Origin of the sequence: Amycolatopsis sp. NPDC051071, assembly GCF_040682875.1 — a bacterium.
In the GTDB taxonomy this organism is placed as follows: domain Bacteria; phylum Actinomycetota; class Actinomycetes; order Mycobacteriales; family Pseudonocardiaceae; genus Amycolatopsis.
Genome location: NZ_JBFBBY010000009.1, coordinates 57,672 through 104,915, shown reverse-complemented (window position 1 = coordinate 104,915; position 47,244 = coordinate 57,672). Strand labels below are relative to the sequence as shown.

The 47,244-nt window shown below is 67.0% G+C and carries 48 protein-coding genes and 2 tRNA genes (1 of these 50 cut by a window edge); 22 read left to right on the top strand and 28 right to left on the bottom strand.

Annotated elements, in window-relative coordinates:
• Positions 1-98 precede the first annotated feature (98 nt).
• On the bottom strand, positions 99-752 hold the full coding sequence (locus tag AB0M65_RS05285) for a response regulator transcription factor (protein ID WP_364021708.1): 654 nt from the start codon (positions 750-752) through the stop codon (positions 99-101).
• Positions 692-2,545, bottom strand: a complete 1,854-nt coding sequence (locus AB0M65_RS05280; RefSeq protein ID WP_364021705.1) for a sensor domain-containing protein — start codon at positions 2,543-2,545, stop codon at positions 692-694. The genes AB0M65_RS05285 and AB0M65_RS05280 overlap by 61 nt, the downstream gene beginning before the upstream one ends.
• A 132-nt stretch (positions 2,546-2,677) precedes the next feature.
• Between AB0M65_RS05280 and AB0M65_RS05275 the strand changes: the two genes are divergently transcribed.
• From AB0M65_RS05275 to AB0M65_RS05265, 3 genes are all read left to right on the top strand, one after another.
• Positions 2,678-3,388, top strand: a complete 711-nt coding sequence (locus tag AB0M65_RS05275) for an ABC transporter ATP-binding protein (protein ID WP_364021702.1) — start codon at positions 2,678-2,680, stop codon at positions 3,386-3,388.
• A 15-nt stretch (positions 3,389-3,403) separates the two neighbouring features.
• The gene (locus AB0M65_RS05270) at positions 3,404-4,138 is read left to right on the top strand and encodes an ABC transporter permease (RefSeq protein ID WP_364021699.1); all 735 of its coding nucleotides are present in this window, start codon (positions 3,404-3,406) and stop codon (positions 4,136-4,138) included.
• 110 nt (positions 4,139-4,248) lie between these two features.
• Positions 4,249-4,641, top strand: coding sequence for an SCO5389 family protein (locus tag AB0M65_RS05265; RefSeq protein ID WP_364021696.1), 393 nt, complete (start codon positions 4,249-4,251; stop codon positions 4,639-4,641).
• Here the strand turns inward: AB0M65_RS05265 and AB0M65_RS05260 are convergent.
• The 3 genes from AB0M65_RS05260 to AB0M65_RS05250 are packed head-to-tail and all read right to left on the bottom strand — an operon-like array spanning position 4,638 to position 6,885.
• The gene (locus tag AB0M65_RS05260) at positions 4,638-5,615 is read right to left on the bottom strand and encodes an LLM class flavin-dependent oxidoreductase (RefSeq protein WP_364021693.1); all 978 of its coding nucleotides are present in this window, start codon (positions 5,613-5,615) and stop codon (positions 4,638-4,640) included. The genes AB0M65_RS05265 and AB0M65_RS05260 overlap by 4 nt on opposite strands.
• Positions 5,616-5,617: 2 nt before the next feature.
• A complete protein-coding gene (locus tag AB0M65_RS05255; RefSeq protein ID WP_364021690.1) occupies positions 5,618-5,773 on the bottom strand; it encodes a hypothetical protein in 156 nt (51 codons plus the stop codon).
• Positions 5,773-6,885 (bottom strand): class E sortase, encoded by a 1,113-nt coding sequence (locus AB0M65_RS05250; RefSeq protein ID WP_364021687.1) that lies wholly within the window; start codon positions 6,883-6,885, stop codon positions 5,773-5,775. The genes AB0M65_RS05255 and AB0M65_RS05250 overlap by 1 nt, the downstream gene beginning before the upstream one ends.
• Before the next feature lie 229 nt (positions 6,886-7,114).
• On the opposite strand from AB0M65_RS05250, the gene crgA reads away from it, so the two are divergent.
• Both crgA and AB0M65_RS05240 read left to right on the top strand, forming a co-directional pair.
• Positions 7,115-7,381: a cell division protein CrgA gene (gene crgA, locus AB0M65_RS05245; protein WP_364021684.1), complete on the top strand. Its 267-nt coding sequence runs from the start codon at positions 7,115-7,117 to the stop codon at positions 7,379-7,381.
• Positions 7,382-7,499: 118 nt separating this feature from the next.
• Positions 7,500-7,877 carry a PH domain-containing protein gene (locus AB0M65_RS05240; protein ID WP_364021682.1) on the top strand — a complete coding sequence of 126 codons (378 nt, stop codon included), beginning with the start codon at positions 7,500-7,502 and terminating at the stop codon, positions 7,875-7,877.
• A gap of 49 nt (positions 7,878-7,926) precedes the next feature.
• Here AB0M65_RS05240 and AB0M65_RS05235 read toward each other — a convergent pair whose 3' ends face one another.
• Entirely contained in the window at positions 7,927-8,889 is a 963-nt protein-coding gene (locus AB0M65_RS05235; protein ID WP_364021679.1) for a rhomboid family intramembrane serine protease, read from the bottom strand.
• A gap of 52 nt (positions 8,890-8,941) precedes the next feature.
• Positions 8,942-9,502: a peptidylprolyl isomerase gene (locus AB0M65_RS05230; RefSeq protein ID WP_364021676.1), complete on the bottom strand. Its 561-nt coding sequence runs from the start codon at positions 9,500-9,502 to the stop codon at positions 8,942-8,944.
• A gap of 89 nt (positions 9,503-9,591) precedes the next feature.
• Between AB0M65_RS05230 and AB0M65_RS05225 the strand changes: the two genes are divergently transcribed.
• On the top strand, positions 9,592-10,320 hold the full coding sequence (locus AB0M65_RS05225) for a hypothetical protein (RefSeq protein ID WP_364021673.1): 729 nt from the start codon (positions 9,592-9,594) through the stop codon (positions 10,318-10,320).
• Between the two features lie 333 nt (positions 10,321-10,653).
• On the opposite strand, the gene AB0M65_RS05220 is transcribed toward AB0M65_RS05225, so the two are convergent.
• A complete protein-coding gene (locus AB0M65_RS05220) occupies positions 10,654-11,106 on the bottom strand; it encodes a hypothetical protein (RefSeq protein WP_364021670.1) in 453 nt (150 codons plus the stop codon).
• 168 nt (positions 11,107-11,274) lie between these two features.
• The gene (locus AB0M65_RS05215) at positions 11,275-11,796 is read right to left on the bottom strand and encodes a DUF2020 domain-containing protein (RefSeq protein WP_364021668.1); all 522 of its coding nucleotides are present in this window, start codon (positions 11,794-11,796) and stop codon (positions 11,275-11,277) included.
• Positions 11,797-11,896: 100 nt separating this feature from the next.
• Between AB0M65_RS05215 and AB0M65_RS05210 the strand changes: the two genes are divergently transcribed.
• The 3 genes from AB0M65_RS05210 to AB0M65_RS05200 all read left to right on the top strand — a co-directional run bounded on the left by AB0M65_RS05210 (position 11,897) and on the right by AB0M65_RS05200 (position 14,649).
• Positions 11,897-12,634 carry a hypothetical protein gene (locus tag AB0M65_RS05210; RefSeq protein ID WP_364021666.1) on the top strand — a complete coding sequence of 246 codons (738 nt, stop codon included), beginning with the start codon at positions 11,897-11,899 and terminating at the stop codon, positions 12,632-12,634.
• Between the two features lie 2 nt (positions 12,635-12,636).
• Positions 12,637-13,278 carry a pyridoxal 5'-phosphate synthase gene (locus tag AB0M65_RS05205; RefSeq protein ID WP_364021663.1) on the top strand — a complete coding sequence of 214 codons (642 nt, stop codon included), beginning with the start codon at positions 12,637-12,639 and terminating at the stop codon, positions 13,276-13,278.
• A 93-nt stretch (positions 13,279-13,371) separates the two neighbouring features.
• The gene (locus AB0M65_RS05200; RefSeq protein ID WP_364021660.1) at positions 13,372-14,649 is read left to right on the top strand and encodes a M14 family metallopeptidase; all 1,278 of its coding nucleotides are present in this window, start codon (positions 13,372-13,374) and stop codon (positions 14,647-14,649) included.
• 20 nt (positions 14,650-14,669) lie between these two features.
• Here the strand turns inward: AB0M65_RS05200 and AB0M65_RS05195 are convergent, their stop codons facing one another.
• Positions 14,670-15,860, bottom strand: coding sequence for a crosslink repair DNA glycosylase YcaQ family protein (locus AB0M65_RS05195; RefSeq protein ID WP_364021657.1), 1,191 nt, complete (start codon positions 15,858-15,860; stop codon positions 14,670-14,672).
• 114 nt (positions 15,861-15,974) lie between these two features.
• Between AB0M65_RS05195 and AB0M65_RS05190 the strand changes: the two genes are divergently transcribed.
• Both AB0M65_RS05190 and AB0M65_RS05185 read left to right on the top strand, forming a co-directional pair.
• On the top strand, positions 15,975-16,979 hold the full coding sequence (locus AB0M65_RS05190; RefSeq protein ID WP_364021654.1) for an AraC family transcriptional regulator: 1,005 nt from the start codon (positions 15,975-15,977) through the stop codon (positions 16,977-16,979).
• Positions 16,980-16,987: 8 nt separating this feature from the next.
• Positions 16,988-17,845, top strand: a complete 858-nt coding sequence (locus AB0M65_RS05185; protein ID WP_364021651.1) for an ADP-ribosylglycohydrolase family protein — start codon at positions 16,988-16,990, stop codon at positions 17,843-17,845.
• Between the two features lie 3 nt (positions 17,846-17,848).
• Here AB0M65_RS05185 and AB0M65_RS05180 read toward each other — a convergent pair whose 3' ends face one another.
• The 4 genes from AB0M65_RS05180 to AB0M65_RS05165 form a co-directional block, all read right to left on the bottom strand.
• A complete protein-coding gene (locus tag AB0M65_RS05180) occupies positions 17,849-18,361 on the bottom strand; it encodes a YbaB/EbfC family nucleoid-associated protein (RefSeq protein WP_364021648.1) in 513 nt (170 codons plus the stop codon).
• Positions 18,361-19,395: a hypothetical protein gene (locus tag AB0M65_RS05175; protein ID WP_364021645.1), complete on the bottom strand. Its 1,035-nt coding sequence runs from the start codon at positions 19,393-19,395 to the stop codon at positions 18,361-18,363. The genes AB0M65_RS05180 and AB0M65_RS05175 overlap by 1 nt, the downstream gene beginning before the upstream one ends.
• Before the next feature lie 8 nt (positions 19,396-19,403).
• Positions 19,404-19,775, bottom strand: coding sequence for a hypothetical protein (locus AB0M65_RS05170; RefSeq protein ID WP_364021642.1), 372 nt, complete (start codon positions 19,773-19,775; stop codon positions 19,404-19,406).
• 113 nt (positions 19,776-19,888) lie between these two features.
• Positions 19,889-20,722: an alpha/beta hydrolase gene (locus AB0M65_RS05165; RefSeq protein WP_364021639.1), complete on the bottom strand. Its 834-nt coding sequence runs from the start codon at positions 20,720-20,722 to the stop codon at positions 19,889-19,891.
• Positions 20,723-20,798: 76 nt separating this feature from the next.
• Here AB0M65_RS05165 and AB0M65_RS05160 point away from each other — a divergent pair, with 76 nt between their 5' ends.
• Complete coding sequence (locus AB0M65_RS05160) at positions 20,799-21,665, top strand: helix-turn-helix domain-containing protein (RefSeq protein WP_364021636.1); 867 nt, start codon at positions 20,799-20,801, stop codon at positions 21,663-21,665.
• A gap of 32 nt (positions 21,666-21,697) precedes the next feature.
• Here the strand turns inward: AB0M65_RS05160 and AB0M65_RS05155 are convergent.
• The 11 genes from AB0M65_RS05155 to dnaA all read right to left on the bottom strand — a co-directional run bounded on the left by AB0M65_RS05155 (position 21,698) and on the right by dnaA (position 35,937).
• Positions 21,698-21,770 (bottom strand) — tRNA-Ala (locus AB0M65_RS05155).
• Positions 21,771-21,807: 37 nt separating this feature from the next.
• Entirely contained in the window at positions 21,808-21,996 is a 189-nt protein-coding gene (locus AB0M65_RS05150; protein ID WP_061981622.1) for a DLW-39 family protein, read from the bottom strand.
• 349 nt (positions 21,997-22,345) lie between these two features.
• A tRNA-Ile gene (locus AB0M65_RS05145) sits at positions 22,346-22,419 on the bottom strand.
• Between the two features lie 47 nt (positions 22,420-22,466).
• Entirely contained in the window at positions 22,467-23,144 is a 678-nt protein-coding gene (locus AB0M65_RS05140) for a DUF3566 domain-containing protein (protein WP_364021633.1), read from the bottom strand.
• 36 nt (positions 23,145-23,180) lie between these two features.
• On the bottom strand, positions 23,181-26,969 hold the full coding sequence (gyrA, locus tag AB0M65_RS05135) for an intein-containing DNA gyrase subunit A (protein ID WP_364021630.1): 3,789 nt from the start codon (positions 26,967-26,969) through the stop codon (positions 23,181-23,183).
• Between the two features lie 50 nt (positions 26,970-27,019).
• Positions 27,020-28,987: a DNA topoisomerase (ATP-hydrolyzing) subunit B gene (gene gyrB, locus AB0M65_RS05130; protein ID WP_364021627.1), complete on the bottom strand. Its 1,968-nt coding sequence runs from the start codon at positions 28,985-28,987 to the stop codon at positions 27,020-27,022.
• Positions 28,988-29,192: 205 nt separating this feature from the next.
• Complete coding sequence (locus AB0M65_RS05125) at positions 29,193-29,684, bottom strand: DciA family protein (RefSeq protein WP_364021714.1); 492 nt, start codon at positions 29,682-29,684, stop codon at positions 29,193-29,195.
• A gap of 274 nt (positions 29,685-29,958) precedes the next feature.
• Positions 29,959-31,113: a DNA replication/repair protein RecF gene (recF, locus tag AB0M65_RS05120; protein WP_364021624.1), complete on the bottom strand. Its 1,155-nt coding sequence runs from the start codon at positions 31,111-31,113 to the stop codon at positions 29,959-29,961.
• A 25-nt stretch (positions 31,114-31,138) separates the two neighbouring features.
• Positions 31,139-32,029 (bottom strand): phosphogluconate dehydrogenase (NAD(+)-dependent, decarboxylating), encoded by an 891-nt coding sequence (gnd, locus tag AB0M65_RS05115; RefSeq protein WP_364021622.1) that lies wholly within the window; start codon positions 32,027-32,029, stop codon positions 31,139-31,141.
• A gap of 38 nt (positions 32,030-32,067) precedes the next feature.
• Positions 32,068-33,201 (bottom strand): DNA polymerase III subunit beta, encoded by a 1,134-nt coding sequence (gene dnaN, locus AB0M65_RS05110; protein ID WP_364021619.1) that lies wholly within the window; start codon positions 33,199-33,201, stop codon positions 32,068-32,070.
• A gap of 1,104 nt (positions 33,202-34,305) precedes the next feature.
• A complete protein-coding gene (dnaA, locus tag AB0M65_RS05105) occupies positions 34,306-35,937 on the bottom strand; it encodes a chromosomal replication initiator protein DnaA (RefSeq protein ID WP_364021616.1) in 1,632 nt (543 codons plus the stop codon).
• Positions 35,938-36,559: 622 nt separating this feature from the next.
• Here dnaA and rpmH point away from each other — a divergent pair.
• The 9 genes from rpmH to AB0M65_RS05060 all read left to right on the top strand — a co-directional run bounded on the left by rpmH (position 36,560) and on the right by AB0M65_RS05060 (position 42,610).
• Positions 36,560-36,703 (top strand): 50S ribosomal protein L34, encoded by a 144-nt coding sequence (rpmH, locus tag AB0M65_RS05100; protein ID WP_005154511.1) that lies wholly within the window; start codon positions 36,560-36,562, stop codon positions 36,701-36,703.
• A gap of 23 nt (positions 36,704-36,726) precedes the next feature.
• Positions 36,727-37,137, top strand: a complete 411-nt coding sequence (gene rnpA / locus AB0M65_RS05095) for a ribonuclease P protein component (protein ID WP_364021612.1) — start codon at positions 36,727-36,729, stop codon at positions 37,135-37,137.
• A gap of 4 nt (positions 37,138-37,141) precedes the next feature.
• A complete protein-coding gene (yidD, locus tag AB0M65_RS05090; RefSeq protein ID WP_364021609.1) occupies positions 37,142-37,447 on the top strand; it encodes a membrane protein insertion efficiency factor YidD in 306 nt (101 codons plus the stop codon).
• A 4-nt stretch (positions 37,448-37,451) separates the two neighbouring features.
• A complete protein-coding gene (gene yidC, locus AB0M65_RS05085; RefSeq protein WP_364021606.1) occupies positions 37,452-38,558 on the top strand; it encodes a membrane protein insertase YidC in 1,107 nt (368 codons plus the stop codon).
• A gap of 30 nt (positions 38,559-38,588) precedes the next feature.
• Entirely contained in the window at positions 38,589-39,146 is a 558-nt protein-coding gene (locus tag AB0M65_RS05080) for a R3H domain-containing nucleic acid-binding protein (protein WP_364021603.1), read from the top strand.
• Between the two features lie 240 nt (positions 39,147-39,386).
• Positions 39,387-40,067: a 16S rRNA (guanine(527)-N(7))-methyltransferase RsmG gene (rsmG, locus tag AB0M65_RS05075; protein WP_364021600.1), complete on the top strand. Its 681-nt coding sequence runs from the start codon at positions 39,387-39,389 to the stop codon at positions 40,065-40,067.
• Positions 40,068-40,131: 64 nt separating this feature from the next.
• On the top strand, positions 40,132-41,061 hold the full coding sequence (locus AB0M65_RS05070; RefSeq protein ID WP_364021597.1) for a ParA family protein: 930 nt from the start codon (positions 40,132-40,134) through the stop codon (positions 41,059-41,061).
• Positions 41,058-42,077, top strand: coding sequence for a ParB/RepB/Spo0J family partition protein (locus AB0M65_RS05065; protein ID WP_364021594.1), 1,020 nt, complete (start codon positions 41,058-41,060; stop codon positions 42,075-42,077). Before AB0M65_RS05070 ends, AB0M65_RS05065 begins: the two co-directional genes overlap by 4 nt.
• Before the next feature lie 155 nt (positions 42,078-42,232).
• Positions 42,233-42,610, top strand: coding sequence for a hypothetical protein (locus AB0M65_RS05060; RefSeq protein ID WP_364021592.1), 378 nt, complete (start codon positions 42,233-42,235; stop codon positions 42,608-42,610).
• Positions 42,611-42,658: 48 nt separating this feature from the next.
• Here AB0M65_RS05060 and AB0M65_RS05055 read toward each other — a convergent pair whose 3' ends face one another.
• Positions 42,659-43,609 carry a D-alanine--D-alanine ligase gene (locus AB0M65_RS05055; RefSeq protein ID WP_364021589.1) on the bottom strand — a complete coding sequence of 317 codons (951 nt, stop codon included), beginning with the start codon at positions 43,607-43,609 and terminating at the stop codon, positions 42,659-42,661.
• A gap of 38 nt (positions 43,610-43,647) precedes the next feature.
• Positions 43,648-44,967 carry a PLP-dependent aminotransferase family protein gene (locus AB0M65_RS05050; protein WP_364021586.1) on the bottom strand — a complete coding sequence of 440 codons (1,320 nt, stop codon included), beginning with the start codon at positions 44,965-44,967 and terminating at the stop codon, positions 43,648-43,650.
• 196 nt (positions 44,968-45,163) lie between these two features.
• Here AB0M65_RS05050 and AB0M65_RS05045 point away from each other — a divergent pair, with 196 nt between their 5' ends.
• Complete coding sequence (locus AB0M65_RS05045; protein WP_364021584.1) at positions 45,164-45,808, top strand: GNAT family N-acetyltransferase; 645 nt, start codon at positions 45,164-45,166, stop codon at positions 45,806-45,808.
• A gap of 371 nt (positions 45,809-46,179) precedes the next feature.
• Here the strand turns inward: AB0M65_RS05045 and AB0M65_RS05040 are convergent, their stop codons facing one another.
• On the bottom strand, positions 46,180-47,244 hold the 3' portion of the coding sequence (locus AB0M65_RS05040) for an N-acetylmuramoyl-L-alanine amidase (protein WP_364021581.1). It continues 84 nt past the right edge of the window; the window shows 1,065 of its 1,149 coding nt (coding positions 85-1,149); the start codon falls outside the window, past its right edge; it ends in the stop codon at positions 46,180-46,182.

Genomic DNA, 47,244 nt, shown 5'->3' with positions numbered 1-47,244 from the left:
GCCGGGAATGTCTTGAGGGGTCCCCATAGGACAAATTTCGTCCTATGGGGACCCCTCATGACACTCGGGCGACCCAAGAGCCCAAGAGACCCAGGAGCTCAGGAGCCCAGGCAGGCCAGCACGGCGAGCACCCGCCGGTTCGTGTCGTCCGAGGCGACGATGCCGAGTTTCGCGAAGATGTTCGCGGTGTGCTTCCCCACCGCCCCTTCGCTGAAGTGCAGGCGCCCGGCGATGGCGGCGTTCGAACAGCCCTCGGCCATCAGTTCGAGCACCTCGCGTTCCCGTGGGGTCAGGGCGGCGAGGGGGTCGGAAGCGTTGCCCGCCACCAGTTTCGCGATCACCTCGGGATCCATCGCGGTCCCGCCGCCCGCCACGCGCCGCACCGCGTCGATGAACTGGCCGGCGTTGAAGACGCGGTCTTTCAGCAGGTAGCCGATCGCACCGGCGCCGTCGGCCAGCAGTTCTCGCGCGTAAAGCTGCTCGACGTGCTGTGACAGCACGAGAATCGGCAGCCCGGGAAGGTCGCGCCGCACCGCCAGCGAGACCTGCAGGCCCTCGTCGGTGTTCGTCGGCGGCATCCGGACGTCGACGACCGAGACGTCGGGCCGGTGTTCGCGTAGCGCCCGCTCCAGTTCCGGTCCGGTCCCGACGGCCTCGATGACGTCGAAACCGTGCGCGGTCAGGAGATGTGTCAGTCCGTCCCGGAGGAGGTACTGGTCTTCGGCGACGACACATCGGGGTCTAGCTGGCACGGGATCTCCATGGTCGCCTTCGTCGGCCCGCCGGGCGGGCTGGTCAGTACGAAAGTACCGTCGAAGGTGCCCAGCCTGCGCTCGATCCCGCGAATCCCGCTTCCCCTTGCCGCGTTCGCGCCGCCCTTCCCGTCGTCGGTCACCTCGATCCGCAGCAGACCGTCCTCATAGCCCAGTTTGATCGACACCCGCCGCGCCTCACCGTGCTTCGCCGCGTTGCCCAGTAGCTCGCTGACAGCGAAGTACGCACACGCCTCCGCGGGCTCTTCGAGCCGAGGCAGCACGCCACTCACCGAAGCCCGAAGTGGACTGTCCAGCGCCATCGCCCGCACAGCGTCACTGAGACCGCGCTCGGACAACACCGGCGGGTGAATCCCCCGCACCAGCAGCCGCAACTCGGTCAGCGTCTCCGACGACGTCTGCCGCAGCTCGGCGGCCAGCCGTTTCGCGGCGGCCGGATCGGTGTCGATCAGTGCTTCGACAGCGCCCAGCTTCATCCCCATCGCGACCAGCCTCGACTGGACACCGTCGTGCAGATCCCGCTCGATTCGCCGCAGCTCGGCGGCCTGGGCGACCGAAGCGTCCGTCCGCGTCTGCTTCAGCCGCTCGACACGCTGCTCCAGCCGCGAAGCCTCCGTCGGCCCCAGCAGCAGCTTCGCGAAGCGCGCTCCCAGCCGAGCTAGCCACGGCGTCGCGACCAGCCCTGCCAGGAAGGCCGCCACGGCGACCGGGGTCAGCGCGAGTGCCTGGAGATGCGTTGTCGCCTCGGGCAGCCCGGCCATCGAAAACCAGTGCGTTGTCGACCATTCGGTATTCGTCCATTGGGCGATCGGCCGCCAGAACCACAGCGCCAGGAAACCCTGGGCGCCGAAGAAGACCGTCGCGGCCGTCGGCACCGCCATCAGCAGCAGCGCGACCGAGTTGACCACCGCGGCCGCCAGATCACGCCAGGTCGCCACGTCACGCATCACCCAGCGCAAGCGGCTCAGCCGCGCCGGCCACCACGGCGTGTCGTACAGCTGCCGCCGGTACTGGTACATCCCGTCCGCCCGCGGGACGGGGAACGGCGGCTCCGGCAGATACGGACGATCGATCCGCACGCCGGTCCAGTTCCTGGCCTCCCGGCGCAGGGTGTCGGTCACGTTCCGGCCCGCCACGACCAGTGTCGGGAACAGCGGCGCCGGGCCGATCAGCACGAGCAGCGTCGGGACCGCCATACCCAGCTGGGCGACCGAAAGCCCGAACAGCCCCAGCTGGAACCCCAGTGCCTTGAGATGGCGTTTGAACCAGCCCTCGCCACGAGAACCCTCCTCACGAGGGCCGAGCCACCAACGCGTCCAGCGTCCGTACACCCGCAGCGCGAGCGGTCCGGTCAGCAGCACGCCGGGGATGAGCAGCAGGCCGAAGAACGGGTTCCACAGCTGCCAGCCGAGCTCGCGGCCGGTCGCCGGATCGTCGGAGATCCACTCGAACCGCTTGGTCCACCGGAGGAACCACGACCGCTTGAACAGGTTGTTCCCCTCGCGGTACCACCCGTCGCGCTCCCGTTCGGGCTCGGGCGGGGCGGGACGGTAGGGCGACGCGACGTCGATCCCGCACCAGCGTCCGGCGAGCCGCCGGGTGAGCTCGGCCCGCGGCCGGGTTCCTTCGAGCGCGAGGGTGTAGGCGAAGACCAGGCCAACGCAGAGCACGCAGAAACCCACCAGTTCGAGCAGCAGGTCCAGCCAGCTGACCAGCGCCAGCCCGGCGAGCGCGAAACCGCGGCGCACCGAGGTGAGGTACTTCCGGATCATGCGACGAAGTCTTCCCCACCACCCTGTCCGGCACAGTGACCGCAGCTCCCCAGCCGGGGTGGGTCCAGCCCCACCCCAAATGGGGTTTCAGCGCCATTCTGGCCGGACCTCTTGCGCCATAACGTTTTTCGCATGCCACTCATCGAAGTCACCAACCTCCGCAAGACGTACGGAGAGCACGTCGCGGTCGACGACGTTTCGTTCCACGTGGAACAAGGCGAGATCTTCGGGATCCTCGGGACCAACGGCGCCGGCAAGACCACCACCGTCGAATGCCTTCAGGGGCTGCGCACGCCGGATTCCGGCAGTATCTCGGTTCTCGGCCTCGACCCGAAGGCGGACCACACGGCCCTCCGGCAGCGCCTCGGCTCCCAGCTCCAGGAGAGCCGCCTGCCGGAGAAACTCAAGGTCCACGAGGCGCTCGACCTCTACGCCTCCTTCTATACGAACCCCGCCGACCCCGCCGATCTGCTCGCGAAGCTGGGTCTCACCGGGCAGCGGAACAAGTACTTCGGCAAGCTCTCCGGCGGCCAGAAGCAGCGCGTCTCGATCGCGCTCGCGCTGATCGGCCGTCCCGAGGTCGCCGTCCTCGACGAGCTGACCACCGGACTGGACCCGCATGCCCGCCGCGACACCTGGAAGCTCGTCGAGGCCGTGCGCGAAACCGGCGTCACCGTCTTGCTCGTCACGCACTTCATGGACGAGGCCGAACGCCTCTGCGACCGCCTCGCGATCTTCGACGCCGGTCGCGTGGTCGCCGCCGGCACCCCGCTCGAACTCCGTGACCGCACCGGGAAAACCACTTTGGACGACGCCTTCGTGACCCTGACCGGCCGCGACTGAAACGGGAGACGAAAAATGAACACGCTCGCCAAGATCACCCTCACCGAAACGAAACTCGCGCTCCGCTCGCCGACCTGGGTCATCTCGGGACTGGTGCTGCCGGCGGCGCTCCTCCTCGGCCTTGGCGCCATCCCGGCCATCCGGACCGAGAGCGAGAAGACCCCGGGCATGCGCTTCCTCGACGCCTGGGTGCCGTCGATGGTGGTGCTCACCATCGCGATGATGGGGCTGCAGTCGATCCCGGCGGTGATCGCGGCCTACCGCGAACAAGGCATCCTCCGCCGCTTCGCCACCACACCGGTGCATCCGGCGAAACTGCTGGTGGCGCAGCTGATCATCAACGTCACCGTCACGATCGCCGGTGTCGGCCTGCTGATCTTGCTCGGCTCCGTCGTCTTCGACATCCCCGGACCGCGTCACCCGCTCGGCTTCCTGCTCGCGTTCGTGCTCGGCACGACGGCGATCTTCGGCTTCGGGCTGATCGCCGCGTCGGTCGCCAAAACCGGCCGCGCGGCGGGCGGGATCGCGATGATCGCCTATCTCCCGATCATGTTCTTCGGCGGCGTGTATCTGCCGCGGCCGCTGCTGCCCGAGGTCGTCCAGAAGATCGGCGCGTACGTCCCGCCGGGTGTCAAGGCCATGGAGGACGCCTGGACCGGCACCGGCGCCCAGCCATTGCAACTCGCCGTGTTGGCGGCCTTCGCGGTGGGCAGTTGTGTCGCGGCGGCCAAGCTCTTTCGCTGGGAGTGACGGCGCTTACCGCCAAAGTGGTGATGATGATCGTTTTCTCTTGTGGTGCGGGCCGCGGGTGGGTACTCAGGAAGACGGCCCACGTTCACCCTGTCTCTCTCGGAGGTTCGATGTCTCTGGATGTATCGCCCGCGCTGCTGGAGAAGGCCGAACGCGGAGAGGTCTCCGACGCCGAATTCGTCGCCTGTGTCCGGGAATCCCTGCCGTACGCCTGGACCGTGATCACCGGTGTCATCGCGGAGGCCGACGGCGCGGCCGACGGGTTCGCCGACAACGAGACGCCGCCGCCGAGCGAGGCCGAACGCGGTCAGCTGCTGCGGGCACTGGCCTCGGACGCGATCCGCGGCGGACTGGAACGACACTTCGGCGTGAAGCTGGCGTTCCAGAACTGCCACCGGATCGCCGTGTTCAAGAAGTCCCATGTGGACAGTGACCGCTACCGCGCGTTCGTCTCGCCACGCGGCCAGTTGCTGAACCAGAGCCCGGAACTACGCGACTGCTAGCCGGTTCGCAGCGCGGGTAGTACCTCTTCCCCGATCCGCGCGATGTTCTCGAGCGTTCCCTCCGGCGTACCGGACGCTTCCACCATCATGATCACGTGGGAGACCCCGGTACGCCGGATGCTCGTTCCCAGCCTGTCGACGCAGTACGAAGCGCCGCCGATCGGATGCAGCTCGCACAGCCGGTCGGTGTAGGACACCGGGTCCTTGTCCAGCCCCCGTTTGCCGTTCAGGTACACGTGCCCGGCGAAACCCTCCTTGAGGGAACCCGGCAGCGCGGATCGGACGACGTCGAGGGCGTCGGCCCCCACCTGGCACATCACCGTCGAGACATGCCCGGCCGCGGAATCCCCGTACGCGGCAAGGGTTTCGATTTTGGTATCGTCATCGCTGTGCAGGCCGAGCAGCATCGGCAGCCCGCGATCGGCGGCGAGCCGGACCGCACGCGAACCCGCGTCACCGCAGGCCACGACCAGACGCGGAGCACGCTGAGGCCGCGGCACCATCGGCACCTCACGGAACGCGAAGTGCTTCCCGGAGGCCGACACCGTCTTCGACGTCATCGCCGCGAGAAGCAGATCGAGACTCTCCTCGAACCCCGTTTCGTAGCGGGCTTCCCCGGTGCCGAACACCTCGAGGTCCTGCCACGGCCCGCCTCGGCCGACGCCGATCCGCAGCCGTCCGCCGGAGACCGCGTCGAGCAGCGACCACTGTTCGGCGAGCGCCACCGGATGCGCGATCGACAGCACGCTCACCGCCGTGCCGACCTCGATCCGCTCGGTGCGGCCGAGCACATGCGCGGCGAGCGTGATCGCGGACGGGCAGACCCCGTACGGCATGAAGTGGTGCTCGGCGAACCAGACGTCGTCGAAGCCCGCCCGTTCGGCGGCGACGGCGGCGTCGACCGACCTGCGCAGGACGTCGGCGTCCTCCTGGCCCGGAAACCGGCCGGAGACCAGGAAGACGCCGAAACGCACGCTTACTGGACGCTCACTTCGTTGAACCACAGGCGCGGTTCGAGCCACGGGAAGATGACGAACATCAGCAGGGCCACGATCCCGAGCGCCAGCACGATCGACGTCGTCAGCTTCACCGCGAACGGACCGGGGAGTTTCCGCCAGATCCAGCCGTACATCAGCGCGCCTCCGAGAGCTTGGGCAGCAGTTCGGTGTAGGTGCCCACCTGGTTCTTCGGCACCTGCTGGGTCAGCACCGAATGGATGATGAGCCGCTCGCGCGCCGAGAACTGCGGGTGACACGTCGTCAGGGTGAGCAGGGAGACCTGCGCGGCCTTCGGCAGGATGTCCGGGTCCTTGTACGGCACCGGGTTGACCGTGTCGCCCTTGGTCGGGAACACGATGCGGCGGCCGGTGGTCTCGCCGTAGGCACCGCCGTCGACGGCGTTCGGGTCGCGCAGCGTCCCCACGCGGGCGCATTTCGGCTCGGCGCCCTTGCCGGTGACCCAGCCCTCGACCTCGTCCTTGTAAGGCAGCACCTTGTAGACGTAGAAGTCGGTCTGCGTCTCGATGACGATCTGGTCGCAGGAGCTGAGGTTGTCGAGGTCGTTGAACGGCGCGCCCTTGCCGACGCGGTGGCCGGCGACCGCGAAGTTACCCGGCTCGCCCGGCAGCGCGGTGCCCTTGTAGTGGCCGGGGCCGACTTCGAGGGCGGCCTCGGTGGTGCCTTCCTGGATGGTGAAGTTGAAGTCGGCGCCGAACACCGGGATGTGAATCCGGGCGAACGCCTTCCCGTCGACCAGTTCCGGATGCAGCTGCCGGTCCTTCGACCAGTCGCCGTCCAGTTCGGAACTCGCGTCGGACTGCTTGCCCGCGGAGAACAGGTCGGTCACGTAGACCTCGTAGACCATGAACAGCAGCACCACGAGCCCCGCGGTGATGAGGAGTTCTCCGACGGTCCGGATGGCGACGCCGCCCTTGCCGAGCTCGGCCGGCGGGCGTTCCCGGGTCGCGGTTCCCCCGCCGACCGGCTCGAATATGACGGTCTCTTCGGTCGATCCAGGCGGCGGCGCTGGACGACGGCGAGGCGGCGGCCCGTCCATCCGGCGTCGCGGCGGACCGTCCTGCGGCCCGCGTTCCGGCGGCCTCCGGCGAGGCGAAGGCGCCTCTCCAGGGCCGCGGCGCGGCACGTTCGCGTCCTCCGGCCTACGCCGGGGGGCCGGACGGCCCTCTCCGGGTGGTCGTTCGGAGTATCGCCGCCGCTCCGCGCCCGGCTCTTCCCGCTCAGCCACGCAAGCTCCTCAGTCTTCTCGAACCAAGCCGCAGTGTCGAACCAGCACAAGGTCGAACCAGCACAAGGTCGAACCCTGTGTGACACCATTGTCACAGTGCGGGAAATCGACCGGTCCCGGACGGTGCCCAGCGGCGCTCGTTTACGTTAACGTGTGCACGTGGCGCTGGTTGCGCACCCGAAAGCGGGTCATCGCCACCAGGAAAGCCGAACAGTACGCGAGGAACACGATGCCGAAGTCCAAGGTCCGCAAGAAGACGGCGTACACCCCGCCGACAGACCGGCGCACGCCGGTGAAGGTCAAGGCCGCTGGCCCGTCGAACCTGTTCTACAGGATCGTGATGTTCGGCCTCATGGTGATCGGCCTGATGTGGCTGGTCGTGAACTACATCGCGGGCGACAAGATCCCCTTCATGACGGATCTGGGCAACACGAACTTCGCGATCGGCTTCGTGCTGATGATCGCCGGGTTGCTGATGACCATGCGGTGGCGGTGAGCATTACCCCGGTTGGCGGCTTGACGCCGAATTACACCGGTGTGACTCATCCCCAGTGTGGATAACCCCTGTGGATAACTACCCCACCTCTTGGGCGCCTCGCCAGAACGTTGTGGTAGTGGCCTGGGTGATCACCCTGTTGCTGCTGGCCGGAGCGGTGTGGGTGGCCATCGGCGGCGACGTCGGCGGCACCGTCCTCATCGGGATGGCCATGGTCGCCGCGGGTGCCCTCGCACTGCACGGGACGCTGCTGCGGCCCCGGCTGGCCGCCGGACCCGACGGAATCCTCGCCAGGACCGTCGGCGGACCGCACCGCTACCCGTGGACCGAAGCCCGGTTCAAGCTGCGCACGACGCGACGGCTCGGCCGGGACAGCCTGACCCTCGAGGTCGAATCCGGCGAGCACCTGCTGGTGTTCGGCCGGATAGACCTCGGCGAGGACCCCAGGGACGTCCTGGACGTCCTCACCGCGCTGAAGGGTCAGGCGTTGTCGTAGCAGTGGACGTCGTCTTGTGGGCCGGGTGAGCGGCCCGGGACGGCCGGTTTTACTCCGGATAGCAGATGTAGGTGGGCCTGCCCTGGTCCGTCGTGAGCTCGCAGCTCGCGGAAATCGTCTGCGAGTCCTTCCAGACGACGAGCCCGATCAGCGCCACGACCACGATCGCCAGCCCGCCGATCTGCCACTTCAGCCGATTCTTCTCCGGCGCGTACAGCAGGGCGAAGGTGACCAGAAGGCCGGTGGCAAACCCGCCGGCGTGCCCGAGGATCGAGATACCGGGTACCTGGAACGTGATGAAGACGTTCAGCGCCAGCATGACGAGCAGCCACGTCGGGTTGAGCCTGAGCTTGATGACGATGACCGCGTACGCGCCGATGAGCCCGAAGATGGCACCCGAGGCACCAACGACCGGAATGGCGTTCAGATCGGTGAACACCAGGTTCGCGACCGAGCCACCGAGCATCGAGATGAAGTAGAGCGCGACGAACGGGACGCGGCCGAGGGTGGTTTCCAGCGGGCGGCCGACGAACCACAGGGAGAACGCGTTGCCCGCGATATGCAGCAAGCCGTACTGCAGGAACCCCGAAGTGAAGATCCGCCACCACTCGTTCGCCGCCAGCGTCGCCGGATTCCACAGCTCACCGAGCTGGAAGAACTCCGAGAAGTTGTTGTTCGCGATGCTGCCGGACTGGGCGACCGTGATGAAGAAGATGACGACGTTGAGCGCCAGAAGGACCGGCGTCACGATGGCCGTACGGGGCGGCCGGGCGCCGGCGATGGTGGTCGCACCGTAACCGGCGTCGCGGTACTGCTTCTGCTGGACGCGATCCTGCTGGCGGCCTGCCTGCACGCAGTCGGTGCACTGGAAGCCCACGGACGCTTCGCGCAGGCAATCCGGGCAGGCCGGACGCTCGCAGCGCGAACAGCTCAGCCCGGTCGGCCGGTTCGGATGCCACCAGCAGCCGGGCAGGGCGGCCTGCTGGTACTGGGGATTCGGTGGTTGGCTCACGATGCCACCAACCTACCGAAATCCCCCGTAACAGGCCGCTCGGCCGGTGTTGTCAGCCTTCGCGGTTGATGCTGACCTTCTCGATGACGACGTCCTGCAGCGGCCGGTCGGCCGTGCCGGTCGCGGTGCGCCCGATCGCGTCGACGACGTCGCGGGAGGCCTGGTCCGCCACCTCACCGAAGATCGTGTGCTTGAAGTTCAGATGCGTCGTCGGCGCGACGGTGATGAAGAACTGCGAGCCGTTGGTGCCGGGTCCGGCGTTGGCCATGGCCAGCAGGTACGGCTTGGAGAACTGGAGTTCCGGGTGGAACTCGTCGCCGAACTTGTAGCCGGGGCCGCCGCGGCCGGTGCCGGTCGGGTCGCCGCCCTGCAGCATGAAGCCGTCGATGACACGGTGGAAGATCGACCCGTCGTAGAACGGGCCCGAGTTCGTACCCCGCGCGTTGGGCTGGGTGTACTCCTTGCCGCCCTCCGCCAGCCCGACGAAGTTCGCGACCGTCTTCGGCGCGTGGTCGGGGAACAGGTTCAGGTGGATGTCACCCTGGTTGGTGTGCAGAGTGGCCTTCAGCGCGCCACCAATGAGGGATCCCTTGCTTTCAGTCACGAGCTTCATCGTGCCATCTGCGGCAAGATCTGGGGAAAAGGGGCACGATAGGTTACAAGCAACGAAGCAGAATCAAAACGATTGATGAGGTGAAGGCCATGACCCGGGCCGCAGTTCCGGTGAGCGAGTCGGCCAAGTCCGGCGCGCTCGGCCTGCGTAAACGTGCCGCGGAGGCGGGCAAGGACGCCGCCGCCAACGCCGTTGGGCTCGCCGAGCAGAAGCTCGCCGAAAGCGCCGGTGAGATCGCCAAGTCCAGCCGTCGCGCGGGCAAGAAGCTCGCGAAGAAGACCGAACTGACCCGCAAGGAGCTCAAGCGCAGCTCGAAGGCCGCTCGCAAGGAAGCCCTCGCGAGGCTGTCCGAGCTGCGCAAGCCGGGCCGCAAGGCACGCAAGGCTGCCATCCAGGCCGCCAAGTCCACCGGCGAGTCGAAGCGTCGCGGCAAGAAGGACTTCAAGGCCGCGAAGAAGGACTTCCGGGCCGCACTCGTCGAGGCGAAGGCCGCTGCCAAGGGGACGCGTAAGCGTCGCCGCTGGCCGTGGGTCCTCGGTATCGCCGTGGTCGGCGCCGGTGCCGCCTACGCGCTGCGCTCCAAGCAGGAGCCGCCGGTCGCACCGGCTCCGCCGAAGGCACCGCCCGCTCCGCCTGCCAAGCCGGCCACCCCGGCCGCCGCCGCTCCGAAGCCCGCCTCCGCGAAGCCTGCCGCTTCCGGTCCGGCCTCGGGTTCGGCTCCGGCTTCCGGTTCGGACAAGCCGTCGACACCGAAGCCCGGCGCCCCGAAGAACGGGCACCAGGCTTCGAGCACCAGCTCCGCCGACAAGAAGAACTGACGCCACTCGTCACCCCTCTTGTCGCCAAGGGCCCGTCTAGTGACCCCACCAGGTCACTAGACGGGTTCTTCACGTCTTGGTGTCCAAGATCAACGTGCCCACCACCACGCACCCACGCGCACACCACCTACGTGCCTACGTGCCTACGTGCCCACTTCGGTGACCGGCGGACTGTCTCGCCGAAAGCGCGCCAGCGCGACGGCGAGACTTCACCAGTCGCGCGCCCTCTTTCGGCCGAAGGCCCCGTAAACGCGATGAAGGGGCGCCCTCCACTCTCAACAAGACGTTGAAAGCGAACGGGCGCCCCTTCGGCGCGTTTACGTCAGCGCGCGATTAGATAGACGCAGCGTGCTTGTCGATCAGCTGTCCGAGGCGGGGAAGGGCTTCCTCGACGTTCTTCTTGCCGTTCGGGCGCAGCTTGCCGTAGACCTTCTTGATGCTGTCGCGGCTGCTCTTGTCGGCGCGCGCGTCGGTGACCGACAGGAGCGCGTCGGACGCCTCGTCGCCGCGGCCGGCGAGGTAGGCACCGAAGTCGTTGCCGCCCTTGGCCTTGTAGTCGCCGTAGAACGGCTCGAGGGCACCGGTGAAGTCGTCGAGCAGGGCGTCGACGGCGGAGGGGATGATGCCCGGCTTGATCTTCTTGACGGCCGCGAAGCCGGTCTTCACGACGGCACCCGAGACGCCGCCCTTGTCCGAAACCTCGGCGTCGACGAGGCCTTCGAAGTCGCTCACGACCGCCGGGCGACGGCTGGAGTCGAGCAAGATTTCCTTGAGGGTGTCAGCCACGAAACCTGTCCTTTTGTCTTATGGGGAGAAATGATCTTTTGTGCCGCCGAGCCACACCGCGAGGCGGCCTCCGCCGGATCTGGCGTTGCGCTGGGTCCCGCGAACCCTCGCGCGTGCGGCACAGGGTAGTACAAGATCAACTTCACTCTGACGTGTGGATACCACTACCTAGAGCTGCAGCTCACCGATAGCCTCCTTCGCCACCGTACGTGCTTTGATGCTCTGCTTCTGGTTGGTGGTCACGACTACCGCGTTGCCGCCCTTCGCGACGGCGTAAACGGCGCCGTCTCCGGACGGCTGGTACCCGCCTTTCCAGCCCGCCGGTTCGTCGGCCGGGTTGGAGGTGTCGACGGGTGCGGCCTGGTCGACCAACGCCTTCGCGACGGCGGGTTCTCCGACGTACACACGCACTGTGAGCTGCAGTTTCCCGCTGAGCGCGTAGAAAAAACAGGTCGGATGCGGCTGGTCGGCCGACGTCTTGACCTTGGAGACCTTCTGCCCGTTGGCATCCGAGACGAACTCGGTGCCGAGGTACGGACAGGGCCCCTTACCGGTGGGCTCGGGGGCGGGCGGGGGCTGGGCCGCCGGGGCGTTCGACGGCGCGGACGGGCTCGCTGCGGGCGGCTGCTCGGCCGGCCCGCAGGCCACCAGGAAGGGCACGACGAGCGGCAAGATCAGAAGACGTCGCATAGTGGCGTCCAGTGAAGCAGATCGTATTGTCGCGTCGCCGCATCCATCGGTCCTGTTCGTGCGACGATGGCGGTGCGTGAGGAGTCTTCAGGAGGCATCAGTGCTCACCAAGGAGCAGTACCTGGGTGCGGTGGCGGAACGCGTCCAGCGCAGCGGTGGCAGGCTGAACACGGTCCAGATCGGCCCGAGCGCGGCCGTCGTCGGCCTGTTCACCGAATCCGTGATGATGTCGACGATGAACTACTGCGTGGTCGCCGCGGCGATCCCGGAGGTGACCGCGGCCGCGTTGTACGACTTCACCGGACTGGCGACGCAGCACGCGCGTGCGAACGTGATGGGCACTGTCGGCTGGACGGCTTCTTCGGTGGTCATCGCGGGCCTGATCGGTGATCGCGTGTACCCGGACGCCGCGCAGGCCGCGTCGGCGAAGTCCGGTAACCAGTTCGGCGGCGAGACACGCATGGTGGCCGTGGACGTCTCCGCGGCCCAGCTGTACGCGTTCGTCGGCGGGAAGCTGTGGGGTGCGGCGATGCATGGCGTGATCAACGCGAAGCTGACGTTCTGTTTCCCGCAGCCCACCGAGGTCTATCAGCAGGTGCAGTGGGCGCAGTCGCAAGGCCAGCAGCCACCTCTGCCACCTCTGCCGCCGGGACCGCCGCCGCAGAGCCAGCAGCAGCCGCCTCCCGGCTGGCAGCCGCAGCAGCCGCCACCCGCGCATCAGTACCCGCCGGTCGGGCCACCACCCGCGCAGGGTCCGCCGCCGGGGCAGCATCCGCCGCACTATCCGCCGCCCGCGCCCGGTTATCCGCAGCACGGCCAGCCCCCGCCCGGGTACTGACCGTGAACCGGACGCTGCGCGGCTGGCCGTCGTTCCCCGACGAGCTGCCGGATTTCGACACCGAAACCACGCCGCCGACCCCACGCGAGTTGTTCCTGGAATGGCTCGACGAAGCGGGCGAACATGTGTTGGCGCCGCATGCTCTCACACTGTCCACAGTGGACGCCGAGGGAATGCCGGACGCACGGGTGGTGATCCTCAAGGACGTCGACGGCGACACCTGGGCGGTCGCGACGAGTTCCGAAAGCCCGAAAGGCGTTCAGCTGGCGAAGAATCCGCACGCGGCGCTGACGTTCTTCTGGCCGGGACGCGGCCGTCAGATCCGGTTGCGTGGTCCGGTCGCACCGGCCGCACCCGAGGTGTCGGCGGCCGATTTCCTCGCGCGCCCGCCCGCGTCCCGGGTGGAGGCGTTCATCGGCAGGCAGTCGCGGGTGCTCGAAGATCCGGCCGACCTCGACAGCGCGGCCGGGGATGCACGCCGGTGGGTCGAGGAGAATCCCGGCGTGGCACCGGAAACCTGGACTCGCTATCTCGTGACGCCGTCCGAAGTGGAGTTTTGGCAGGCCAGCCACGACAGGCGGCACAAACGACTCCGCTACCGGCGTGAGAATGACGCGTGGCGCAAAGACCTCCTCTGGCCGTAAACGGTAATTGGGAACGACGATCGTCGGGTTGTCGTGGATGATTCACTTCGGCGACGGTAACGGCACCCAGTTCCCTGATCATTCGGAGGCGAAATGTCCACACGCCGTCGCATTGGGGGCGCCTTGGCCGCCACCGGGCTCGCCCTGCTGGCCGTCACGACGCCCGTCGCGAACGCCCAGACCGGCGATCCGGCGAGAGGGCTGTATTCGGTGGAGGGCGCGAACGACACCGCCCGGCGCACCGTGGTCGCCCGCACCGGTGTCGACGTCGCGGGCTCACGCGGTGGCGCGCTGACCGTCGTCGCCACGCCGTCGCAGGCCGCGAGCCTGCGTGCGAACGGGTTCACCCTGAAGTCGCTCGGCGACTTCGACAGCATGCTGAAACAACGCAGTGACCGGGCGGGTACCGCGGCCGTCGCCGGCGACTTCCCGCCTGGCGACGAGGCGTACCACACCTACGCCGAAACGACCGCTGAGCTGCAGAAGGCCGCGAAGGACCACAGCGACATCGCGACGCTGTCCAGTGTCGGCAAGTCCTACGAGGGCCGCGAACTCAACGTGCTGAAGATCAGCGACAACGCGGGCACGGACGAGAACGAACCCGAGGTCCTGTTCACCTGCAACCAGCACGCGCGTGAGCACCTCACCACCGAGATGTGCCTGCGCATCGTGCAGCGGTTCACCAGCGGATACGCCAGTGACCCCGCGATCAAGAAGATGGTCGACGAGCACGAGATCTACGTGATCCCGAACGTCAACCCGGACGGTTCCGAGTACGACATCTCCGGTGGCGACTACCAGGGCTGGCGCAAGACGCGGAAGCCCGTACCCGGCGGCAACGCGGTCGGCACCGACCCGAACCGCAACTGGGACTACAAGTGGAACTGCTGCGGCGGGTCCAGCAACAGCCCGTCCGACGAGGACTACCACGGTCCGTCGGCGTTCTCCGAGCCCGAAACCAAGGCGGTCGCGGAGTTCATGAACTCCCGCGTGGTCGGCGGTGCGCAGCAGATCAAGACGCATATCGACTTCCACACCTTCTCGGAACTGGTTCTCTGGCCGTACGGCTACACGAAGAACGAGACCGACACGGGCCTGAGCGAGGAAGAGGCGAAGCGCTTCGCCGACGTCGGCAAGAAGATGGCCGCCACCAACGGTTACACGCCGGAGCAGTCCAGCGATCTGTACGTCACCGATGGCGACATCAACGACTGGGCGTGGGGCAAGCACAAGATCCTCAGCTACACCTTCGAGATGTACCCGAAGGACGGCGGGATCGACGGTTTCTACCCGCCCGCTTCGGTGATCCCGGAGCAGACCGCTCGTAACGACGAAGCCGTCGACATCCTGATCAACGAAGCAGGAGCTTGACCACGCACTGTCTTGCCAGGTCAGTGCCCTGAGTTCCGGAGGTCGGCCACCCGCGACGCCCGGCTCTTCGGCGAATCCAAGCTGAAGCTCCGGGCGTCGCCCAGCCGATCGCGGACGAACTCCTCGGTCTCCGCGACGGCTTTCCGAAGCGCGGCGTCGTCCTCGCCGAAAGCCTGGTAGACGATCTTGTTCGTCTGGGTGTCGAATTCCCACAGCCCGGCTAAACGGCCACGATCGACGATCAGGTGACTCGGCGGATCCGCCTGCCCGCCCAGCTTCTCCCCCGCGCGACCAGGCACCGGGCGTCCGGCGTCGGCGTCGTCGAGCAGTCGCGACAGCTCGCGATGCAACAGGTGGATGCCGTCGATACCGGCGAGCAGCGCGTACGACGGCTCAGACGGCACGGTGAACGCGGCGAACTCGTCCGCGAGCTCCTTGGGCAGCAAGAGATCCGTACCGTCGAGCGGGACGAGTTCCAACGGTGCCACCGCCTTCTTGGCGTTCGCCGCGGTGAACCCGGAGAACCAGCGGAAATGCTTGAGCGACGCCGGGGCCGCCCACGAGAAATACCGCCGGGCCAGCTCGGTCTGCGCGGTGTCCATATCGGGCAGTTCGCCACGCGGTGACGGCGTCCAGCGCACGTAGCCGTAGCGCTGCTGGTCCAGCCGCCCGTTTGCCGGGACGCGGCGGATGTCGCCGCGGGCCTGGAGCAGGCCGAGCGCGAGCGGCAACGTCGTCGTGGTGCCGCGTTTGCGGCCCGCCTCACCGAGGTTGCGCACCGCGGCTCCGGCGGCGTTCTTGATCGCGGCCGGATCGAGTGGTCCGGCCGAAGCTTCGAGCAGCTCCGCGACGGTGACGCACAGCTGCTCGATCTCGGCCTGCGTGACGCCGAGGTATTTCTCCGCGGCCGCGAGTTCACCCGCCGGTGCCCCGGCGCCGACGGTCAGGCCGAGTTCGAAATCCGCCGCGGGCAGGACATAGGTGCAGCCACGCGCCGAGGGCAGTTCGTGGACGGCGAGCCGGGCGACGTCCGCGTCGACGGTCTCGCGATCGAGCCGGGCTCTGGCGAACAACCCGAGATACGGCGCCGAACCGCCGACGGAACGCATCCAGCCGGACCGCTCGAGGACGTCGGCCGCCGAAGCGCCGAGCAGCGATCCGTCCAGACCTTGCCGATGTGCCCACCACGCGCGCAGCTTGTCGGTCGCCATACGTCCAAGGTATGGGCATCGGGTGGCGGAGCGCAGCCTGGCGGCATGGACCACGGGCATGATCGACTTTGTTTTCCGGTGATCCGCCCGGCCGATCTTCTGGATAATCGACCAGTGCGCAAGCGGTTCTCGGAAGGTTCTCCGATCGCGTCGACGGTGGTCACCGGCGACGATTTCGACGAGCTTGAGAGCACCTTCCAGGCGTTCCTCGCGCCGGACACGGTCAAACTGGACACCCGGGCGCCCACCGGATTCTTCGACATTTCCCAGCTCAGCGGTCTCCGTATCGCCGGAATCGACCCGAACGGCCTCTCGGTCTACGAGCTGGCCCTGGACACCGACGTCGTCTTGCACGGCGAAGAGACCCCCGACGCGTACACGGTGCTCGTGACCATCTCCGGCCGGAACCAGACCTTGATCGGCCGGGAGGTCACGCCGTCACGTCATGTCCTGACCGGTCCGGATACGCGTTTCCAGACCAGGTTCGAGCATCCGGACATCCTGATGCTCCGTGTCGGCAAGCAACTGGTGGCGGACGCGATGCGTGAGCGGCTCGGCGAAGCGCGGGCGTCGACGCCACGGTTCGATCCGGCGATCGCCGAGACGTCGGGGATGGGTCAGTGGATCACCCTGCTCCACACCTTCAGCGAGACGGCGGCCTCCGGGCTGTTCGACCGGTCGCCGCTGGCCGCCGAGCATTTCGAGAAGCTGCTGCTGCACGGGCTGCTCGACACACAGCCGCATTCGCTGTCCGGCGAACTCGCCGCGGAACGACCCCGGCCGAAGTCGTCCGCCGTCCGCCGCGCGATGACCTACTGCCAGGAGCACGCGGCCGAACCGGTGTCGATCGGCGAGCTGGCGATGGCGGCGCGGACCAGTGTGCGTGCGTTGCAGCTGGCGTTCCGCACCGAACTGGGGCTGACGCCGATGGAGTATCTCCGCCGGATCCGGCTCGACCACGTCCATCAGGACCTGGTCGCGATCGCGCAGGGGCGTGCCGAAGGCAGCGTCACCGACGTCGCGCTGCGATGGGGTTTCACGCATCTCGGCCGGTTTTCCGGTTTCTACCGCGAGACCTACGGCAAACTCCCTTCGGAAACGGCCCGCCTCACCGCCTAAGGAGTCCGATGCTGGTCGAACTGGCCATCGGCGACGCGTACGGAGGCTCCTTCGAGCACGCGTACCCGAGCTTCGTCGCCGAGAACAACACGCTGGCCGGGTACGTGCCGCATCCCGGCTACCTCGCCGTCCCGGCGGGCCGCTACACCGATGACACGCAGATGACGCTCGCGATCGCCGAACTCCTCGTCTCGGGACGCCGGTGGACGCCGCTGCTGCTCGCCGAGCAGTTCGTGCACGCGTACCACCGCGATCCGCACGACGGCTACGCGCCGCGCTTCCACCAGCTGCTCAGCGAGGTCCGGAGCGGCGAGGAACTGCTGCGCCGGCTCCAGCCGCAGAGCGACAAAAGCGGGGCGGCCATGCGGGCGGGCCCGATCGGGCTCCTGCCGACCGTCGACGACGTCCTCTACCACGCGAAACTGCAGGCCAGGATCACCCACGACACCCCGGCCGGGATCGCCGCGGCGCAGGCGGCGGCACTCGCCGTGCACTACTGCCACCACCGGCTCGGTCCGCTGGCCGACGTCGCGCGGTGGATCGACAGGGTGCTTCCCGAGGACGTCGGACACGGCGGCTGGTCGCGGCCGTGGCCGGACATGATCGGGCCGCAAGGCTGGATGAGTGTCCGCGCCGCGCTCACCGTGCTCGCCGAGGGCGGCGGGCTCGCCAAGATGCTGCACACCTGCGTCGCGTTCACCGGCGACGTCGACACCGCGGCGACCATCGCGCTGGCCGCCGCGTCACGCTCCCCCGAGGTCGCGCAGGATCTGCCGCCGGTGCTGTGGCGCGACCTGGAGAACGGCGAGTTCGGCCGCGACTACCTGGCGAAACTCGACGAACGACTACTCGCGCTCGGAAGTTAGGTGCTACCAGGAAGGTCTGTACCGCAGGCCTTGTTCGTAGTATTCGTCGTCGGATTCCGCCGGTCCGGACCGCTCGTCGTCGGCAGGCCCCGCCGGTTCTCCCGAACGGTTTCTGAGCACCACGTTTTTGGTGCTTACCGGCGCCCGGCGAGAGATCGGGGACACCGGCGTGACGGTTTCCCCGGTCTCCTGGAACGAAGGGGTGAACCCGAGCCGCCAGCGAAGCCTGTCCGTGAGGTAGCCGGCGTTGCCGATCGGCGCCATCAGCTCGGCACTGCGCTTCGCGGAACCTTGCTGCGCTTCCTGATAAGTCCGCATGACGGCGTCCGCGATCTCGGCTGGCGACATCCGCGACGCGGCTTCACTCATTCTGAGCCGTGTCATCACGCCGTCGGTGTTGACCGAAACGGAGACGGCACCGTCCGGTGAGGACGCGTCCACCGACAGGGCGGCCAAGGCCTCGAGCATCGCTTGCCGATCGGCGGGCGGTTTCTTGGGTGCCGGTTTGTCGGCCATCACTCGACCGGCAGCGGCGCCAGCTCCATCGGCGGCTCCTGGAACTTGCCGTCGTTCGAGATGTCGACGTCCTTGTCCCGGACCCGCTTTTCCGTTCCCTTGTCCGTGTTCTCCGTTTCGAAGTTGCCGGGATCGAAGGTCTCACCAGGACTGACGTCCGGCGGCTCGGGAATGACCGGCAGGTTGTTGATCTCGACGTTGATCTTCGAAATCAGCGACTCCGACGCGCGGAACATGCCTTCCCTGATGCTGACCACGCCATCGTGAAAGCTGTTGTAGATGGATTCGGGGCTGTCCCCGACGATCGCGGCGTTCTCGGCGATCAGGGTGGAAAGCCCGGCGCCTGCCGTGGCACCGGCGAACTGAATCGCGTTCGCGGTGGTGAAGAACGTCGCCGCGGTGAGAGCTCCGGCCGGCGGGACGGCCGCTATGAGCAGGGCCGTGACAGCACCGGCGAAACCCGCTGCCAGCGCCTTCATCATGGCGGATTCGTCTTGCCGTTCCTGGTCGTCCTGGTACTTTTCCGCGGCGGTCATGAAGGACGCGGAAAGTTTGCTCAGGTCGCTCCGTGCGGTCGCGATGGCGTCCCGAGCGGCCACGATGTCGGCTTCCAGCACGGTGAGTTTGGTACCTACCCTGGAATAGGTGTTCACCAGACCCTGGATGTAGCTCTTGGCGCTCTCGGCCCCTTCACCGCGCCACTTGAGCAGCAGCACCAGAGACCGGTCGAGCGGTGCCTTCGTGTCCTGGAAGGCGTTCCAGAGCCCTTCGTAGGCCTCGATCATGGGTTGCAGGCTGTTGTCTCCCACGAGCTCCGCCTCGGAAAACTCGAGGAAGAAGTCGCGGACTTCCTCCTTCCGCTCGCCGCTGAGGTCCATGCCGAGGCCGAACATCGACTTGAACAGGAGGTCCACCGCGGCGAATGCCTCGTTGGCTCCCTTTTTGAGGTCGTCGGAGATTCCGTCGAGGAGTTCGCTGTTGCCGTCACCTTCGTCGGCGGTTTCCGCGTCCAGTGCGGTGAAGTACCCGTCCATTCTCGCCGCTACCCCTGTTCCCCGTACGCCGCGCGGTTCATCCGCTGCTTGTTGTCCTCGTCGACGGATTCGTACAGTTCGGCGACCCTCGCCAACGCCTGGCTCGCGTCCTGCGTGCTGCGGTGCAGCTTCGCGAGCATCTTCTCGACGGCCGCGCGGTGTTCCTCGTAGGCCGCCGAAACACCACGCATGCCAAGGGATTTCCCGAACGCGGTGTTCGGCGCGAAAAGGCCGGGCATGACACTGCCCGTGATCGGATCGGGAGCGGGCACGTCCTGCCCTCTCACACCGGTATGGGTGGCGCTGGTCAGGTCAGCGGCCTTCGCCAGTTCCTTGCTCGACGCCCTGAGATCGTCGAGGTCGGTTTCGAAACCGATCATGATGCCCCCTCGCTGTCCGGAGTTCCACCCCCATGTAAGCAGCGTTGACTTGGCTGGAAGCGGTGTTCGCGGACATCGTCTTCGTGACGAGGGTCACGCCTCCGAATCGCTTTTCAATCGGCCTGTGGGACGTGGCTCGCGGTGAAGGCCAAAAGGGGCACGGCGGTCCGCGCCGGATCTTCGAGGTTGGGTGAGTGCCCAAGGCCCGGCAGCATCTCGACCGTCGCGCCGGGAACGGCGCGGTACGCGGCGGCGGACGAGGAACGCCACCTGAGATCTTCCTCGCCGAAGATCACCAGCAGCGGCTTGCCGAGAGTCTTCAGCCGGTCCGGGAGCCCGCGCTCATTCAGGTACGCGGGGACAGCCTGCGAGACCGCCGCGAAGACATGGAGGTCCATGTCACGCACCTGATCCAGGAACGATCCGGGGATCCGATAGCCCGGAGCGAACCCGGAGGCGACGGCCTGGCGGAGCTGCTCGTCGGTGAGCTTCGGCCACTGTTCCGGGTCGATGGCGGCACCCTCTCCCTGATAGGCGGCCATGTCGGGGCCGGAGTTGATGAGCACGAGCGCGGTCACCAGGCCGGGTCGTTGCTCGGCGAGAGCGGTGACGACCGACCCGCCGCTGGAATGGCCGGCCACGATCCCGCACTCGACTCCGAGCCGGTCCAAGGCCGCGCCGACTACGCGAGCCTGGTCCGGGACCGCGTAACTCCCACCGGCCGGTTTGGCCGACCGGCCGCACCCCGGCAAATCAATCCGGATGACCCGATGGGACCCGGTCAGCAGCGGAACCATCGGCTCCCACGAGCGGGCCGAAGCCGCGGTCCCGTGGACGAGCAGCAAGGCGGGTGCGTCAAGCGGGCCGTCCTGGTACACGTGAATCTCGCCGTCGTCCAGCAGCAGCGTCGATTCGTCGGCACGCGATTCGTCTTCGGAAACAGTCATACGTGCACTGTCGCCGCCGTCCGGTGCCGGTGGCTTGAACAAATGTTCCGCCTGCCGTCGTGGGTACCCTGGCGAAATGGGGGCCGGCCGGGATGACGGGATGTTGTGGGACATCGCCTGCCCGAAACAAGCCGGCCGCGTGCCGGGGATAGCGATGGCCGGGTTCCGCGACCGCGGCATCACTCCACCCGGCTTCCGGCTGATCCCACATCCGGCCGTGACCCTGATTCTGGTGTTCGGCGGCACGATCGCCGTGGAGGACGCGACCGGCAGGCAACAACGGGGCAGCTTCGTCACCGGGCTCGGATTCGGCGAAGCCCTCCGCACACTGAGGGTCGAGGGCTTCCAGTGCCTGCAGGTGCGCCTGTCACCGTTGGTCGCATACGCGGTTCTGGGTGCTGCCATCGCCGACCTCGAAAACACCGTGGTGACCCTCGACGACCTGTGGGGCAGGGAACCGGCGCGGCTCAATGAGCAACTGGGCGACCTTTCCACCTGGGAGGAACGCTTCGCGTGGACCGACGCCTGGCTCGCCCGCCGCTGTGCCGCGTCGCCGGTGTCCCCAGAGGTGGCCTGGGCCTGGCGCCATATCGCCGCCACCCGTGGCATGGTCCGCGTCGAACACCTAGCGACCGAACTCGGCTGGAGCCGCAAACGCCTGTGGTCCCGGTTCCAAGCGCAGATCGGCCTGCCACCCAAACGCGCCGCGAAACTGGTCCGCTTCGACCACGCCGTCCACGGCCTTGTCGCGGGCCGGGACGCGGCCGGAATCGCCGCCGACAGCGGCTACGCGGACCAGTCCCACCTACACCGGGACATCATGGCGTTCACCGGTTTGACCCCCGCGACCGTGGTCAAGGAACCGTTTCTCGCGGTCGACGACATCGCGTGGGGCTGGCCCTCTCGCGGTCGGCCGGGAAACAGAACGGCCTGGCCGGAGTAAGAAATCCTCCCGCCAGGCCGTTCGTCACGTTGTGGAGCTGAGGGGAATCGAACCCCTGACCCCCGCCTTGCAAAGGCGGTGCTCTACCAATTGAGCTACAGCCCCGGATCGCAGGCGATCAGGATAGTCGCCCGCGAAAAGTTCAGTTGTTGCGGGACGCGTCCGCGGCCTTGGCCGGAGCGCTTCCGTTAGTGGAAACGGAACCGAGCGGACGCTCCGTGGGCGCGGTCGCCTCACGCCAGAGATCGGCCTCGGCCTTGGCAGCCTTGTTGCGCTTGATCACGAAAAGCACGCCGCCCGCGATGACCGCGAGTGCCAACAGCTTCTTCATCAGAAGCCCCCTCTTCTCCGCCGAGTTGCTCCGCTTACCCGTCGATGCTACTGCACGCCGATCTCCGGACGGCTGGCGCCCGACGTTCCACGTGGAACCACGTGATGACAAAAGCCCTGCCGGGAAGAGAAGTCCGGCAGGGCCCTGACAAGGTCGGCGCACCGCGTTCCCCCCTGACAACGCTGGGTGAGCCCGGAACCCGGCACACCGACCAGTAGGTACAACACCGACACGCCCGGCGCGCTTCCCGGTATCCCATGACCTTGATCACGCCGTCCCTCACCGAGAGGGAAAACCATGGGCGTAACAAAAAAGCCGACTCGCGATAATCGCGAACCGGCTTTCGGAGTGGGCCCACCAGGACTTGAACCTGGGACCTCTTCGTTATCAGCGAAGCGCTCTAACCGCCTGAGCTATGGGCCCGAACGAGGAGAAGATTACAGGACGCCTTTCGGCGTCCCGCAACCGGGTCACTCTCGTTCGGAAAGGGTTACTTCGAGGCCTCCGGCAAGGTCTGCGGAGACGTTGTAGATGAACGCGCTGACGGTGGCGAGCGCCGAGATCAGCACGATGTTGATCGCGCCGAGGATGGCGGCGATGCCGAAGACCCGGCCCGCGCTGATCAACGGGTCCGCCGGTGCGTCGGCACCTTCGCCGCCGACTAGCGACGAATAAGTCCCGTTCAGTTTGTCCCAGACGCCCATGCCGTCGAGGACGGTGTAGAGGACGCCGACGGCGACGAGCCACACGAAGAACAGTGCGACGCCGAGGACGAGGGACAGTTTCAGTACCGACCAGGGGTCGAAACGCTTGATCTGCAGGCTGGCGCGACGCGGTCCGCGGCCGGGGCGGCGGAGCGCGGTGGGGGTGGCGCGGGTGCGGGAGGCGGACGGGATGGCGGAGGCGGGCTTGTCGCCCTCTCCGCCATCGCCGAACAGCTTCTTCGCGGCGGTGCCACTGACCCCGTGATAGTCGGTCTTCGCGTCCTGCTTCGATTCCGAGTAGGCCACGTCTTCGGTGGCGATCGAAGACACGGAAATCGTCTGCTCGCTGGAGCCGTCGACCTCCCCGGCGCTGTCGCGTTGCCAAGGCGGGCTCGACGAACCCGCCTGCGCGCCGCCTGCTTCGGGCTTCTCGGATGGTGTCACGAGGTGTCAGTCCTTACCCAGTACGTGGGGCGTCGCTCACTGCTCCGACGCCGGCGTGTCTTCTTCTCCTTCAGCACTGCCTGCAGTGGCGACGTCTGAGGGCTCGTCCGCGTTGCGTGCGACCGCGAGAAGAGTGGTTCCTTCACCGAGATTCATCAGCCGCACCCCCTTCGTCTGCCTGCCTGCCTTGCGCACCTGTCCGGCCGAAGTCCGGATCACTCCACCGCTGGAGGTGATCGCGTAAAGCTCGTCTTCGGCGTCGACGATGACCGCGCCCACCAGCCTGCCACGTTTCCGGTCATGCTGAATGGTGAGCACTCCCTTGCCGCCGCGGCCCTGTACCGGGTAGTCGTCGGTCGGGGTGCGTTTGGCGTAGCCGCCGTCGGTGGCGACGAGAAGGAACTTGTCCGGCTGGACGACGTTGATGCCGAGCAGTTCGTCACCGTCGTTGAACCGCATGCCGAGGACGCCGGAGGTGGCGCGGCCCATCGGGCGCAGGGCTTCGTCGGTGGCGTGGAAACGGATGGACTGGCCTTCCGCGGACACCAGCAGCAGGTCTTCTTCCGCGGCGGCGAGCACGGCTCCGACCAGCTCGTCACCTTCGCGGAGGTTGACCGCGATGAGGCCGCCCGCGCGGTTGGAGTCGAAGTCGGTGAGCTTGGTCTTCTTCACCAGGCCACGGCGGGTCGCGAGCACCAGGTACGGCGCGACCTCGTAGTTCGCGATCTGGATGACCTGGGCGATCTTCTCGTCCGGCTGGAACGCGAGCAGGTTCGCGACATGCTGGCCGCGCGCGTTGCGGTTGGCCTCGGGCAGGTCGTACGCCTTCGCCCGGTAGACGCGGCCCTTGTTCGTGAAGAACAGGATCCAGTCGTGCGTCGAGCAGACGAAGAAGTGCTGGACGATGTCGTCCTGTTTCAGGGTCGCGCCCTGGACACCCTTGCCGCCGCGTTTCTGCGATCGGTACAGATCGGTTTTCGTCCGCTTGGCGTAACCCGTGCGGGTGATGGTGACGACGACGTCCTCGACCGCGATGAGATCTTCGACCGAAACCTCACCGTCGAACGGGATGATCTTGGTGCGCCGGTCGTCGCCGTACTTGTCGACGATCTCCTGGAGTTCCTCGGCGATGATCGAGCGCTGCCGCTCGGGCTTCTCGAGGATGTCCTTGAGATCGGCGATCTCGAGTTCGATCTCGGCGAGGGTGTCGATGATCCGCTGCCGCTCCAGTGCCGCGAGGCGACGGAGCTGCATGTCGAGGATCGCGGTCGCCTGGATCTCGTCGACGTCGAGCAGGCTCATCAGTGCGGGCCGGGCCTCTTCGGCCGACGGCGACCGCCGGATCAGGGCGATGACCTCGTCGAGCATGTCCAGCGCCTTGACCAGACCACGCAGGATGTGGGCGCGCTCTTCGGCCTTGCGCAACCGGTACCGCGTCCGGCGGACGATGACCTCGATCTGGTGCTTCACGTAGTGCCGGATCATCTGGTCAAGGCGCAGCGTGCGGGGCACGCCGTCGACAAGGGCCAGCATGTTGACACCGAAGTTCTGCTGAAGCTGGGTGTGCTTGTAGAGGTTGTTCAGCACGACCTTCGCGACGGCGTCACGTTTGATCGTGACGACGATGCGCATCCCGCTGCGGCTGTTGGACTCGTCGGCGATGTCGGCGATACCGGTGAGCTTGCCGTCGCGGACGAGGTTCGCGATGTTCTCGACCAGGTTGTCCGGGTTGACCTGGTACGGCAGCTCGGACACGACCAGGATCGTGCGGCCCTTGGCGTCCTCTTCGACCTCGACGACCGCGCGCATGCGCACGGAGCCGCGGCCGGTGCGGTACGCGTCCTCGATACCGGAGTTGCCGAGGATCATCGCCTTGGTCGGGAAGTCGGGGCCCTTGACCCGGACCAGCAACGCGGCGAGCAGCTCGTCGTCGGTCGCCTCGAAGTTCTCCAGCGCCCATTTGACGCCGTCCGCGACCTCGCGCAGGTTATGCGGCGGGATGTTGGTCGCCATCCCGACCGCGATTCCGGAACCACCGTTGACCAGCAGGTTCGGGAACCGGGCAGGCAGGACGTCGGGTTCCTGGGTGCGGCCGTCGTAGTTGTCGGAGAAGTCGACGGTGTCTTCTTCGATGTCCTGCAGCATGTGCATCGCGAGATGCGCCAGCCGGGACTCGGTGTTGTGGCTGACGAAACCGTCGGTGATGAACGCGTGGTCGTCGGTGTCGACCCGGATGCTGTACACGGGCTGGACGCCGGCGTCCGTGATCGACTTGACCTCGGCGTAGTAGAACCGCCCATCCACCAACGGTTCTACGACATTGAGCACCTCGGGGTCGGTGATGTGCTCACTGATCTCGTCGCGACGCGCTTCCCAGCGCCCGATCCGGTCGACGTTGTTGCGGCGCAGCCAGTCCCGCTCGGTCCAACGGCTCGCACCGTTCGCCCGGATGTACTCGCCGACGAACGGCACGTGATCCGACGACATCGCCCGCGAGTCGACCGGAATGCCGTCCAGGATCGCTTCGAGCTTCTGCTGCTTGGCGCTGTGGAAGCCGATGCGGCTGGCGAATAGCCGTGCGTCACGGCGGTTGCCGATATAGACCTTGAACTCGCCGCTCTCGTAGCTGGTCAGCCGCGAGACGATGCCGAATTCCAGCAGCAGCTGCTGAACGTCGGCGGCAAGCTGTTTGCTGATCGTGGAGTACGAAATCTGCACGGTGTCACGCGGCAGGACCGAGCATGAACCGTCGCCCGTGAACAGCCCGATGAGGAACGCCTGCTTGACCGTGCGGCCTGCCGTCCAAACGAACTCCGGGACACGCTTGTCCGCGCTGCGGAGGCCGACCAATTCGCCGAGGACGCTCTGCCTCAGCTCGGAGAGGTCTTGAATGTCCAGCTCGTGCAGAACCGAACCGGACGCGATCTCGCGGCTGCTGACATAGCGACGGCCACCCACGACATGGTCGTATGCGTCGCGAACGTAGTTGAAGAACGCTTCATCGACATTGTTGAAGCCTGCGCGCCCTTCCGACACGAAACCTTCGGCGACGAACGCGCCGGCCAGTAGACCCTCGACCCATTTACGGACCTCGGTCATGCCGTCGGCAGGGGCGTCCGTGCGCTGCATGACGACGCTGTCGCCCGGCTTGACCTCTTCGAGCAGCTTCCACATCAGCGTCGGCACACCGAGCACACTCACCAGGCACAGCACCGGGTGGTTGTGCGTGCCGGTCAGCTCGTAGCCCTCACGGGTCGCGAGCTTCAGCGTCGGATGCTCGCCAGAGTGGAACAACATCTCGGCCCGCACTGGATCGCCGTTGCGGTCCAGGACCTTGAGGTCGATCGGATTGTCGCTGTTCGGCTGGGCATCAGGAACGATGTCACCGATTCGGACAGTCGAGCCGTCTGCCAGCTTGACACGGGTATTTGCAGAAGCACAGTACCGCATGGCGGCCGCGGGGTCGTTACCCGGCGAGCCGAAGTTGCCCTGTCCGTCGATCAGCGGGTACCGCATCGACCACGGCTGGGCGAGCCGCACCAGCGCGTCGTAGATCGCGGAGTCACCGTGCGGGTGGTAGTTGCCCATCACGTCGCCGACGACGCGGGAGCACTTGTTGTACCCGCGGTCGGGGCGGAAGCCGGAGTCGAACATCGAGTACAGCACGCGGCGGTGCACCGGCTTGAGGCCGTCTCGCACGTCCGGCAGCGCCCGCGACACGATGACGCTCATCGCGTAGTCGATGTAGGAGCGCTGCATCTCCTGCTGGATGTCGACCGGTTCGATCCGGTCGTGGTCCGGAGCCGGCGGCAAGGTTTCCGTCATGAGGTCCTTCTCGTGGGAGCAGTCCTGGGGGACAACGAAGCGGGGACGTACTAGACGTCCAAGAAGCGCACGTCCTTGGCGTTACGCGTGATGAAGGAGCGGCGCGCCTCGACGTCCTCGCCCATCAGGACGGAGAACAGGTCGTCGGCCTGCGCGGCGTCGTCCAGGGTGACCTGGCCGAGCAGCCGGTTCGCCGGGTCCATCGTGGTCTCCCACAGTTCTTCGGCGTTCATCTCACCGAGACCCTTGTAGCGCTGGATCGCGTCGTCCTTGGGGAGGCGCTTGCCCGCCTCGACACCGGCCTGGATGACGGCGTCGCGTTCCCGGTCGGAGTACGCGTACTCGGCCTCGGCCCGCGGCCACTTGATCTTGTACAGCGGCGGTCGCGAGAGGAACACGTGCCCGTGCTCGATCAGCGGGGTCATGAACCGGAACAGGAAAGTGAGCAGCAGCGTGGTGATGTGCTGGCCGTCGACGTCGGCGTCGGCCATCAGCACGACCTTGTGATAGCGCAGCTTCTCGATCTCGAACTCTTCGTGGATACCGGTGCCGAGCGCGGTGATCAGCGACTGGACCTCGGTGTTCTTGAGGACGCGGTCGATACGGGCCTTCTCGACGTTGATGATCTTGCCCCGGATCGGCAGGATCGCCTGGTACATCGAGTCGCGGCCTTCCTTGGCCGAACCACCGGCCGAGTCACCCTCGACGATGTAGAGCTCGCATTCCGACGGGTTGGTCGACCGGCAGTCCTTGAGCTTGCCGGGCAATCCGCCGATTTCCAGCGCACCCTTGCGGCGGACCAGGTCACGCGCCTTGCGGGCGGCCATCCGCGCCTGCGACGAGGAGATCGACTTGTTGATGACCGTCTTCGCCTCGGTGGGATTGCGCTCGAACCAGTCGGCCAGCCATTCGTTCGACGTCTGCTGCACGAACGTCTTCGCCTCGCTGTTGCCCAGCTTGGTCTTGGTCTGGCCCTCGAACTGCGGCTCCGCCAGCTTGATCGAGACGATCGCGGCGAGACCCTCGCGCACGTCGTCACCGGTCAGGTTGGCGTCCTTCTCCTTGAGCAGCTTCTTCTCGCGCGCGTACGCGTTGACGACGCGGGTGAGCGCGGCGCGGAAGCCCTCTTCGTGCGTGCCGCCCTCGTGCGTGTTGATCGTGTTGGCGAAGGTGTACACCGACGGCGTGAAGCCGTTGTTCCACTGCATGGCGACCTCGACCTCGAGGCCGGTCCCCTTGGCCTCGAAGGAGATCACGCTTTCGTGGATCGGGTCTTTGCTGCCGTTGATGTGCTTGACGAAGTCTTCGAGACCGCCCGGGTAGCAGTAGGTCTTTTCCTTGACCCGGGCCGGCTGGCCGGAGGCGTCCTTTTCGGTCTCTTCGTCGGCGACGCGCTCGTCGCGCAGCGAAAGGGTCAGGCCCTTGTTGAGAAAGGCCATCTCCTGAAGACGCCGGGAGATCGTCTCGAAGCTGTACGTCGTGGTCTCGAAGATGTCGTCGTCAGCCCAGAAGGTGATCGTCGTCCCGGTGCTGTCGGCCGGACCGAGGTCCTCCAGCTCACCGGGAAGCTGGTTCGTGTACTCCTGGCGCCAGCTGCGGCCGCCGTATTTGACCTCGGCGAGCAGTGTCTTCGACAGCGCGTTCACCACGGAGACGCCGACGCCGTGCAGACCGCCGGACACAGCGTAGGAGTCGCTGTCGAACTTGCCGCCCGCGTGAAGCACGGTGAGCACGACCTCCAGGGTCGGCTTCTTCTCCTTGGGGTGCATGTCGACCGGGATGCCTCGGCCGTCGTCGACGACCCGCACCCCACCGTCGGCCAGCAGGGTAACCTCGACCTTGGTGGCATGGCCTGCCATCGCCTCGTCGACAGAGTTGTCGACCACCTCTTGGACGAGGTGGTGGAGGCCGCGTTCACCGGTGGAACCGATGTACATACCGGGACGCTTGCGGACGGCTTCGAGACCTTCGAGCACCGTGATCGACGACGCGTTGTACTCGCTCTTGTTCTCGGTCACAGGCGTTGATTCTCCTCGTCTAGCCCGAGCGGACGCTCGCTCATCTCCAGTGTACTTGGCCGCGTCCGCTGACATGCGGCAAGGACACCCCTGATTCGCTCACAGACGCGCTAATTCGTTCGAAGAAGAGTCTTGACGTCCGCGAAGCACTCTGGGCGCGTTCTCGGGGCCCTGATGGCATAGGCGCGGCGAAGCGCAACTCGGGTCAGCCGTACGTGTCACGCGGGCCGCGTCCCGGGACGTGCCGCGGTCCCTTTCGCCAGCTGGGCGCCGTCGGGCCCTGAATCCGCATCCTCTTCACCACGCCGTGCCCGACACCGGCCGCGATCTTCGTCAGCAACTGCCCCTGGAGCAGTCGCAACTGCGTTGCCCACGCCGTCGAGCTGGCGCGGACGGTCAGCTCGCCGTCCTTCAAGGCCACCGGCTGGGCGTGTTCGGCGACCTCGTCACCCACAAGCCGCGCCCAGTTCCCGAAGACCTGCCCGTTGGCCAGCCGCGTGTTCCAGCCGCGGTCGACCGCGATCCGCGAGGCGAGCCTGCCGAGCGGCTGCGGGTCGCGGGTGTCGGCACCCGGCCCAGACCAGCGACGACGTCGCGGGCTCTGGCCGTTCGCGCCGGCCCCTCCTCCGGAGATACGGACGCGGCGCACCCCCGGTTCAACTCCGCGTGCCTTCGCTTTGGCCTTCGCGGCCTCCAGCGCGGCATGGGCGAGGTCACGACCAGTAGTCGCGCCCTTGCCTTCGGTATCGGTTGCGCCGTTCGGTACTGAGGGCTGGTCACCCTGCGTATCGAACAGCCCTCCCTCACTCGGATTACCACCCTTGCGGGGGGCGTCAAGCCGCTTTTCAGGCCCCTTGGTCACGCGGGGCGATAACGCGTTCACGGTGTTATCCACACTGTCCACAGGTTTGTCCCCAGATCGGTGGGCAACTGCTGTGGCGCCGATCACCCGGGGTGTCCGCTTCGCGAAGTCACCCTCGGTTGATCTCACCATCGGCCACGAGGAACCGGTGCCCGGCCAGTTCGGCGGGTACGTCCTCGTCAACGGCGGCGGTCACCAGCACCTGTTCGGCGCCGGCCGCCACCTCCGCCAGCCGGGCCCGGCGACGCCGGTCCAGCTCGGCGAACACATCATCCAGGAGAAGCACTGGTTCCCCGGCCTCGCCACGCAGAAGCTCGTAGCTTCCCAGACGCAAGGCGAGGGCGAACGACCAGGACTCCCCATGACTCGCATAACCCTTGGCCGGTGCGTCGCCGAGGATGAGATCGAGCTCGTCCCGGTGTGGGCCGACCATGCTCACCCCACGCTCCAGCTCCAGGTTCCGGGACCGGCCCAGCGCCTCGACCAGCACTTCCTTGAGTACCGCTTCGTCCGCGCGAGGTCCGTCCGGAGCGCCGTAACCCTCCGGCATCGCTTCGCCGAGGCTCGACTTGTACGCGATCGTCGCCGGTCTCGAATCGGGCGCGACCCCCATGTACGCGGCGGCCGCGTACGGCGCGAGGTCCGCGATGAGGTTGAGCCGGGCCGCCAGCAACGCCGCCCCGGCCACCGCGAGGTGGTCGTCCCAGACGTCGAGCGTCGACAACGCGTACGGGTCTTCGCGCCCCGTACGCCGCTTGCCCGCCGTCTTGAGCAGGGCGTTCCGCTGCTTCAGCACCTTCTCGTAGTCGGCGCGGACCCCGGCGTACCGGGGCGCGCGCAGCACGAGGAGTTCGTCCATGAAGCGGCGTCGCTCCCCGGGATCGCCGCGTACGAGCGCCAGGTCCTCCGGGGAGAACAGCACCGTGCGCAGGATCCCGAGTACGTCCCTCGGCTTGCCGACCGCGCCGCGGTTGACCCGCGCTCGGTTCGCCTTGCCGGGGGTGATCTCCAGTTCGACCGTCAGCTCGCGGTCGTCATTGACCACCGCGACCCTGATCAGCGCGCGTTCGCATCCGTGCCGCACCAACGGCGCGTCGGTCGCGACGCGATGCGAGCCAAGGGTCGCGATGTAGCCGATCGCCTCCAGGAGGTTCGTCTTGCCGCGGCCGTTCTGTCCGACGAGGACGGTCGGGCCGGGTTCGAGCGCGAGATCGGCTTGTGGCCAGGACCGGAAGTCGGTGACCTGGAGATGTCTTAAGTACACCCTGCTTGTCTACTGAGCCGCTCGCCTAGCCGCCGACCTTTTTGACCGAGTGCCCGCCGAACTGGTTGCGCAGCGCGGCCACGGCCCGCATGGCGGCGGAGTCCTCCTGGCGCGAGGCGAACCGTGCGAACAGCGCGGCCGAGATGACCGGTGCCGGGACGGCGTTGTTGATCGCCTCTTCGAGAGTCCACCGGCCTTCACCGGAGTCCTCGACGTAGCCTTCGAGGTCGTCCAGCTCCGGGTCCTCGTCGAGGGCACGGACGAGCAGGTCGAGCAGCCACGAGCGGACGACGGTCCCCCGCTGCCAGCCCTTGATCACCGCGGGCACGTTCTCGACGACCTTCGCGGCTTCGAGAAGCTCGAAACCTTCGGCGAAGGCCTGCATCATGCCGTACTCGATGCCGTTGTGAATCATCTTCGCGTAGTGACCGGAGCCGACGGCGCCAGCGTGCGAGAAGCCTTCTTCGCGCGGGCCCTCGGGGCGAAGCGCGTCGAAGATCGGCATGGCCTTCTCGACGTCTGAAGCCGCTCCGCCGACCATCAGGCCGTAGCCGTTGTCCTTGCCCCACACCCCACCGGACACCCCGCAGTCGAGGTAGCCGATGCCCTTGGTCGCGAGCAGGTCGCCATTGATCTTGTCGTCGGTGTACTTCGAGTTGCCACCGTCGATCACGAGGTCGCCATCGGACAGCAGGTTGCCGAGCTCCGCGACGGTCTGCCGGGTGGGTTCACCGGCGGGCACCATGATCCAGACAATCCTCGGACCGTCCAATTTGGACACCATGTCTTCGAGTGACGTGGAGTCGGTGACATCCGGGTTGCGGTCGTAGCCGACCACTTCGTGACCGGCGCCGCGCAGCCGCTCACGCATGTTGAACCCCATTTTGCCGAGGCCGATGAGTCCCAGCTGAGCCATGAAGATCCCCTTTGGTGCGAAACAGAAACGGCGGCCGGTCAGCCCGGGAGGCGAACCGGCATCAGGAGGTACAGGTAGCCGGGGACGACGTTGCCCTCTTCGTCGGCGGGCTTGATCAGCGCCGGCCGGTTCGGCGTGGTGAAGGTGAGCTCGGCGCGGTTCGCGCTCAGCGCGCCGAGGCCGTCGACGAGGTAACCCGGGTTGAACGCGATGGTCACCGGCTCTCCCTCGTAGTCCACCTGAAGCTCTTCTTCGGCCGAACCTTCGTCGTCGCCACCGGCGGACAGGCGCAGTGACCCGTCGTTGAACTCCAGCCGCACCTGAGTGCCACGTTCGGCGACCAGCGAAACACGCTTGATCGACTCGGCGAGCGCGGAGACCTCGATGACCGCACGCGACGTGTGCTGCGCGGGCAGCAGCTGCCGGTACGGCGGGAACTCCGCGTCGAGCAGCCGGGTCGTCGTGTAGCGGCCGGAACCCGAGAGGCCGAGGAGGCCCTCACCGCTGGCGAGCGCGAGGCGGATCTTGGCACCGCTGGCGCCGAGTGTCTTCGCGGCTTCCGCGAGCGTGCGGGCCGGGACGAGCACGGCGGCGTCGGACAGGCCCTCGGCGGGCTCCCAGGTGAACTCCCGCATCGCGAGCCGGAAGCGGTCGGTGGCGACCATTGTCAGCGAGGAGCCGGAGATCTCCAGCCGCATCCCGGTCAGCATCGGGAGCGTGTCGTCCTTGCCCGCGGCGACGACGACCTGCGTGACGGCCTGGCCGAAGGCGTCGCCGGCGAGTTCGCCGGCGAAGGCGGGCTGGGACGGGAGCTGCGGGTAGTCCTCGACCGGCATGGTCGGCAGGGAGAAGCGCGCGGAGCCGCAGGTGATCGTGGCGCGGGCGCCGTCGACGGAGATCTCCACCGGCTGCGCGGGTAGCGACTTGGTGATGTCGGCCAGCAGACGACCGGACACCAGCAGGCGGCCGCCGTCGGCGATCGTGGCCGGGACCCCGACCGTGGCGGAGACCTCGTAGTCGAATCCGGAGACGGTGAGTGCGTCACTCGTCCCGTCGGATCCCGCATCGAGCAGGACACCGCCCAGAACCGGGACCGGAGGCCGCGACGGGAGGCTTCTCGCCACCCACGCGACGGCGTCGGCCAGCCCGTCACGCTCGACGCGGATCTTCATGCGCGCTTCCTTTCGACAGCCGAGCCCCTGACGGCTCGAAAGCTCAACGGGTCACCGCGGCCGGAGAGCGCGATGGCCAGGTGCCTCGCAGGTTCGTTCGGTCCGAGCGAGGACGCGAACGCACGTCGACACGCAGACCAGGTGCAGGGACCCACGTTAGGCCGTCCCCGGGGTCCGCGTCACCTCGGCCTCCTCTTGCTTTTGTCGACAAGACGACACGGTTCACCGGCTGTCCCCAGATTCGTCCTTCGCCTGTTTTTGTTTTATTCCCTTCTTAAGAAGAACTAAGAACAGCAGTAGTAATAGGCGTTGTGGATTGTGTGGACAAGCCTCGTTCGCGCAGGTCGCGGGCCGTCCGGAGGTGTGGACGGCCTGTGTGTGCGACCGGTGGACAACTCGGGCCATCCGTGGATGGTTTCGGGCGGGGCTCGATCCATCCACAGACGGCCCGAGTTGTCCCCATGGTTATCCCCAGATGTGCGGTGATTTGTACCCAGGTCTGTGGGCCGGCTTCGTGACCGGAATCGCCCTGGAGAGTGACAGGGGCGGTCTGGGTAATCCTTGTGCACAGAATGTGGACAACCTGGGGACAGCGTGTGGATCATGGTGTGGAAATGCTGTGGATTGCCTGTGAGTGCGATGTGGACGGAATCCCGATCGTCGCTGGTCCCGTACGCGTTGGGGCTGTGGGCAAACTACCCACACCATGTGGATTTTTGTTGTGCACAAAGGAAAATCCTTCGGTCGCGTACGAGTGCTTCGCCACCTTCGCGTACGTACGCCACATCTCCGACGTACCCCGGCCTTCGCGCCCCTACACCGCTCCTAACGCGGCAAAGGGGCTCCCACCTGGACGGTGAAAGCCCCTGAAGTCCTTGTGCGCCAAGGGTTTCGTGGCCGAGACGAGGGAACGAGGCAACCTCGGTGACCAGAACGGTCTCCCCAAGGGCGCTCCGCGCCCGACGGAGACTTCACCCGTCGAGCGCCCTCTCTTGGGCCGAAGGCCCACGTAAACGTGATGAAGGGGCGCCCTCCGCTCCCAACCCGAGTTGGAAGCTGAACGACGCCCCTTCGGCACGTTTACGTCAGCGCTCGATAAAAACACTACTGCCGTGCGCGCTGCTTGATCCTCGACGTCAGTTCCTGCACCTGGTCGTAGATGCGACGGCGTTCGGCCATCTCCTTGCGGATCTTCTTGTCCGCGTGCATGACCGTCGTGTGGTCGCGGCCGCCGAAGGTCTGCCCGATCTTCGGCAGCGACATGTCCGTCAGTTCGCGGCAGAGGTACATCGCGATCTGACGTGCTGTCGCGAGTGCCTTCGTCTTGCCCGGCCCGCAGAGGTCGTCGAGTGTCACGTCAAAGAACTCCGACGTGACACCCATGATGGTCGGCGCGGTGATCTCCGGCGCGTGCGAATCCGGGATGAGGTCGCGGAGCACGATCTCGGCGAGCGCGACGTCGACCGGCTGCTGGTTCAGTGACGCGAAGGCGGTCACACGGATGAGTGCGCCTTCGAGCTCCCGGATGTTCGCCTCGACGCGCGAAGCGATGAACTCCAGCACCTCGTTGGGGACCGCGAGCCTGTCCTGCGCGGCCTTCTTGCGAAGGATCGCGATCCGCGTTTCGAGTTCGGGCGGCTGGATGTCGGTGATGAGGCCCCACTCGAACCGCGTGCGCAGCCGGTCTTCCAGCGTTTCGAGGCGCTTCGGCGGGCGGTCGGAGGAGACGACGATCTGCTTGTTCGTGTTGTGGAGGGTGTTGAAGGTATGGAAGAACTCTTCCTGCGTACCTTCTTTGCCTTCCAGGAACTGGATGTCGTCGACGAGCAGGATGTCGACGTCGCGGTAGCGGCGCTGGAACGCGACCTTGCGGTCGTCTCGCAGCGAGTTGATGAAGTCGTTGGTGAACTCTTCGGTCGACACGTACCGCACGCGCATGCCGGGGAACAGCCGCTGGGCGTAGTGCCCGACGGCGTGCAGCAGGTGGGTCTTCCCGAGTCCGGACTCTCCCCAGATGAACAACGGGTTGTACGCGCGGGCCGGTGCTTCGGCGACCGCGACGGCGGCGGCGTGCGCGAAGCGGTTCGAGGCACCGATGACGAAGGTATCGAAGGTGTACTTCTCGTTGAGCTTCGTCTTCGACGTCTGCGGCTGCGCCGGTGCGGTGTAGGGCTGGCCGGCGATCGGCTGCCCGGAGAACGTCGGCCAGATCTCGGTCACGGCGGCGAGTGCCTCGCCCTCTTCGTCGACTTCTTCGTCGCTGTCATCGCCGTCATTCAGGCTGTTGTCCACCGGCTGCCTCGGCGGCCGGGGTTTCGGCGGCTCGGGCCGCGGCCTGTTCGGGGACAGCATGCCGTCGCCGTCCGGCAGCGGAGGTGGCGTACCGGGTACCGGGCCGGAACCGTTTTCCACCCGGCCGGGTGACGCGTCATAGCGAGGTCCCGGCGAAGGGGGAGCCATCGGGGTGTTCGTCTCGGTGCTGTCGACCTTCACCGCGAGTGAGACCGCGCGGCCGAGCCGTCGCGAAAGGGCCTCGGTGATCGCTCCGCGAAGGGCGCGTTCGATTGCTTCTTTGGCGAAGTCGCTGGGGGCGGCGAGCAGTGCGGTGCCGTCGAGCAGCCCGATCGGGCGGGTCACCCGCATCCAGGCGCGCTGCTGCGGGGAGAGGGTGCCATCGGACAGTTCGCGGACGACCTGCTCCCAGATGACGCCAAGGTTGTGCTGGTGCTCGGACACCTGCCTGACTCCCCTCCCCTCATCAATGCGTGCGGCGAGACACCGGAGCGAACACTCGGAAACGCTCAACCGCCCAAAACGCCGGGTCGAGCGTCATCATGGCCCGATCAGCGCATGCGCACAGCAAATATCCACATAGTTGTCCACAGCTGTGCACTAATGTACGGCGGCCCGCGGCGACGTCACCTGCGGGCTCAACGTAGGCCGACGGGACGCCTCCACATCCCAAGGACACCCGGGCGCCCAAGCCGTTCCACCTCGGGATGAGTCCGGGAGAGGCACGCTAACAAGCCTCGACCGCTGCCACAAGACATCCTCGTGCGCAAGCATTTCACGGTGTACGGCGGGTTGCCATTCGATGCCTTCGCGTCGTCGATGATCACTCTTCACGGTGGTCGCGGTCCGTGGTCGAGGGGGTGGCTGCCGAGCCCGGGAGATGAGTGCGTACCCTCGTAAGGTCTCCCGTATACAGCGGGGGCGTTTCGCGTGCCCACGTTGTCGTCGCTCGACGTGACGAGGCCACACGTTGGTAGGAGACACCAGAGACTGCCGTGCGTCAGCACGACACGCCAGGAACGGGTCGAACCGCTCCCGGCGGCCGATGAAACAGGAGAAGTAAGTCGTGAGCAAGGGTAAGCGCACCTTCCAGCCGAACAACCGCCGACGCGCCCGGGTCCACGGGTTCCGGCTTCGGATGCGGACGCGCGCCGGCCGGGCCATCCTGGCGGCTCGCCGTCGCAAGGGCCGCGGCGCACTGTCCGCCTGATCCGGCCGCCGTCGAGGGACGTCGTGCTGCCGGCCGCCGCGCGTTTGCGGCGCAGTGAGGATTTCCGTGCCGTCATGCGGCGTGGGGCCAAGGCAGGCAGGCGCCGCCTCGTCGTCCATGCGTTGACCACGGACCCGCCCGAAGCCGCCGAAGCGGCGCGGGCGGGTTTTGTGGTGAGCAAGGCCGTCGGCAATTCGGTGGTGCGCCACCGGGTCACCCGCCGATTGAGGCACCTCATTTCCGCGAGGATCGGAACACTGCCGCCGGGGAGCTCGTTGGTGGTACGGGCACTACCTCCGGCCGCGGACGCGTCCAGCGCGGAACTCGGCTCGGACCTCGACGCGTCTTTGCGGCGCCTCGGGCTCTCCGGGCCTTCCGCCGTCACCGGGAAGTCCCGCCAGGCGCGACCACCCGACAACGGATCAGCGGTGTAACGGCATGCGAGCCACCGAGAACGAGACCACCGAAGAAACCCGGCCGGGCCCGGTGGCATGGGTCCTGCTCCTGCCCATCAAGCTGTACCGCAAGGCGATCTCTCCCTTCCTTCCTCCGGCGTGCCGGTTCTACCCGAGCTGTAGCGCGTACGCCGTAGAGGCACTGACCCGGCACGGCGCCGGCCGCGGCACCTATCTCGCGGTCCGGCGCTTGCTGCGCTGTGGACCATGGACCCCGCCCGGCCGCGACCCGGTACCCGAGACGTTCTCGTGGCGCCGCCGCCGACCTGAAACACCGATCGAGGAGTAGCTCAGTGCTCGACTTCATCTACTACCCCGTGTCCTTCATCTTGTGGTGTTGGCACAAGGTCTTCGGGCTTGTGTTCGGTGAGGCGAACGCGGTCTCCTGGATTCTCGCGATCATCTTCCTGACGTTCACGGTCCGCGGCATCATGTTCAAGCCGTTCGTGAACCAGGTCCGGTCGATGAAGAAGATGCAGGACTTCGCGCCGGAAATGAAGAAGGTCCAAAAGAAGTACGCGAATGACCGGCAGCGCCAGGCGATGGAGATGCAGAAGCTCCAGAAGGAGCACGGCGTCAACCCGCTGGGCAGCTGCCTGCCGATGCTGCTTCAGATCCCGGTCTTCATCGGCCTGAACCACGTCCTGCGGATGTTCACCATCAACCCGTACGGCGGCCCGAAGACCGAGAACTACTTCTTCGACCAGGCCGGCGTCGAGTCGTACGTCAACGCGAAGCTGTTCGGGACGAACCTCGGCGAGGCCGTCTACACCGGTGTCGGCGTGGTCAGCGGCGGCAACGCCCCGGCGGGCTTCCACTGGCACGTGGCGCCGGTCGCGATCCCGCTGATGATCATCGCGAGTATCGCCACGCACCTCACCGCGCGTCACTCGGTCCAGCGTCAGAACCCCGAGTCGGCCACGCCGCAGACCGCGATGATGAACAAGCTGACGATGTACATCTTCCCGCTCGGTGTCCTCGTCTTCGGTGCGCTGTTCCCGCTCGGACTGCTCTTCTACTGGCTCGCCAACAACGGCTGGACCCTGATGCAGCAGCGCCTCGTCTACACCAAGATCGACAAGGAAGAAGAGGCCCGCAAGGAAGCCGAGAAGGAGAAGCGCGCCACTCTCGGCCCGAAGCCTGGACAGAAGCCCGCCGGTCCTCGTCCCGGCCAGAAGCCGGTTCAGCAGAAGCGGAACAAGCAGCAGGGTGGTGGCGGTCAGGTGAGCAAGGCAGGTTCGCCGCACGGTTTCGCTCAGACCGGTTCGTCCGCCGCGGAGAAGAAGGACGACAAGAACGCGTCAGCCGAGCCGTCGACGAACGGCTCGAAGGAGAGCGGCACCGACGTGCCCGGTCTCATCTCGGACTCGACTAAGAAATCGGGCCGGAAGCGTCGCTGACGCCGATCCGGGCCGGAGAGGAGACCAATAATGGCGGAGACGATCGACACGATCGACGCCGAGGAGAACAGTGCGGCAGAGGCAACGGACGCCGCTGAGGAGACCGGGCGCAAGGGGGGTGTCGACGACGACGTCCTCGTGAAGGAGGGCGACATCGCCGGCGACTACCTCGAGCGGCTGCTCGACCTTCTGGACTACGACGGCGACATCGACCTCGACGTCGAAGCGGGCCGCGCGATCATCAGCATCGACGGTGGCGAGGATCTGGAGAAGCTGGTCGGCCCGCGTGGCACCGTGCTCGAAGCACTGCAGGAGCTGACCCGGCTGGCGGTGCAGCAGGAGACCGGTTCGCGGAGCCGGTTGATGCTGGACGTCGCGGGCTGGCGTGCGGACCGTCGCGAGGAGCTTCGCGAACTCGGCCGCTCCACCGCCGAGACGGTGGTCTCGTCCGGCGAGCGTGTCCGGCTGCAGCCGATGAGCCCGTTCGAGCGGAAGGTCGTGCACGACGCGGTCGCCGCCGTCGACGGCGTCCAGAGTGAGAGTGAAGGCGAGGACCCGAAGCGCCGGGTCGTCATCTTCCCCGCCTGACAGTTCTCTTGAGAGCAGCGGCCCGCCGGTCTTCCGGCGGGCCGCTTCTTTGTCTGTAGGTGTTGGAGCCTGGACCCGACCGGCGGAGCGAATTACACGCGTGGCGTTTCACGTGAAACGCGCGAACGGCGAGTGGAGTTGTCCACACTTGCGGTCTGTCTCCCCGCAATGCGCCCGGCGTCATGGACAATCAAATGTGCGCGTTTCACGTGAAACGACGTCGAGGGTTGAGGAGCAAGAGTGGGCTTGGACGGGGTCGCCGCCTCGGTACGGAGTGCGGCGTCGGAAGTGTTCGGAGACCGCCTTGAGCAAGCCGTCGGCTACGTCGAGCTCCTGGAGCACCACGGCGTCGAACGCGGGCTCATCGGTCCCCGTGAGGTCGACCGGCTCTGGGAACGGCATGTCCTGAACTCCGCCGTGATCGGTGAGCGGATCCCCGACGGCGCCCGGGTGGTCGACGTCGGGTCGGGTGCGGGGCTTCCGGGTGTACCGCTCGCGATCAGCCGACCGGACCTCGATATCGTTCTGCTCGAACCGATGGCCCGCCGAGTCGACTGGCTGGCCGAGGTTGCCGAGAAGCTGGAACTCCCCATCACCGTTGTCCGCGGGCGCGCGGAAGAGCGGCAGGTGCGCGACGAGCTCGGTGGCGCGGATGTTGTCACCGCCCGGGCGGTCGCCCCGTTGGCCCGGCTCGCGAGCTGGTGCCTCCCGCTTGTGCGTTCCGAAGGTGCTCTGGTCGCCCTCAAAGGCGCGAGTGCTGGAGAGGAAATCGAACGCGATCGCGTTGCCGTCCGGAAGGCAGGCGGCGGTGAGCCGGAGGTCTTCGAGTGCGGCGCGAAAGTACTTGAAGTCCCCAGCACGGTCGTCGTGATCCATCGTCTGCCTCCGAAACCGTCCCGGCCGCGCGGCAGGCGAAGCTAGCCCGGTTCCACGTGAAACAACGCAGACCGACTCCCACGTCTATTACAGAGGAGGCTCGAGACCGGTGACTCCCCCACCGTCCGACCCTGCCAGCACTGGCCATGAACTTGGCTGGACACCGATCGCCGAGGAAGCCGTCCGAGCCGCCAGCGTGCTGCACCCCAAGGAGGGTGCGCTCCCCCGCCCGGCCCGTCGGCGGGTGCTGACGGTCGCCAACCAGAAGGGCGGCGTCGGCAAGACGACGAGCACGGTGAACCTCGCCGCCGCCCTCGCCGTCCACGGGCTCAAGACGCTCGTGATCGACCTCGACCCGCAGGGCAACGCGAGTACGGCGCTCGACATCGACCACCGCTCCGGCACGCCGTCGATCTACGAGGTGCTGATCGGTGAGGTGACGCTCGCCGAGGCGGCCGCGCAGAGCGAGCAGTCGTCGAACCTCTACTGCGTTCCCGCGACCATCGACCTCGCTGGTGCCGAGATCGAACTCGTGTCGATGGCGTCCCGCGAGATGCGGCTGAAGGAGGCGCTCTCGACCGAGGTCCTCGACGAGATCGGCGTCGACTACGTCTTCATCGACTGCCCGCCGTCGCTCGGTCTGCTGACCGTCAACGCGATGGTCGCCGCGCAGGAGGTGCTGATCCCGATCCAGTGCGAGTACTACGCGCTCGAAGGTCTGGGTCAGCTGCTGAGCAACATCGAGCTCGTCCAGCAGCACCTGAACCGCGAACTCATTGTCTCCACGATCCTGCTCACCATGTACGACGGCCGGACGAAGCTGGCCGATCAGGTGACGAACGAGGTCCGGAACCACTTCGGGGACACTGTTCTCAAGACGGTGATCCCGCGCAGTGTGAAGGTGTCCGAGGCCCCTGGATACGGGCAGACGGTCCTCGCCTACGACCCCGGTTCCCGCGGTGCGATGAGCTACGTGGACGCCGCGAAGGAGATCGCCCAGCGCGGTGCGGAGATGAAGGAAAGGAGCGGTACGACATGAGCGAGCGCAGAGGAGGGCTCGGGCGCGGGCTCGCCGCCCTGATCCCCACCGGTCCGCCACCGGGCTCTGCGGCCCCGGCCGAGAACGGCTCCGCGGCCGTTCCCGGCCTCCCGCCCAAGCCGGCGGGACCGGACGACAAGGGCTGGTTCGCGGCCAACGGCGAGGCCGGTTCGGACGGCGGCACGGTGGCCGGAGCGGTCTACCGCGAGGTGCCGATCAGCCAGATCAAGCCGAACCCGAAGCAGCCGCGGCAGGTCTTCGACGAGGACGCGCTCAGCGAGCTGGAGCACTCGATCCGCGAGTTCGGGCTCATGCAGCCCATCGTGGTCCGGGAGCTTGGCACCGACGAGTACGAACTCGTCATGGGCGAGCGGCGGCTGCGGGCGTCGCAGCTGGCGGAGCTGAAGGCGATCCCGGCAATCGTCCGCCAGACCGCCGACGAGGCGATGCTGCGTGACGCGTTGCTCGAGAACATCCACCGCGTTCAGCTCAACCCGCTCGAAGAAGCGGCCGCGTATCAGCAGCTGCTCGACGAGTTCGCGGTCACCCACGAGGAGCTGGCCGGCCGGATCGGGCGCAGCCGCCCGGTCATCACGAACACGATCCGCTTGCTCAAACTCCCCCTCGCGGTCCAGCGGCGGGTCGCCGCCGGCGTGCTTTCGGCGGGCCACGCGCGTGCGCTTCTGTCTCTGGAGGACCCCGAGAGTCAGGAAGAGCTGGCCGCCCGGATCATCGCGGAAGGCATGTCGGTCCGCGCGACCGAGGAAGCCGTCACGCTCAAGAAGAGCGAGAAGCCTGCCAAGCCGAAGCCCGCTCCCCGCAAGCCGATCCAGGCGCCGGGCCTCCAGGAACTGGCGAACCGGCTTTCGGACCGGTTCGACACCCGTGTGAAGGTCGACCTCGGCCGCCGAAAGGGGCGAATCACGCTCGAATTCGGCTCGGTGGATGATCTTGAACGTATTGTTTCGCTGATGGATCAGAATCGGGCAAATCAGACATCAAAAACCGATGAGTAATCTACCGGGTCGTTTTGTCACGGTGACGATAGCTGTCTGATGATCATTGGTTGACTCAGCGTGCTTGAACTGGGGGCAGGTATGAAGGGGTTCTTCGACGGCCGGAATCCTCGCGTGGCGGTCTTTCGGAATGTTTCCCGTGAAACCGGTCGCCGATGATCTTCGTCCGCTTCCAGAGTCCGACCCGCAACGAGCGTGGCACTTTCACTGGCGTCTTCGGGCTCGTCAACGGGCTGGCTCGGGCCGACCGCCTGACCGTCGAGCAGGAGAGCTTCCGGCGCACGAACAACGACTGGTACGACGCGAACTTCATCAACCCGGCGCATACCGATCCGAGCGTTTACGACACGGCGCTCAATCCCGGGGCCATGGCGTGGTTCAAAGCGACGGCGCATATCTTCATCGAACGCGTCGACGGCTACCTGTCGATTCTGAAGGCGCACGACATTCCGTGCGTGGCGGTGCGGGCGGACGATCCGGGGCCGATCATCTACGAGGACGACTTTCAGGTCGTCGCCCTGCCGGGGAGATGAAAAAGGGGACTCACCCACCGTGGGCAAGTCCCCTTCGTCGAGTTCGGGTCAGCTCTCGCGGGTGACCGCTCGGGCGACGAGGTCGGCGAAGACCGAGCCGAGCGTGGCGCCACCGGCTTCGATCGCCATCGGCACCGTCGAGGTCTCGGTGAGGCCCGGCGACAGGTTCACTTCGAGGAAGTGGACCGTGCCGTCATCGGAGACCACCGCGTCGGTGCGCGAGATGTCGCGAAGCCCGAGTTGCCGGTGCGCGGCGACGGCCAGTTCGCCGACCGCCTTCGCGGCGTCGTCGGTGATCCGCGCGGGGGTGAAGAAGTCGGTCAGCCCGGCGGTGTAGCGAGCGGTGTAGTCGTACACGCCGCTCTCCGGGACGATCTCGACCGCGGGCAGGGCCTCGGGTCCGTTTTCGCCTTCGATGACCGTCACGGCCACCTCGACACCGTCTACGAACCTCTCGGCGAGAACAGTGTCTCCGTATGCGAAGCAGCCGACCATCGCTGCGGGCAGCTCCGCGGCTTCCTTGACGACCTGGGTACCCAGCGCCGAACCACCCTGGTCGGGCTTGAGGATCAGCGGCAGGCCCAGCTTCTCGACCATCGCGTCCAGCACGGCCTGCGCGCCGAGTTCACGGAAGGTGCTGTGCGGCAACACGACCCACGCCGGCGTGGCGAAGCCCGCCTTGGCGAGCAGCGCCTTGGCGGTCGGCTTGTCCCAGGCACGGCGGCAGCCCTGCGAACTGGTGCCGACATACGGGACGTCCAGCATTTCCAGCACCGTCTGCACCGAGCCGTTCTCCCCTTCGCCGCCGTGAAGGGCGACGACGGCCGCGTCGGGGCGCTGGGTGCGAAGACGCTCAAGCAGGCCTGCGTCGGTGTCCCACTCTTCGACGACGAGGCCTTCCGCCCGCAGCGCGGCCGAAAGCCGGCGGCCGGAGCGGAGGGAGACGTCGCGTTCGTGGGAAAGCCCACCGGCGAGCACGGCAACGGTGCGGTCGACCACCGAGTACTCCTTAAGTCTGTTTGTGGACGGCCGGCCGATCAGACCGTGTCCGGAGAAGGATTCTGCGGTCCCGAGATCTCGCGTCGGCCCACGTTACCGAAGGTACGCGCGAGGTCCATTTCGGACTCGAGCACGGCGGCGAGCCGCCGGACGCCTTCGCGGATCCGCTCGGGCGTCGGATAGCAGTAGGAGAGGCGTAGCTGCCTGCTGCCGAAACCGTCGGCGTAGAACCCGGTTCCGGAGGCGTACGCGACCCGGGCGGTGACGGCCCTCGGCAGCATCGCCTTCGTGTCCACGCCTTCGGGGACGGTCATCCAGACGTAAAAGCCGCCATCGGGTTTGGTCCAGCTGCAGCCGGCGGGCATATGCTGATCGAGCGCGGACAGGATCGCGTCCCGGCGCTCCCGGTAGTTCTCGCGGAAGGTCTTGATCTGACCCATCCAGTCGTGAGTCGAGAGGTATCGCGACACGATCAACTGGTTAAGCGTCGGCGGGCAAAGCGTCGCGGACTCGGCCGCGAGCACGAGTTTCTCCCGGACGGCGTGCGGCGCGAGGACCCAGCCGACCCGCAGGCCGGACGCGAAGGTCTTCGAGAACGAGCCGAGGTACACGACGTTGTCGGGGTCGATCGAGCGCAGCGCCGGGTACGTCTGCCCGCTGAAGCCGAGCAAACCGTACGGGTTGTCCTCGATGATGAGGATGTCGTTCTCGCGGCAGATCTCCACGATCTCCGGGCGGCGTTCGACGGCCAGCGTGACGCCGCCGGGATTGTGGAAGTTCGGGATCGTGTAGAGGAACTTGACCCGCTGCCCGGACTTCTTGGTCTCTTCGATCGCCGCCCGCAGCCCTTCGGGGACCAGGCCGTGGTCGTCCATCGCGACGTGGACGACGCTCGCCTGATACGCGGCGAAGGAGCCGAGCGCGCCGACGTACGACGGACCCTCGGCGATGACGACGTCGCCCGGGTCGCAGAACAACCGGGTGACCATGTCGAGACCCATCTGCGAGCCGACGGTCACGACGACGTCGTCCGGATGGGCCTTGATGCCTTCGAGGGCCATGATCTCGCAGATCTGCTCACGCAGTGCCGGGACGCCGTGCGCCGAGCCGTACTGGAGTGCGACCAGGCCTTCCTCGGCGATGAGCTCGGCGACCTGCGTGGACAGCGAGTCCAACGGGAGCGCGGCGAGGTTCGGCATCCCGCCGGCGAGCGAGACGACCTCGGGGCGACTGGCTACCGCGAACAACGCCCTGATCTCGGAAGCAGTCATTCCGGCCGTACGCGCTGCGTAGCGGTCGAGATGCGGGTCGAGGTTGTGGCGGCCGGTCTGCGGCCGGACAGGGCGATTCTCGGTCATCAGGCGCTTCACCCGTGCTTCGAAGTGGACATAGTCGCTACCGACTGGTAGTTCCATCGAGTGTAACCACCCTCCCTTGAGGGGCCCTGGCCTTCCGGTGCTCATCACATCGGCCTATCCTCGATCAGGACCTCTTCAGCGAGCCTTGCTCGGGACAAGGCTGCGTAGGGTGTCGCTTCGTTCAGGGAGGTTGCCGGTGTCGCGTCGCGTCGTGGGCGTAACCCTGGACAATCTGGAGCATTTGCCCAAGAGTTGCCGCCGCTGCGTGTACTGGGAGCTGGCGCCGCATTTGAAGGCGCAGGCCGAGGAGTACGGCGCGACAGAGGTCGAAAAGGAAGCCTGGGTTTCCAGCGTCCTGCTGGAGTGGGGCTCCTGCGGCCGGATCGTCTACAGCGACACGTTGCCCGTCGGCTTCGTGCTCTATGCCCCGCCGAACGCCGTACCGCGCTCGCTGGCCTTCCCGACTTCGCCGCCCGGTCCGGACGCGGTGCTGCTGACCGCCTTCCAGATCCTCCCGGAGTTCCAAGGTGGCGGACTCGGCCGGATGCTGGTGCAGGCCGTCGCGAAGGACCTGACCAAACGCGGTGTCCGCGCGATCGAAGCCTTCGGCGACGCCAAGCCCGACGAGACCGATCCGGACGGCGGCCACAGCTGCGTGCTGCCCGCGGCGTTCCTGCAGAGTGTCGGGTTCAAGACCGTGCGACCCCATCCGCGGTGGCCGCGGCTGCGGCTCGAACTGCGGTCGGCGATCTCGTGGAAGGAAGACGTCGAGGCGGCCCTCGAGCGGCTGCTCGGCCAGGTCTCCATCACGACCGCCGAACCAAGCCTGGGCCGGGCCTGACCCTTCGCCCCTTCCGGACGCCTATCTCCCACTTGCTGTGAACGGCCCGTTCCTTGCAAAATTTGCAAGGAACGACGCTTTCCTTGCACGGCTTCCAGCGCTTCTAGCAGAGTTTTCGGGTGCGCGCAGCGGCCATCCCCCGGGTTGGGGACAGCTGTGGGTAACCCGCCGAGTTATCCACAGATCGCTGATAGGAGCGGTGGAAAATCTGTGGATGGGTAGGCTGGACCTGGGGACGCCCCCCGGGAAGGGTGGGGGCTGCGCACCGGTCGGAGCTAGGGATTGCGTGGTCGGCCGAGAGGGCACACAACCGGTTGTGCCGAGGGTGTCGGCAGAGGGATGTGAGCCCGCGTGCGGGTGTGGAGGACTGGCTACTCCGCTTTGGCGAGTTCGTGGGCCAGGACGTCCGCGAAGGTGAACGTGCCGGTCGGCTGGTCCCCTTCGCCGAGGAGGTACAGGCGCTTCACGGCGACCAGGATGCCTTCGGCGACGACGTCGCGGAAAGCCGGGTCCGCCAGTTTGGCGCTGTCTTCCGGGTTCGTCAGGTAGCCGATCTCGATCCGCACGGCCGGGCAGCGAGTACGGGTGAAGATCTCCCAGGTCTTGTAGTGCGTGCGGCAGTCGAGCATGCCGGTACGGGCGGCCAGCTCACGCTGGATGAAGCCCGCCAGCAGCTCACCGACGGTCGACGTGGCGCCATTGCCGGTGCCGAAGTGGAAGCTCGCGACACCCTGCGCCTCTGGCGAGGGGTTCTTGTCGTTGTGCAGCGAGAGGAACAGGTCGGCACCCGCCTCGTTCGCGAACTTGGCGCGCTCGCCCTCGGTGGGGCTCTGGTTCGGGCCGCGCGAAATCAGCGCCTCCATGCCCGTGGCCTGCATCCGGCCTTCGAGCCGTCGCGCCAGATCCCAGACGAGGTCCGCTTCGCGCAGTTTGCCGGCGACGACGCCGAGGTCTTCACCGCCGTGGCCCGGGTCGATCACGATGCGCTTTCCACGCAGCCGCGGGCCGGCCTGGCGCACCTGCTCCTGCTCGCGCAGGAAGACGGGGCGGCCGCCGCGGGCACGCGGCGAGGAGAGCCGGTGCAGTTCGCGGATGGTCGCCGCACCACAGATGCCGTCGGCCGTCAGGCGCATGTCGCGCTGGAAAGTCTTGAGCGCGCGTTCGGTCTGGGCGCCGAAGTGCCCGTCCGGGCGGCCGGCATCGAAGCCGAGTTCGGTCAGCCGCTCCTGGAGCGTGAAGACGTCGTCCCCCTGCATGGGGGCGGAGAACAAATAGGCGAGCGGGCGGCTCCCGAGGTGGAAGCCCGCGCCGCGAAGCGCCTGATAGGTCGCCGGACCCACCAAACCGTCGGTGATGAGCCCACGACCCTGCTGGAACGCCCGGACAGCGTGCTCCATGAGCGTGTCGAAGACCGCGTACTCCCCGGATTCGGTCAC

Excerpts from the sequence above, each read along its gene's own strand:
- AB0M65_RS05255 (WP_364021690.1), bottom strand. The coding sequence starts at position 5,773 with ATGTACGGCTGGATCTGGCGGAAACTCCCCGGTCCGTTCGCGGTGAAG.
- AB0M65_RS05225 (WP_364021673.1), top strand. The coding sequence starts at position 9,592 with ATGACCCGGGCCGCAGTTCCGGTGAGCGAGTCGGCCAAGTCCGGCGCG.
- AB0M65_RS05150 (WP_061981622.1), bottom strand. The coding sequence starts at position 21,996 with ATGAAGAAGCTGTTGGCACTCGCGGTCATCGCGGGCGGCGTGCTTTTC.
- AB0M65_RS05060 (WP_364021592.1), top strand. The coding sequence starts at position 42,233 with ATGATCTTCGTCCGCTTCCAGAGTCCGACCCGCAACGAGCGTGGCACT.
- AB0M65_RS05165 (WP_364021639.1), bottom strand. The coding sequence starts at position 20,722 with ATGACTGTTTCCGAAGACGAATCGCGTGCCGACGAATCGACGCTGCTG.
- crgA (WP_364021684.1), top strand. The coding sequence starts at position 7,115 with ATGCCGAAGTCCAAGGTCCGCAAGAAGACGGCGTACACCCCGCCGACA.
- AB0M65_RS05080 (WP_364021603.1), top strand. The coding sequence starts at position 38,589 with ATGGCGGAGACGATCGACACGATCGACGCCGAGGAGAACAGTGCGGCA.
- gnd (WP_364021622.1), bottom strand. The coding sequence starts at position 32,029 with ATGGCTCAGCTGGGACTCATCGGCCTCGGCAAAATGGGGTTCAACATG.
- AB0M65_RS05200 (WP_364021660.1), top strand. The coding sequence starts at position 13,372 with ATGTCCACACGCCGTCGCATTGGGGGCGCCTTGGCCGCCACCGGGCTC.
- AB0M65_RS05175 (WP_364021645.1), bottom strand. The coding sequence starts at position 19,395 with ATGGACGGGTACTTCACCGCACTGGACGCGGAAACCGCCGACGAAGGT.
- AB0M65_RS05160 (WP_364021636.1), top strand. The coding sequence starts at position 20,799 with ATGGGGGCCGGCCGGGATGACGGGATGTTGTGGGACATCGCCTGCCCG.
- AB0M65_RS05215 (WP_364021668.1), bottom strand. The coding sequence starts at position 11,796 with ATGCGACGTCTTCTGATCTTGCCGCTCGTCGTGCCCTTCCTGGTGGCC.
- yidD (WP_364021609.1), top strand. The coding sequence starts at position 37,142 with ATGCGAGCCACCGAGAACGAGACCACCGAAGAAACCCGGCCGGGCCCG.
- AB0M65_RS05195 (WP_364021657.1), bottom strand. The coding sequence starts at position 15,860 with ATGGCGACCGACAAGCTGCGCGCGTGGTGGGCACATCGGCAAGGTCTG.
- AB0M65_RS05230 (WP_364021676.1), bottom strand. The coding sequence starts at position 9,502 with ATGAAGCTCGTGACTGAAAGCAAGGGATCCCTCATTGGTGGCGCGCTG.
- AB0M65_RS05185 (WP_364021651.1), top strand. The coding sequence starts at position 16,988 with ATGCTGGTCGAACTGGCCATCGGCGACGCGTACGGAGGCTCCTTCGAG.
- AB0M65_RS05180 (WP_364021648.1), bottom strand. The coding sequence starts at position 18,361 with ATGGCCGACAAACCGGCACCCAAGAAACCGCCCGCCGATCGGCAAGCG.
- AB0M65_RS05280 (WP_364021705.1), bottom strand. The coding sequence starts at position 2,545 with ATGATCCGGAAGTACCTCACCTCGGTGCGCCGCGGTTTCGCGCTCGCC.
- AB0M65_RS05275 (WP_364021702.1), top strand. The coding sequence starts at position 2,678 with ATGCCACTCATCGAAGTCACCAACCTCCGCAAGACGTACGGAGAGCAC.
- AB0M65_RS05270 (WP_364021699.1), top strand. The coding sequence starts at position 3,404 with ATGAACACGCTCGCCAAGATCACCCTCACCGAAACGAAACTCGCGCTC.
- AB0M65_RS05050 (WP_364021586.1), bottom strand. The coding sequence starts at position 44,967 with ATGACCGAGAATCGCCCTGTCCGGCCGCAGACCGGCCGCCACAACCTC.
- AB0M65_RS05265 (WP_364021696.1), top strand. The coding sequence starts at position 4,249 with ATGTCTCTGGATGTATCGCCCGCGCTGCTGGAGAAGGCCGAACGCGGA.
- AB0M65_RS05170 (WP_364021642.1), bottom strand. The coding sequence starts at position 19,775 with ATGATCGGTTTCGAAACCGACCTCGACGATCTCAGGGCGTCGAGCAAG.
- dnaN (WP_364021619.1), bottom strand. The coding sequence starts at position 33,201 with ATGAAGATCCGCGTCGAGCGTGACGGGCTGGCCGACGCCGTCGCGTGG.
- gyrA (WP_364021630.1), bottom strand. The coding sequence starts at position 26,969 with ATGACGGAAACCTTGCCGCCGGCTCCGGACCACGACCGGATCGAACCG.
- AB0M65_RS05065 (WP_364021594.1), top strand. The coding sequence starts at position 41,058 with ATGAGCGAGCGCAGAGGAGGGCTCGGGCGCGGGCTCGCCGCCCTGATC.